At 40.6% G+C, this 57,671-nt stretch carries 52 protein-coding genes and 1 pseudogene (2 of these 53 running past the window's edge); 26 read left to right on the forward strand and 27 right to left on the reverse strand.

Annotated elements, in window-relative coordinates; all coding sequences use genetic code 11:
- The 3 genes in view from ACXVWP_RS04465 to ygiD are tightly spaced (at most 57 nt apart) and all read right to left on the reverse strand, a layout consistent with a single transcriptional unit that may run on beyond the window.
- Nucleotides 1-390 carry the 5' portion of a GNAT family N-acetyltransferase gene (locus ACXVWP_RS04465; RefSeq protein WP_289902175.1) on the reverse strand. It extends 51 nt beyond the left edge of the window, so only the first 390 of its 441 coding nucleotides appear in the window; its start codon is at nt 388-390; its stop codon lies off the left edge, out of view.
- A gap of 57 nt (nt 391-447) precedes the next feature.
- Nucleotides 448-708, reverse strand: coding sequence for a hypothetical protein (locus ACXVWP_RS04470; protein WP_289902174.1), 261 nt, complete (start codon nt 706-708; stop codon nt 448-450).
- Nucleotides 709-710: 2 nt separating this feature from the next.
- Complete coding sequence (gene ygiD, locus ACXVWP_RS04475) at nt 711-1,511, reverse strand: 4,5-DOPA-extradiol-dioxygenase (protein ID WP_289902173.1); 801 nt, start codon at nt 1,509-1,511, stop codon at nt 711-713.
- A 311-nt stretch (nt 1,512-1,822) separates the two neighbouring features.
- On the opposite strand from ygiD, the gene ACXVWP_RS04480 reads away from it, so the two are divergent.
- Entirely contained in the window at nt 1,823-2,191 is a 369-nt protein-coding gene (locus ACXVWP_RS04480) for a rhodanese-like domain-containing protein (RefSeq protein ID WP_289902238.1), read from the forward strand.
- A gap of 89 nt (nt 2,192-2,280) precedes the next feature.
- Here ACXVWP_RS04480 and ACXVWP_RS04485 read toward each other — a convergent pair whose 3' ends face one another.
- From ACXVWP_RS04485 to ACXVWP_RS04500, 4 genes are all read right to left on the reverse strand, one after another.
- The gene (locus ACXVWP_RS04485; protein WP_128787980.1) at nt 2,281-2,487 is read right to left on the reverse strand and encodes an IS3 family transposase; all 207 of its coding nucleotides are present in this window, start codon (nt 2,485-2,487) and stop codon (nt 2,281-2,283) included.
- 61 nt (nt 2,488-2,548) lie between these two features.
- A complete protein-coding gene (locus tag ACXVWP_RS04490) occupies nt 2,549-3,064 on the reverse strand; it encodes a cupin domain-containing protein (protein WP_216364014.1) in 516 nt (171 codons plus the stop codon).
- Between the two features lie 12 nt (nt 3,065-3,076).
- Entirely contained in the window at nt 3,077-3,310 is a 234-nt protein-coding gene (locus ACXVWP_RS04495; RefSeq protein WP_216364013.1) for a carboxymuconolactone decarboxylase family protein, read from the reverse strand.
- 156 nt (nt 3,311-3,466) lie between these two features.
- On the reverse strand, nt 3,467-4,315 hold the full coding sequence (locus ACXVWP_RS04500; RefSeq protein ID WP_128786832.1) for an aldo/keto reductase: 849 nt from the start codon (nt 4,313-4,315) through the stop codon (nt 3,467-3,469).
- A gap of 128 nt (nt 4,316-4,443) precedes the next feature.
- On the opposite strand from ACXVWP_RS04500, the gene ACXVWP_RS04505 reads away from it, so the two are divergent.
- Complete coding sequence (locus tag ACXVWP_RS04505) at nt 4,444-5,334, forward strand: LysR family transcriptional regulator (RefSeq protein WP_289902172.1); 891 nt, start codon at nt 4,444-4,446, stop codon at nt 5,332-5,334.
- Between the two features lie 49 nt (nt 5,335-5,383).
- On the opposite strand, the gene ACXVWP_RS04510 is transcribed toward ACXVWP_RS04505, so the two are convergent.
- Nucleotides 5,384-6,178 carry a formate/nitrite transporter family protein gene (locus ACXVWP_RS04510; RefSeq protein ID WP_289902171.1) on the reverse strand — a complete coding sequence of 265 codons (795 nt, stop codon included), beginning with the start codon at nt 6,176-6,178 and terminating at the stop codon, nt 5,384-5,386.
- Nucleotides 6,179-6,397: 219 nt separating this feature from the next.
- Nucleotides 6,398-6,988, reverse strand: a complete 591-nt coding sequence (locus tag ACXVWP_RS04515; protein WP_197542481.1) for a hypothetical protein — start codon at nt 6,986-6,988, stop codon at nt 6,398-6,400.
- A gap of 869 nt (nt 6,989-7,857) precedes the next feature.
- On the opposite strand from ACXVWP_RS04515, the gene ACXVWP_RS04520 reads away from it, so the two are divergent.
- Nucleotides 7,858-8,313: a DUF411 domain-containing protein gene (locus tag ACXVWP_RS04520; RefSeq protein WP_005612095.1), complete on the forward strand. Its 456-nt coding sequence runs from the start codon at nt 7,858-7,860 to the stop codon at nt 8,311-8,313.
- 11 nt (nt 8,314-8,324) lie between these two features.
- The gene (locus tag ACXVWP_RS04525; RefSeq protein WP_003783725.1) at nt 8,325-9,872 is read left to right on the forward strand and encodes a multicopper oxidase family protein; all 1,548 of its coding nucleotides are present in this window, start codon (nt 8,325-8,327) and stop codon (nt 9,870-9,872) included.
- Between the two features lie 93 nt (nt 9,873-9,965).
- Here ACXVWP_RS04525 and ACXVWP_RS04530 read toward each other — a convergent pair whose 3' ends face one another.
- The gene (locus tag ACXVWP_RS04530; RefSeq protein WP_049357843.1) at nt 9,966-10,433 is read right to left on the reverse strand and encodes a single-stranded DNA-binding protein; all 468 of its coding nucleotides are present in this window, start codon (nt 10,431-10,433) and stop codon (nt 9,966-9,968) included.
- Nucleotides 10,434-10,595: 162 nt separating this feature from the next.
- Between ACXVWP_RS04530 and uvrA the strand changes: the two genes are divergently transcribed.
- On the forward strand, nt 10,596-13,427 hold the full coding sequence (uvrA, locus tag ACXVWP_RS04535; RefSeq protein WP_297568227.1) for an excinuclease ABC subunit UvrA: 2,832 nt from the start codon (nt 10,596-10,598) through the stop codon (nt 13,425-13,427).
- A gap of 55 nt (nt 13,428-13,482) precedes the next feature.
- Here uvrA and ACXVWP_RS04540 read toward each other — a convergent pair whose 3' ends face one another.
- The 3 genes from ACXVWP_RS04540 to rarD form a co-directional block, all read right to left on the reverse strand.
- A complete protein-coding gene (locus tag ACXVWP_RS04540) occupies nt 13,483-15,009 on the reverse strand; it encodes a DHA2 family efflux MFS transporter permease subunit (RefSeq protein ID WP_297568230.1) in 1,527 nt (508 codons plus the stop codon).
- Between the two features lie 8 nt (nt 15,010-15,017).
- Nucleotides 15,018-16,187, reverse strand: a complete 1,170-nt coding sequence (locus ACXVWP_RS04545; protein ID WP_128786824.1) for an EmrA/EmrK family multidrug efflux transporter periplasmic adaptor subunit — start codon at nt 16,185-16,187, stop codon at nt 15,018-15,020.
- 134 nt (nt 16,188-16,321) lie between these two features.
- Nucleotides 16,322-17,206 (reverse strand): EamA family transporter RarD, encoded by an 885-nt coding sequence (gene rarD, locus ACXVWP_RS04550; RefSeq protein ID WP_172622028.1) that lies wholly within the window; start codon nt 17,204-17,206, stop codon nt 16,322-16,324.
- 123 nt (nt 17,207-17,329) lie between these two features.
- On the opposite strand from rarD, the gene ACXVWP_RS04555 reads away from it, so the two are divergent.
- Nucleotides 17,330-17,788: an Lrp/AsnC family transcriptional regulator gene (locus tag ACXVWP_RS04555; RefSeq protein ID WP_128786822.1), complete on the forward strand. Its 459-nt coding sequence runs from the start codon at nt 17,330-17,332 to the stop codon at nt 17,786-17,788.
- 59 nt (nt 17,789-17,847) lie between these two features.
- Here the strand turns inward: ACXVWP_RS04555 and nhaA are convergent, their stop codons facing one another.
- Nucleotides 17,848-19,032, reverse strand: coding sequence for a Na+/H+ antiporter NhaA (nhaA, locus tag ACXVWP_RS04560; protein ID WP_128786821.1), 1,185 nt, complete (start codon nt 19,030-19,032; stop codon nt 17,848-17,850).
- Nucleotides 19,033-19,248: 216 nt separating this feature from the next.
- Between nhaA and brnQ the strand changes: the two genes are divergently transcribed.
- A complete protein-coding gene (gene brnQ / locus ACXVWP_RS04565; RefSeq protein WP_297568238.1) occupies nt 19,249-20,550 on the forward strand; it encodes a branched-chain amino acid transport system II carrier protein in 1,302 nt (433 codons plus the stop codon).
- Between the two features lie 66 nt (nt 20,551-20,616).
- Here the strand turns inward: brnQ and rlmB are convergent, their stop codons facing one another.
- The 3 genes from rlmB to rpsT all read right to left on the reverse strand — a co-directional run bounded on the left by rlmB (nt 20,617) and on the right by rpsT (nt 24,147).
- Nucleotides 20,617-21,357, reverse strand: coding sequence for a 23S rRNA (guanosine(2251)-2'-O)-methyltransferase RlmB (gene rlmB / locus ACXVWP_RS04570; RefSeq protein ID WP_297568241.1), 741 nt, complete (start codon nt 21,355-21,357; stop codon nt 20,617-20,619).
- Nucleotides 21,358-21,373: 16 nt separating this feature from the next.
- On the reverse strand, nt 21,374-23,719 hold the full coding sequence (gene rnr, locus ACXVWP_RS04575; protein ID WP_369866738.1) for a ribonuclease R: 2,346 nt from the start codon (nt 23,717-23,719) through the stop codon (nt 21,374-21,376).
- Between the two features lie 164 nt (nt 23,720-23,883).
- Nucleotides 23,884-24,147, reverse strand: coding sequence for a 30S ribosomal protein S20 (gene rpsT / locus ACXVWP_RS04580; RefSeq protein ID WP_005695217.1), 264 nt, complete (start codon nt 24,145-24,147; stop codon nt 23,884-23,886).
- Between the two features lie 266 nt (nt 24,148-24,413).
- On the opposite strand from rpsT, the gene murJ reads away from it, so the two are divergent.
- The 8 genes and pseudogenes from murJ (at nt 24,414) to ACXVWP_RS04620 (ending at nt 31,585) form a co-directional block, all read left to right on the forward strand.
- Nucleotides 24,414-25,988: a murein biosynthesis integral membrane protein MurJ gene (gene murJ, locus ACXVWP_RS04585; RefSeq protein WP_112082692.1), complete on the forward strand. Its 1,575-nt coding sequence runs from the start codon at nt 24,414-24,416 to the stop codon at nt 25,986-25,988.
- 46 nt (nt 25,989-26,034) lie between these two features.
- Nucleotides 26,035-26,961, forward strand: coding sequence for a bifunctional riboflavin kinase/FAD synthetase (ribF, locus tag ACXVWP_RS04590; RefSeq protein ID WP_297568251.1), 927 nt, complete (start codon nt 26,035-26,037; stop codon nt 26,959-26,961).
- A gap of 47 nt (nt 26,962-27,008) precedes the next feature.
- Nucleotides 27,009-27,161, forward strand: a pseudogene (locus ACXVWP_RS04595) (RNA pseudouridine synthase); the annotation flags it as partial.
- Nucleotides 27,162-27,189: 28 nt separating this feature from the next.
- The gene (locus ACXVWP_RS04600; RefSeq protein WP_112082690.1) at nt 27,190-27,708 is read left to right on the forward strand and encodes a ClbS/DfsB family four-helix bundle protein; all 519 of its coding nucleotides are present in this window, start codon (nt 27,190-27,192) and stop codon (nt 27,706-27,708) included.
- A gap of 178 nt (nt 27,709-27,886) precedes the next feature.
- Complete coding sequence (locus ACXVWP_RS04605) at nt 27,887-28,114, forward strand: DUF4160 domain-containing protein (RefSeq protein WP_112082689.1); 228 nt, start codon at nt 27,887-27,889, stop codon at nt 28,112-28,114.
- A 1-nt stretch (nt 28,115) separates the two neighbouring features.
- Nucleotides 28,116-28,364, forward strand: a complete 249-nt coding sequence (locus tag ACXVWP_RS04610; protein WP_112082688.1) for a DUF2442 domain-containing protein — start codon at nt 28,116-28,118, stop codon at nt 28,362-28,364.
- Nucleotides 28,365-28,390: 26 nt separating this feature from the next.
- The gene (ileS, locus tag ACXVWP_RS04615; protein WP_369866739.1) at nt 28,391-31,216 is read left to right on the forward strand and encodes an isoleucine--tRNA ligase; all 2,826 of its coding nucleotides are present in this window, start codon (nt 28,391-28,393) and stop codon (nt 31,214-31,216) included.
- Nucleotides 31,217-31,510: 294 nt separating this feature from the next.
- On the forward strand, nt 31,511-31,585 hold the full coding sequence (locus ACXVWP_RS04620; RefSeq protein ID WP_354669545.1) for an IS3 family transposase: 75 nt from the start codon (nt 31,511-31,513) through the stop codon (nt 31,583-31,585).
- A 78-nt stretch (nt 31,586-31,663) separates the two neighbouring features.
- On the opposite strand, the gene purB is transcribed toward ACXVWP_RS04620, so the two are convergent.
- Both purB and hflD read right to left on the reverse strand, forming a co-directional pair.
- Nucleotides 31,664-33,031, reverse strand: a complete 1,368-nt coding sequence (gene purB, locus ACXVWP_RS04625; protein ID WP_369866740.1) for an adenylosuccinate lyase — start codon at nt 33,029-33,031, stop codon at nt 31,664-31,666.
- Between the two features lie 16 nt (nt 33,032-33,047).
- Nucleotides 33,048-33,671 (reverse strand): high frequency lysogenization protein HflD, encoded by a 624-nt coding sequence (gene hflD, locus ACXVWP_RS04630; protein ID WP_289902490.1) that lies wholly within the window; start codon nt 33,669-33,671, stop codon nt 33,048-33,050.
- Between the two features lie 140 nt (nt 33,672-33,811).
- Here hflD and trpS point away from each other — a divergent pair, with 140 nt between their 5' ends.
- The 5 genes from trpS (at nt 33,812) to deoD (ending at nt 38,181) form a co-directional block, all read left to right on the forward strand.
- On the forward strand, nt 33,812-34,816 hold the full coding sequence (gene trpS, locus ACXVWP_RS04635) for a tryptophan--tRNA ligase (RefSeq protein WP_369866741.1): 1,005 nt from the start codon (nt 33,812-33,814) through the stop codon (nt 34,814-34,816).
- A gap of 55 nt (nt 34,817-34,871) precedes the next feature.
- Complete coding sequence (locus ACXVWP_RS04640; protein ID WP_065243613.1) at nt 34,872-35,162, forward strand: YfcZ/YiiS family protein; 291 nt, start codon at nt 34,872-34,874, stop codon at nt 35,160-35,162.
- A gap of 32 nt (nt 35,163-35,194) precedes the next feature.
- The gene (locus tag ACXVWP_RS04645; protein WP_289902492.1) at nt 35,195-35,983 is read left to right on the forward strand and encodes a 4Fe-4S cluster-binding domain-containing protein; all 789 of its coding nucleotides are present in this window, start codon (nt 35,195-35,197) and stop codon (nt 35,981-35,983) included.
- 105 nt (nt 35,984-36,088) lie between these two features.
- Nucleotides 36,089-37,336, forward strand: a complete 1,248-nt coding sequence (locus ACXVWP_RS04650; protein WP_289902493.1) for a NupC/NupG family nucleoside CNT transporter — start codon at nt 36,089-36,091, stop codon at nt 37,334-37,336.
- A gap of 128 nt (nt 37,337-37,464) precedes the next feature.
- Nucleotides 37,465-38,181, forward strand: a complete 717-nt coding sequence (gene deoD, locus ACXVWP_RS04655) for a purine-nucleoside phosphorylase (RefSeq protein WP_049362431.1) — start codon at nt 37,465-37,467, stop codon at nt 38,179-38,181.
- A 69-nt stretch (nt 38,182-38,250) separates the two neighbouring features.
- On the opposite strand, the gene greB is transcribed toward deoD, so the two are convergent.
- Entirely contained in the window at nt 38,251-38,727 is a 477-nt protein-coding gene (gene greB, locus ACXVWP_RS04660) for a transcription elongation factor GreB (protein WP_289902494.1), read from the reverse strand.
- 106 nt (nt 38,728-38,833) lie between these two features.
- On the opposite strand from greB, the gene ACXVWP_RS04665 reads away from it, so the two are divergent.
- Nucleotides 38,834-41,146, forward strand: a complete 2,313-nt coding sequence (locus ACXVWP_RS04665) for a Tex family protein (RefSeq protein WP_458473269.1) — start codon at nt 38,834-38,836, stop codon at nt 41,144-41,146.
- 99 nt (nt 41,147-41,245) lie between these two features.
- Nucleotides 41,246-41,629, forward strand: a complete 384-nt coding sequence (locus ACXVWP_RS04670; RefSeq protein WP_369866742.1) for a hypothetical protein — start codon at nt 41,246-41,248, stop codon at nt 41,627-41,629.
- Between the two features lie 137 nt (nt 41,630-41,766).
- Here ACXVWP_RS04670 and ACXVWP_RS04675 read toward each other — a convergent pair whose 3' ends face one another.
- From ACXVWP_RS04675 to glpA, 4 genes are all read right to left on the reverse strand, one after another.
- Nucleotides 41,767-42,858 (reverse strand): ElyC/SanA/YdcF family protein, encoded by a 1,092-nt coding sequence (locus tag ACXVWP_RS04675; RefSeq protein ID WP_289902496.1) that lies wholly within the window; start codon nt 42,856-42,858, stop codon nt 41,767-41,769.
- Between the two features lie 72 nt (nt 42,859-42,930).
- Nucleotides 42,931-44,208, reverse strand: coding sequence for an anaerobic glycerol-3-phosphate dehydrogenase subunit GlpC (gene glpC / locus ACXVWP_RS04680; RefSeq protein WP_289902497.1), 1,278 nt, complete (start codon nt 44,206-44,208; stop codon nt 42,931-42,933).
- A 9-nt stretch (nt 44,209-44,217) separates the two neighbouring features.
- Nucleotides 44,218-45,507 (reverse strand): glycerol-3-phosphate dehydrogenase subunit GlpB, encoded by a 1,290-nt coding sequence (gene glpB, locus ACXVWP_RS04685; protein ID WP_289902498.1) that lies wholly within the window; start codon nt 45,505-45,507, stop codon nt 44,218-44,220.
- Entirely contained in the window at nt 45,497-47,188 is a 1,692-nt protein-coding gene (gene glpA, locus ACXVWP_RS04690) for an anaerobic glycerol-3-phosphate dehydrogenase subunit A (RefSeq protein WP_289902499.1), read from the reverse strand. The genes glpB and glpA overlap by 11 nt, the downstream gene beginning before the upstream one ends.
- A 296-nt stretch (nt 47,189-47,484) precedes the next feature.
- On the opposite strand from glpA, the gene glpT reads away from it, so the two are divergent.
- Nucleotides 47,485-48,924 carry a glycerol-3-phosphate transporter gene (gene glpT, locus ACXVWP_RS04695; RefSeq protein ID WP_289902500.1) on the forward strand — a complete coding sequence of 480 codons (1,440 nt, stop codon included), beginning with the start codon at nt 47,485-47,487 and terminating at the stop codon, nt 48,922-48,924.
- Nucleotides 48,925-49,018: 94 nt separating this feature from the next.
- The gene (gene glpQ, locus ACXVWP_RS04700; RefSeq protein WP_289902501.1) at nt 49,019-50,104 is read left to right on the forward strand and encodes a glycerophosphodiester phosphodiesterase; all 1,086 of its coding nucleotides are present in this window, start codon (nt 49,019-49,021) and stop codon (nt 50,102-50,104) included.
- A gap of 113 nt (nt 50,105-50,217) precedes the next feature.
- On the opposite strand, the gene ACXVWP_RS04705 is transcribed toward glpQ, so the two are convergent.
- The 3 genes from ACXVWP_RS04705 to purL all read right to left on the reverse strand — a co-directional run bounded on the left by ACXVWP_RS04705 (nt 50,218) and on the right by purL (nt 56,089).
- Nucleotides 50,218-51,108 (reverse strand): hypothetical protein, encoded by an 891-nt coding sequence (locus ACXVWP_RS04705; protein ID WP_289902502.1) that lies wholly within the window; start codon nt 51,106-51,108, stop codon nt 50,218-50,220.
- Nucleotides 51,109-51,378: 270 nt separating this feature from the next.
- Nucleotides 51,379-52,008: a YkgB family protein gene (locus ACXVWP_RS04710; protein WP_005639071.1), complete on the reverse strand. Its 630-nt coding sequence runs from the start codon at nt 52,006-52,008 to the stop codon at nt 51,379-51,381.
- 187 nt (nt 52,009-52,195) lie between these two features.
- Nucleotides 52,196-56,089: a phosphoribosylformylglycinamidine synthase gene (gene purL, locus ACXVWP_RS04715; RefSeq protein WP_458473273.1), complete on the reverse strand. Its 3,894-nt coding sequence runs from the start codon at nt 56,087-56,089 to the stop codon at nt 52,196-52,198.
- Nucleotides 56,090-56,263: 174 nt separating this feature from the next.
- Between purL and ACXVWP_RS04720 the strand changes: the two genes are divergently transcribed.
- Nucleotides 56,264-57,061, forward strand: a complete 798-nt coding sequence (locus ACXVWP_RS04720; RefSeq protein ID WP_289902504.1) for an SAM-dependent methyltransferase — start codon at nt 56,264-56,266, stop codon at nt 57,059-57,061.
- 243 nt (nt 57,062-57,304) lie between these two features.
- On the forward strand, nt 57,305-57,671 hold the 5' portion of the coding sequence (locus ACXVWP_RS04725; protein WP_458473277.1) for a transferrin-binding protein-like solute binding protein. 656 nt of this gene lie beyond the right edge of the window; only the first 367 of its 1,023 coding nucleotides appear in the window; its start codon is at nt 57,305-57,307; the stop codon falls past the right edge of the window.

The following is a 57,671-nucleotide window of genomic DNA, read 5'->3' on the forward strand; positions in this document are numbered from 1 at the left end:
TTGCTCCTTAACCAACCTATATCCTCTATGCAAGAAAAACGGCTTTGCTGTAATGGATGCGTGCGTTGTGATTTTAACAAAACCATTTTCTAACCTATTGCATAACTCACTTGCGATTCCTTGTCTTTGATAATCCTTGTGTACGAACAATCTATCAAGGTAGCCTGTGTTATCTATATCTCCAAAGCCTACAACAGTATTATCTTCTATGGCTACAAACGTATTATGTTCTAAAAAAGATTTGTTCCAAACACATAAATCAACATTTCCTGTTGCCCAAACATCTAACTGTTCCTGTGAATAGTCTTTGGCATTTACGGTATGAACAGTTTGATAAAATAACTCTGCCAGTTGCTCACAATCTGATGATATATATTTTCGAATAAACATTTCGATTTCCTCCACAAATTCAAATTTATTTATTCAATTACAAACTAACAGTTATTATTACTTTCCTTCTAATCCTTTAATGCCACTATCACCAAGTTTTTGCAGTGACATTAATTGTGTTCTAGCAAGTTTTCTAAGTTCCCTCATTCTTTCTTTTTGCTCCATACCTTTTCCAATAAGAATCGCATTATAGTTTTCCATATTGGCAAGTACAAGTAACTCATTCAGACTTGCATAATCTCTCATATTACCTCTTAGATCTGGATTCTCTTCACGCCACTGTTTCGCTCTTTTGTTAAATAAAGCAACATTAAGCATATCTACTTCACTTGCATACTTATAAGATATCCCACTAAAACCGACGTCATGCTGAGCGATCCGGCAATCAGATTATCGTTGAAAAACGTAATCTCGTCTTGTGATTCGCGTAACGCCATAATGTACAGCAACGGCAAGTAATGATCTGGCGTTGGCACAGAAAGCTCGGCTTTTTCGCCTAACTGTTCATAATGCACCAAGGTTTTATCATCTTGTGTCGCAATCGCCTGATTGACTGTTTCACGGAAAGCAAACGCCCAGTCATAACCCGCACCGATTTGATCGATATGTTCCCAACTTATCGCTCTCAGATTATGCACAATATTGCCGCTGCCGATAATCAGCACACCTTGTTCTCGTAAAGCAGATAATTTTTTCGCCAAATTGAAATGCCATTCTGCCGATTGCAAACGGTTAAGGCTCAGTTGCACCACAGGAATATCGGCATCGGGATAGAGATATTTCAACACTGCCCATGCACCATGATCAAAACCACGCGTTGGGTTCAGCTCGACATTTTCCGGCTGTAATAATGACCGCACTTGCTCCGCCAACTCAGGCGAACCAGGCGCGGGATATTGCACTTGGCTGAGTTCATCGGGGAAGCCGTAGAAATCGTAAATCATTTCAGGGTGTTCACCTGAGGTCACCTGCAAACGGCTGCTGTACCAATGTGCGGAAATCATCAAAATGGCTTTTGGTTTGGCAAACTGTTGCGTAATTAGGCTGAAATTCTGATTGAACGGGTTTTCCTTATCTAACGCATTCATCGGGCTACCATGCCCAACGAACAATACAGGCATTTTTTCATTATTTTCTCCTCAATATTTGATGGAGCAGATTGTACGGTTAAATCTTTGTGTGAAAAATACCACTTTATGAACAACATCTTTTACTAATCAGAAATAATGAATGATAAGGTTTAGAGAGATTGATGTGTTAAATAAGGTAAATATGACAAAGTGCGGTTAAATTTCACGAAAATTTTACTTAAAATTTACTTCATTTACAGTTTATTATCTTTATATTTAGGCGTATGATGACTATCAGTTTTACATAAACCCTAAATTTATTTAGGTAAATATATTATTTCTATTTAATAGGAGATTGAATGATGAAAAAATTATTCACAGCAGTACTTTCTGCGGCAGCGATTGCTGTACCTTTTTTTGCTTCTGCGAATACTGCGCCACAAACAGAACAAAGTGCAGTACAACTAGAAAAAGCAAAAGGCGTTTGGATTGATGTGCGTTCAGCGGAGGAATTTAACTCTGGACATTTACAAGATGCGGTAAATATTCCACATGATAAAATTGTTGAAGGCGTTAAAGCGCTTGGATCAGATAAAGATGCACCAATCAATCTTTATTGTCGTAGTGGTCGCCGTGCGGAAGCCGCACTCACTGAGTTGAAAAATGCAGGCTATACCAATGTAACCAACCATGGTGGTTATGAAGATTTGGTTAAAAAAGGTTTGAAATAAACAACATATTATTTAAAGCAAAAATCCCCTAGAGCAGTAGGGGATTTTTATTATAAAGTGATCTGCCCTCCAAAAGTTGGACAGGTTAGTTAACTTAAATATTGAGCTCGGTATTGCACTGGGCTCAATCCTTTGAAAGCAAGTTTAATGTGTTTTTGGTTGTAATACACTAAATATTCTTCAATTTCAGCCTGTAATTCAGCGATTGAATGATAAGTTCGTGAGTAAAAACACGCTGATTTTAGTATCGCAAAAAAACTTTCAATCGGCTGGTCTCTTTTGCGCCACGAATAAATTCCTTCGCCAGCATATTGGAAGAGCCGTGTTTGTTTCCGCTGCTCTTTAAAACCAGAGTCTTCATAAGCTCAGATACTCCTCATCGATGACCGGTTCACACCATTCGTTCGAGGCGTTCTCTCCCTCGATCTCAAAGGCAAGATGTGAAAACCAGCTGTCCTTCTGGGCTCCATGCCAATGCTTTACATTCGCCGGAATATGAATCACTGTACCGGGAAGGATCTCCTGCGCAGGCTTACCTTCTTCCTGATACCAGCCTTTTCCGCCGACACCGATCAACATCTGGCCGCCGCCTTTTGATGCATGATGGATATGCCAGTTGTTTCGGCAGCCCGGTTCGAAGGTCACGTTGAAGATCATCACCTGCTCTGTTGATACGGGAGCCAGATAGCTCTGTCCGACGAAATACTGAGCAAAGCCGTCGTTGGGGTCGCCAATAGGGAAGAAGATCTCCTTCTGGAATCTTTCCTTCTCCGTCAGCGGTTCCATTCCCTCATCATAAATACCGTTCGCTTTCGCAAGATTAAAAACCGCCCAGGCCTTCGGCCAGCCAGCGTAAAAAGCAACATGCGTCACGATGGCCGCAAACTACTGCTTCGTCACACCGTGTGCTTTCGCGTTCTGAATGTGGTAGACGAGAGAGGAATCCGTTATGCCCTGCGACATCAGTGCCACCATCGTGATTACGCAGCGGGTCTTCAGATCAATATCCTGATTGTTCCAGTTTTCACCGAATAGCACATCATCATTAAAATGGGCAAACTCCGGAGCGAACTCTCCCAGTGCCTTTCTTCCGGCTGTTTGTACGATTTTTTCTGACATGAATTTGTCCTCCATATTTCTGTTATGTCTGTTATGGTCAACTTTTTTGAGCGATTAAGCCCTTTTCTAGTTGTTAGAAAAGGGGCTTTCAACGAAATAAAAACAAGAAAGTAGTTTGAGCCGTTTAGATTTTATCCACTACTATTCTCGCTACTCTTATACGCCCGTTTTCCACGCGTAGATGCGTTTCAAATTATCCACCGTGTCGTGATTTATGATGGCGGCGAACGTACCGTCCAGTTTGGCAATTTCTGCTTTGTCTTCATCGCTGAGGGCAAAGTCAAAGACATTCAAGTTTTCCGCCATGCGTTCAGGTTTGGTGGATTTTGCCAACACGATGATGTCGCGATCAATCAGCCAGCGGGTAATCACCTGCGCCACGGATTTGCCGTATTTCACGCCAATTTTGCTTAACACAGGATTGTGGAAAATATCGTTTTGGCCTTCGGCAAACGGCCCCCACGCTTCCACGGCGATGCCTTCGGCCTGCAAAGCGGCAACGGCTTCGGTTTTTTGTTGGAACGGATTGATTTCAATCTGATTGGCTTGCGGCATCACTTTATTGAACAGCCCCAAATCCACCGCGCGTACGGGCGAAAAATTGCTCACGCCGATGGCGCGGATTTTGCCGGCTGCCTGATATTCTTCCAGCGCGCGCCATGTGCCGTGGCTGTCGCCGTAAGGCTGATGAATCAGCACCATATCGATATAATCCAAATTCAGACGGCTTAATGAACGATCCAGCGAGGCTTTAGCGGCTTCATAGCCGAAATTTTCCACCCAAATTTTGGTGGTAACGAACAATTCTTCGCGCGCCACACCGCTGTTTTTAATCCCCAAACCGACTTCGGTTTCATTTATATAAGCCTGCGCGGTGTCGATGTGACGGTAACCCGCCTTGATGGCGGCAATCACAGCTTGTTCCGTTTCTTCGGGCGGAATTTGAAATACGCCGAAACCGAGCACAGGAATTTTTACGCCATTGTTTAATGTGATATTTTGCATGATATTGTCTCCTGTTTGTTCTCATGAAAGTGTAGCCATTTTACCCCGCGTTTTTATTGAGATAAATTAGGCTTTGTTTTATGATGTCGTGAATTAAATTCACTAATCAGCTAAAACGGGGCGGGAAAATGCAGAACTTTAACGAACTGAATTATTTTTTGACACTCGCACAAACGCAGAGTTTTGTAAAAGCGGGACAGCTTTTGGGGATTTCTTCTTCGGCGTTGAGCCATAGCATGAAAAATTTAGAAACGCGGCTGAACCTGCGCTTGTTCAACCGCACGACACGCAATGTGTCACTAACCGAAGCTGGGCAGCAGCTTTTCGACCAACTTTCCCCGCTTTATCAAGCCATAAACCAAGAAGTCGATGCATTAAACGATTTTTTGAATACGCCATCGGGATTGATTCGTATCAATGCCTCTGCAGTGGCGGCGGAAGCGGTGTTGTACCCGAAATTAAAGCCGATTTTGAACCAATACCCGAAAATCCGTTTGGAGATCGTGGTGGACGACCGCTTGGCGGACATTGTGAAAGAAGGGTTTGATATGGGCGTGCGGCTGGGCAACGATGTGGCAAAAGAGATGATTGCCGTGCCGATTTCCGCACCGTTCAAAATGGCGTTGGTCGCCTCACCCGATTATTTGGTGCAATACGGTTCGCCGAAAAATATTGACGATTTGCAGAAGCACCGCCTTATCGGCACAAAGCTCTCCGCCGAACACGGCTCGGAGATGCAGTGGGAATTCAAATACAAAAAAGAGCTGATTACCTTCACGCCCAAATCGCAGTTTTCCACCAATAATCATCTGCGTCTGCAAGCCGTTTCAGACGGACTCGGCATCACTTGGCTGCCGCATATCATCGCCGCAGACGCGCTCCATTCCGGGCAACTGGTCGAGCTGTTGCCCGAGTACGCCATCACTTACGATCCGTTTTACCTCTATTACCCCAGCCGTCGCAGGCATTCGAATGCGTTTAAGTTGATTGTGGATGCGCTAAAAGTAAAAGCCGTCTGAAATTTCAGACGGCTTTTTTCATAACAAAGTACGGTCAGATTTTCGTTTACTAAATACAATAATCTTCCTTTAATAAATGACGATAGGCATAAAGATAAGATGCACCGACAAATGCTGCACCACCCGTGACATTGCCTAAAAAGACAGGAATCATATTGAAGAAGAATTGGCTCCAAGTCACATTAGCACCAGCAAAAATCCCGGCAGGAATAATAAACATATTAGCGACAAAGTGTTGTAATCCGATAAGCACAAAAATCATCACTGGGAACCACATGGCGAGAATACGACCAGAGGTTTGTTTGGCACCAAAATAGAACCAAATACCCATGCAGACCATCCAGTTACAGGCAATAGCAGAAATAAAGGCACGACCAAAATCCATTTGCACTTTAGCTTCGGCAATAGCAATGGTTTTAGCAGAGGCAGCACCTTCTGATAAACCGACATAATGCCCTAAGAAATAGGCCATAAACAGCGCACCGAGCAGGTTACCCAAACTCACGACAATCCAGTTACGAAATAATTTTTTAAGGCTTACTCTTTTGGTTAAACGGCCTAATGCCATCATCATCATATTTCCCGTGGCTAATTCACCACCACCGATTAGAATACAAATTAAACAAATCGGAAACACGGCCGCACCAAGTAATGTCGCCAGCCCTCCCCACTCAGGAGGAATACCACTCACGACTTTTAAATAGGCCATATAACCAAAACTCACATAGCCGCCACCTAAAAAACTTAAAATAGAGAGTGTTTTTAGGTGTCCTTGCGACTTAGCATAACTTTTATCAATAACATCTTGTAAGATTTCGTGGGGATAAAGATCGCGATGCTGCATAGTTGTACCTCTAGTGAAAATAAGACGGTAAAAATGTAGCAAAGCACATAGCAAAACCGAAAGAATTGTTAAATATATGTACTGATTTTTAGTTATAACGAAATTGAATAATAATCCGAACCTAAAATTAGGTGTCTAGGTTCTTTTTTTGAGGGCAAAGTGCGGTCGGTGGGAACAATATCGCCCAAGTTAGAAACGATATAAGGGAAACATCGTCTATTACATTTTTCTATAAATCAAAATCCGCGTAAATTCAGTCGGGTAGTCCAATCTGAATGTCATACCGGGTGAATGGTAGAGACGAAACTCAACGGTAACGTTAGGGTATTTATCGATAGAAAATTCATAGGAAGTGAAAAAATATGTGGTCTCATCAAAAGCCGTTTTCAGTGTTTCTGATTTTTCCTCACTTTTTTTAAGATTCAGATGAAAGTATTTTGTCAATTCATCTTTGTCAAATAGGATATTTATTGAACCTTCACTTTCATCCCAATAGAGATTAAGTTTTGTATTCTGTTTTAACTCTTTAGGTACAACCAAATGAACTTTTGATTTTTCCAAAGTGTAGATTGTATAACCGTTTTTCATGTTTGTATGAGTAAGAACCTTGATATTCCTACGTTTATATTGCAATGAATCAGGATCAATAGATTGTTTTTTCTCCATAATTTCAGATGCTATATCAATCATTTCTGCTAAATAAGCTTTTTCCAATTGGATTTCTGTTTGTGTCATGGAAAATATATTTTGCGAATAGAACAATAAAAAAATAACAGATAATTTCGAAAGGATTTGTTTAAAATTTTCCATATATTCTTACTCCTGAAGATGTTCAAAGGAAATAAAGCAAAGATACATCGTTTTCTTTTTCCTGATTCGAGTGATGTTGCCCATCTAAGAAATGTTCTCCTTGAGATCTATACTATTTTCCAGTATTCAAATAAAGATATATTAAATTCGGATGCGGTGCAATAAATTGAATATTTATTGCGTTTTAGCGCTTGAACGAGATAAGGCGCACGAATAATTGATGTCAAAATGAGAGATAAAAAAGAGACCTTTCAATGAAAGGTCTCTCTTCATAAAACAATGTTATATGAATAATTTGTAAAAAATCTCCAAAATTATGCAGGATTTGGGTGTTTGCAAATTAAAATAACTTATTTTGCCTTCAATTTTTAACCAGTCAAATTTACCATTTTTGCGCCGTAAAGCCCCGTTCTTCAGGTTGGGGATATAGCTTTTTTGACTTTTTCTCTTGCCCACTCTTCGTATTGGGAAGTTTGATTTTTAACTGGTTTTAAATTCATTTTGCTATGATATTCTGTTTAAGGTTTTTATTATTATACCTAATGAATGTTTAAATTGGGGTGTTCACGCAAAAACACATTGACTGCTTTAAATCCGTATGTGGTACTGTGGTGATGGTTATTTTATTTTCTGATATTTCAAAAGCTTGCGGCTCTCTTGTCCAGACAAGTGATTTGGGATGGAATGTGTGCATTATTACTCCTGAGTAATGAGACTGTATTATAGTAAAGATTTCATACATATTGAAAAACAAGCGGTAGGATTTTGAGAAAAATTTGCAAATTATTTTTTCAAATCCCTTGAGCTTAACCCTAGGTTAAGCTTTAACATGATGTCCATTCAATCTCAATAAAAAATAAGGACATCTTATGAAATTACATAAATTCACCCGCTCATTGTTGCTTTTAAGTTTAGGCATAACCGCTTTTGCTCAAGCACAAACACTTTCTATGGAAGTGTGGAAAAGCCCGACTTGTGGCTGTTGTAATGAATGGATCAGCTATATGCAGAAAAACGGTTTTGAGGTTAAAGTCAACGAAACAGGCAATTATGATGCTCATAAGCGCTTTAACATTAAATATGAACATGCTTCTTGCCACACAGCCGTGATTGATGGCTATGTGATTGAAGGACATGTACCTGCTGAGGATATCAAACGTTTACTCGCAGAAAAACCCGATGCAATAGGCTTGTCTGCACCGGGAATGCCAATTGGTTCACCAGGTATGGACGGTGAAGCATACGGCGGACGCAAAGATCCTTATGATGTTGTTTTGATTAAGAAAAACGGTGAAAGTGAAGTGTTTAAATCCTATAACCAATAGGGGGGGAAAGAATGAAACGTCGAGATTTTTTACGTTATGGAATTGGAATTAGCTTAGCCAGTAGCTCGCTTTATAGCCTTGCGAATATGATGAACCACGCACAACATGGCAATATGGCGATGATGCATTCAGTACCTACTGGCCTAATGCCAACTGAGGCAATGCCTTCAGGTTTATCGCTTAATGGGATATTACCAAAACTTGCTAATCAATCGACTCAAGCTGGACTGTTCAAAGCCACTTTAAAAGCAGAGCCAATTAAAATTCGCCTCGCAGACAATAAAGAAACGGAATTTTGGGCTTATAACGGACAACTACCAGGGCCACAAATTGAAGTATTTGAAGGCGATGCCGTAGAAATTGAATTTATCAATCACCTACCACAACCCTCAACAGTACATTGGCACGGCTTAGATGTACCAAATGAAGCGGATGGTAACCCGATGGATATGGTTGAACCGCAAGGGAAAAAAGTCTATCGCTTTACGCTACCTCAAGGCAGTGCTGGGACATATTGGTACCACCCTCATCCACATGACCATGTTTCCGAACAAGTCTATAAAGGCTTAGCAGGCACTTTCGTTGTTAAAGCGAAAAATGATCCGCTTGCACACCTTCCTGAACAACATTGGGTGATTTCCGATCTGCGTTTAAATGCCGATGGCACCATTCCAGCAAACACGATGTTAGATTGGATGAACGGTCGTGAGGGTGAATTTGTGTTAATCAACGGTCAATATCAGCCCCAGATTCAAGTGAAAACGAATGAAAGAATCCGTCTTTGGAATGCCACTAGCGCTCGTTATTTTCGTTTAAACATTCCAGGGGTGAAATGGATTGTGGTGGGTACCGAAGGTGGTTTACTTGAAAAACCTCGCTCGCCTGTTGATGAACTGCTACTTACACCAGCCGAACGCGTTGAAGTGATTATGGTGGGTGAAACGCAAGGAACAGTCAATTTACAAAGCGGTTATTATGATCGCCGTAAGATGATGGTGCAAGAACAGCCTAAAGATCTCACTTTAGCCACAATTCAGGTGAAATCAGAACCTGTTCAGTTACCTGAAAGCTTAAGGTCCTTCCCTAACTGGGATGAGCCAAAGCAGGTTCGCCAAATTCGCTTTAGTGAAAAAATGATGAACCATACGAATATGCCAATGATGAATCACGGTACACATCACGCTACTACAACACCAACGGACAACCCTATTCCACCAATGATGAATGGTATGTTCTTAATCAACGGTCAAACCTTTGATATGAACCGTATTGATTTTGTTGCCAAATTGAATGAAGTGGAACAGTGGGAAATTTTCAATGAAAGCCATATGGATCATCCGTTCCATTTGCACGGCACTCAATTTGAAGTGATTCAACATACATTAAACGGCAAAACCTTCAAGCCAGAAGGCAGGGCGTTAAAAGATGTAGTCAATTTGCGCCCTTATGAAAAAGTGATTATTCGCTTTAAGCAAGGACACACTGGGTTGAAAATGTACCATTGCCATATTTTGGAACATGAAAATCTCGGTATGATGGGGATGTTTAAAGTGGAATAGTGGTATCTAACCATAAAAAACAGAGGGATTTTCGTGAAAATTTGTAAATCGCGAAAATCCCACTGCGTATTGATAATCTTGTACCAATACAATTCAGAATGGAATGTTATCATCAAATGCGTCCATTGGTGGCTCAGCTTGTGGCGCTGGCGCAGATTGTGCTGGACGAGATTGATAGCTTGGTTGTGGTGCTGATTGTGCAGGTGTATAACCGCCCATCTCTTGATTACGACCACCTAACATTTGTAAGTTATCACCCTGGATTTCAGTGGTGTAACGATCTTGGCCGTTGTTATCTTGCCATTTACGGGTTTTTAAACGACCTTCAACATAAACTTGTGAACCTTTGCGTAAGTATTGACCCGCAATTTCCGCTAAACGACGATATAACACGATGCGGTGCCATTCGGTCACTTCACGACGTTCACCTGTGTTTTTATCTGTCCAGCTTTCACTTGTTGCCACGCTGATATTTGCTACCGCTTCGCCATTTGGCATCGTGCGGATTTCAGGATCATTACCTAAATTACCCACGATGATTACTTTATTAATACCTGCCATAGAATCCTCTATATTTTAGAAATAAGATGAAAAATTTTGGCTATTTTGCCTTAAAAGAAACAAAAGATCCATAAAAATTAACTGGATATTTGCACAGATATTGAAATATGCGATAATGGTCACAATTTTTGAATTTATTTTCTTAAGGCAATCGCTTTTTCTATGGATACTATCGACATTCGTGGGGCTAGAACCCACAACCTCAAAAACATCAATTTAACCATTCCGCGCGATAAATTAATTGTGATTACAGGCTTGTCTGGTTCGGGCAAATCTTCTTTAGCATTTGATACGCTTTATGCAGAAGGGCAGCGCCGTTATGTGGAATCGCTTTCTGCTTATGCGCGTCAATTCCTTTCTTTGATGGAAAAGCCGGATGTGGATTCGATTGAGGGCTTGTCGCCAGCGATTTCTATTGAGCAAAAATCCACTTCTCATAACCCGCGTTCAACCGTGGGCACGATCACCGAAATTTACGATTATCTGCGTTTGCTGTTTGCTCGCGTAGGGGAGCCGCGTTGTCCTGATCATGATGTGCCATTAACGGCACAAACCATCAGTCAAATGGTGGATAAAGTTTTAAGTCTGCCTGAAGAAAGCAAAATGATGTTGCTTGCGCCTGTGGTGAAAAACCGTAAAGGTGAGCACGTTAAGCTGTTAGATAGCTTGGCGGCACAAGGTTATATTCGTGCAAGAATTGATGGTGAGATTTGTGATTTATCCGATCCTCCAGAACTTGCTTTACAGAAAAAGCATACCATTGAAGTGGTGGTAGATCGCTTTAAAGTGCGGTCAGATTTAGCCACACGTTTAGCAGAATCCTTTGAAACGGCTTTGGAGCTTTCTGGTGGTACAGCAGTTGTGGCAGATATGGATAATCCTAACGCTGAAGAATTGGTTTTCTCGGCGAATTTTGCTTGTCCACATTGTGGCTATTCCGTACCGGAATTAGAGCCTCGCTTGTTCTCATTTAATAACCCAGCAGGGGCGTGTCCGACTTGTGATGGCTTAGGTGTTCAGCAGTTCTTCGATGAAAGCCGTGTGGTGCAAAATGAAAGCATTTCCCTCGCAGGTGGTGCGGTGAAAGGTTGGGATCGTCGCAATTTCTATTACTATCAAATGCTTACCTCGTTAGCGAAACATTATAAATTTGATATTGAAACGCCATACGAAGATTTGCCTCAAAAAATTAAAGATATTGTGATGCAGGGTTCAGGCAAGGAAGAAATTGAATTCCAATATATGAACGACCGTGGCGATGTGGTGATCCGTAAGCATCCTTTTGAAGGGATTCTGAATAACATGGCACGCCGTTATAAAGAAACGGAATCCATGTCTGTGCGCGAAGAATTGGCGAAAAATATCAGTAACCGCCCTTGTGCAGATTGTGGAGGTTCACGTCTTCGCCCTGAAGCTCGAAACGTGTATATCGGCAGCATTAACTTGCCGCAAATTTCAGAGAAAAGCATTGGTGAAAGCCTTGAGTTTTTCCAAGGGCTTACCTTAACCGGTCAAAAAGCACAAATTGCGGAAAAAATCCTGAAAGAGATCAGAGAGCGGTTAGAATTCTTAGTGAATGTGGGTTTGAATTATCTTTCCCTCTCTCGCTCAGCTGAGACCCTTTCGGGCGGTGAAGCACAACGTATTCGTCTTGCGAGTCAGATTGGTGCGGGCTTAGTAGGCGTCATGTATGTGTTGGATGAACCTTCTATCGGTTTGCACCAACGCGATAATGAGCGTCTGTTAAATACGTTGATTCATTTGCGTAATTTGGGCAATACCGTGATCGTGGTGGAACACGATGAGGATGCCATTCGAGAAGCCGATCATATTATTGATATTGGCCCAGGAGCAGGTGTACACGGTGGCCAAGTGATTGCTCAGGGGACAGCCAAAGAGATTATGGCGAACCCAAATTCGATTACGGGTAAGTTCTTATCGGGTGAAGAAAAAATCGAAATTCCAAAAAAACGAACCGCACTTGATAAAAGCAAACTTTTAAAATTAAAAGGTGCGACAGGGAACAACCTGAAAGGCGTGAATTTAGAAATTCCAGTGGGATTATTTACTTGTATCACAGGGGTGTCAGGTTCAGGCAAATCAACGCTAATTAATGATACGTTATTCCCATTGGCACAAAATGCTTTAAATCGTGCGGAAAAAACGGATTTTGCGCCTTATAAATCCATTGAAGGCTTGGAATATTTCGACAAAGTGATCGATATTAATCAAAGTCCAATAGGTCGTACACCGCGTTCTAACCCAGCGACTTACACGGGGTTATTTACCCCAATTCGTGAATTATTTGCGGGCGTGCCAGAAGCGCGTGCGCGTGGTTATAACCCTGGTCGTTTTAGTTTTAATGTGCGTGGTGGACGTTGTGAGGCTTGCCAAGGTGATGGCGTGCTTAAAGTGGAAATGCACTTCTTACCGGATGTGTATGTGCCTTGTGATCAATGTAAAGGTAAACGTTATAACCGTGAAACCTTGGAAATCCGCTATAAAGGCAAAACTATTCACCAAGTATTAGATATGACGGTAGAAGAAGCCCGCGAGTTTTTTGATGCGATCCCAATGATTGCACGTAAATTGCAAACCCTAATGGATGTAGGCTTGTCTTATATTCGTTTAGGTCAGTCTTCTACCACGCTTTCAGGTGGTGAGGCACAACGTGTTAAGTTAGCGACAGAGCTTTCAAAACGCGATACCGGTAAAACCCTTTATATTTTGGATGAACCGACAACCGGCTTGCATTTTGCCGATATTAAACAACTCCTCGACGTGTTACATCGCTTGCGCGATCAAGGTAATACTATCGTGGTGATTGAACACAACTTAGATGTGATTAAAACCGCAGACTGGATTGTGGATCTTGGTCCAGAAGGGGGCAGTGGCGGTGGGCAAATCATTGCGACAGGCACACCGGAAGACGTGGCCAAAGTCAAAGGTTCACATACTGCGAGATTCTTAAAAGACATCTTAACAAAAGGCTAGAAAAATTAACCGCACTTTTGAACATCATCAAAGTGCGGTTATTTTTTGGATGTTTTTAACGCTTGCTACTGAACGGTGGTTTGGCAAACCAAATTACGACAACCAAGGACATAAATGTTATCGCAGAAATTAAGAAGATTTCATTGGCACCCATAATAAAGCCTTGAGCGGTGATTTGTCTAGCAAGATATGATGCCGTTTGTTCTTCGCTTAAACCAAAACTTCCCATCGTTTGGAAGAATTGTTGGGAAATTGGGTTGTATGGATTAATGACTTCCGTAAGTTGCGTGTGATGCACGGCTTCGCGGTTATACCACATAAATGTCGTGAGAGATGTACCTATTGAGCCGGCAAGGGTTCGGAGGAAATTAAATAAGCTCGACGCTGAAGCCATTTTTTCGGGTGGTAAACCTGAAAGGGTAATGGTTGTCAGCGGCATAAAGAAACAAGCAACTGCTAAGCCTTGCACAAATTGCGGTAATGCCACATCCATAAAGGTCATTTCAGGTTCAAAGGTCACAGCTCGCCAATAAAAGGTCAGCGCATAAACCATAAAGCTGATGGTGATTAAAATCCGCATATCAATTTTATTGCCAAATTTCCCGATAATCGGTGCAAGTAGAATCGGCAATAATCCCACTGGTGCAGCCGCAAGCCCCGCCCAGGTGGCGGTATAGTTATAAACCTGTTGGAGCAGAAGCGGGATGAGCACGACCGTTCCTGAATACACCAAGAAAGCAAGACTAGTCGAAACACAACCGACGGTGAAATTTCGGGATTTGAATAAGGAGACATCCACAACTGGATTGTCGTCAGTCAGTTCCCAAATGATTAAGGCGATTAAACCTACTGCAGCGATAATGGTGAGTACCACAATTTCAGTGGAGTTGAACCAATCTAGCTCACGACCTTGATCCAGCATCAATTGCAACGCACCTACACCGAGTGCTAACAAAATAAGCCCAATAGTATTAACTGGTTGATGAGAAATTCTACTTTCTCGGCCTTCTAAAAGTTTCCAACTGATTAAGACAACGGCAAGCCCAATCGGGACGTTGATAAAGAAAATCCAACCCCAATGAATATTATCGCTGATCCAACCGCCTAAAATAGGCCCACAAATCGGGGCGACGACGATCGTCATTGACCAAAATGCCAATGCCATTCCGCGTTTTTCAGGCGGGTAGTTATTTAATAATAAACTTTGAGAAAGGGGGATGATGGGGCCGGCTACCGCACCTTGAAGGACCCGAAAAACGATCAGCATTTCCAAGCTATTCGCAATACCACAAAGCCAAGAGGCTAGCACGAATAATAGCGTTGCGATTAAAAATAACCGCACTTCACCAAAACGTTTTGCCAGCCAGCCTGTAATCGGAATTGAAATCGCATTGGCCACACCAAACGAGGTAATCACCCATGTACCTTGGCTAGACGAGGCACCCAAATCACCTGCGATGGTAGGAATGGCGACATTGGCGATGGTTGAATCCAGCACAAGCATAAAAGTAGCAAGGGAGAGTGCCAATGTCAGGATTGCCAACGCTCCGCCTTGTAGTGGCTTAAAATGAGATTGTGGCATACCAGAACCTAATAGCTATTATTGCGAATAATAGATTCGATCAAATTATTGACCGCACTTTCATCATATTGCAGCACATTCGTAGAATAAAGCGTTGTCGCTGGCGCTTGGTCACGCAAGGTTTCACCTTGGCTATCACTCACATTTACTTTCACTGTGGCAGAAAGACCGATGCGTAATGGGTTTTCAGCCAGTTGTTGCGGATCTAATTGAATACGCACAGGCACACGTTGCACCACTTTGATCCAGTTACCCGTCGCATTTTGAGTGGGTAATAATGAGAATGCATTGCCTGTACCCATTTCGATTCCCACCACTTTTCCATCAAAAGTTTTATCTTTTCCGTAGAGATCGAAGTGAATTTTAACCGGTTGACCAATTCGCATATGAGTTAATTGTGTTTCTTTGAAGTTAGCATCTAACCACATTTGATCGGTAGTCACCACTGCCATTAATGCCCCGCCAACAGAAACCGCTTGCCCGACTTGTGCATTGCGACGAGCCACATAGCCTTTAATTGGACTGCGGATTTTTGTGCGTTCTAAATTCAACCAAGCTTGCTTCAAATTACTGACTGCACTTTGAATTTGCGGTTGTTCACTTAAAGATCCATCTAACAATAAGGCTTGATTTGCGCCAAGCTGATTTTGTGAAATAGTTAAGTTCGCTTTTGCCAGTTCAACAGCTTCTTTCGCATGTTGGAACGATTCTTTATCGATCGCCCCATCTTTGACTAATTGCACACGACGGTTTAAGTTTCCTTGTGCTTGAGCAAGGGTAATTTCATTCGCACGAACGGCCGATTTTAATTGTTTTACGGTGTAATTTAGTTGCGAAACTTGGCGAACCGCATTGGCTAAATTGCTTTTGGCTTGCTCAAAACTCAATTTGGCATTGGTATCATCCAGTTCTAATAACACGTCACCAGCTTGTACGGGATCCATATTATCGACATTAATTTTCGAAATATTCCCCGCTACTTGTGCTGATACCATCACCTGATTACCGCTGACATAGGCATCTTCCGTTTCTTCAAAGCCTTTAATAAAGAAAAACCAATAAGCGGCAGAACCGATCGAAATCAAAAGAAGCAAAAGAATAAAAATAGAAAGCCCTTTTTTACGTTGTTGAGATTTATTATTTGAAGAGTTTTGTGTATCTGTTTGTTGATCGGACATAATGCAAGCCTTATCGGAAAAATGCTGAAGTAAAAAGGCTTCAGTCTATAAAATATGAATGTTTGTTCATTATGAACGTGAATTAGAATTATTTCAAGAATGACCTTACTTTAGCACACAAAGTGCGGTCAAATTTAATGATGTTTTTTCATTAAGCCATTTATTCCAAGCAAAATCAAACTTATCCAAATAGGTACATAAGTGACGTAATCAGATGGGAAAACTGGCGTATTAAGCCAGAATATTGCAATTAAAAAGAGCAAGGTCGGTTCCAGATAACTGAGTACAGAAAATATACTGATGGGAATTTGTTGGCTCGATTTTAAATTGGCAGATAAACCAATTGCACTGACTAAACCTAATGCTGGTAATAAATACCAATATCGACTTTCATTCATCACAAAAGAAAATTGCTGTTCTTGTATGATCAAATAAATAAGGCAGGGAACGGCAATAATACATGTATCTAGCGTGATGCCTTGTAAGGGAGGTATTCTCATTGCTTTACGACTTAAATAATAATAGGGATAGATTAAACATACCCAAAGACTACTCCATGAAAAGGTTTGATTGTGCCACAACTCATGTATCACACCCAACGCCGCAATACATAATGCAATAATTTGAATAACCGAAAGTGTTTCTTTTAGCCAGAATCGACCAAGTAATGCCATGACTAATGGGTATAGAAAATATCCTATTGCGATATTCACTCCCTCACCATTAACGGGTGCCCACATAAATAACCAAAATTGGCTACCCGCATCGAGTGTACCAAGCAAAAACAGCATCCAGCGTTTTTTGTCTTTGCCTAAGATTTCATTGACTAACTTTGATAATGAACGACAACCCAATGTAGGAAAAATAATTAAAAATAGCCCAAATACCATCATCACCATTCGCCAAGCAAATACATCGGTACCATTAAGGGGTTGTAGCCATAAACTGAACAAATACAGTAAGCCAAATAAAAATTGTGAGATGATTCCTAGAAAGATACCTTGAGCCATTTTTATCATTTCCTTACATTGAATAACATAATTATAAAAGTCTGGCGTGGTAAATTTTCTCAATATAGAATAATTTACGATTATTTTTCTCAAGTTTTAGTGTTATTTGGTATTTATTTTCAAGGATAAAAAATGGAACTAGATAAATTAGATCGAGATATTTTGAATATTCTTCAACAAGACGTAACCTTACCATTAAAAGAACTCGCTGAAGAGGTTCATAGCTCGGTGGCAACTTGCCAGCGTCGAATTCAATTACTGACAGAGAAAGGTGTAATTACTAAACAAGTTGCGATCGTATCGCCAAAGGCAGTAGGTAGAGATATTAGTGTTTTTGTGATGGTGGAAATGGATAACCAGCATTCCTGCTTCCAAGAATTATTTGAACGAAAAATGCGCCAAGAAACCGATGTGGTGAGCTGTTATGAGATTTCTGGTGATTATGATTTTATGCTGCTTATTCATGCTGAAAACATGGAAAGTTATCATTCATTTACCCGCCGTGTCCTAACTGGTGAATATCATGTTCGAACTTATAAAAGCTTATTTGTGATGAACTTTACCAAAGCAGAGAGTGGGATCTTATTGTAAGTGTACGAATTCAAGAAAATCCTTTGCTAAACTTAGCAAAGGATTTTTGAGAAGCGCGATTATCTTGGTAATGCTGTTGTTTTTTTCAATGTGATATATCCCAAAATCGCAGAAACAGTAGAACCTAATAAGATGCCTAAGCGAGAAAGGGAATTGATGCTTTCTCCCGCATCCGCATTAAATGCAAGACTTGCTAAGAACATAGACATAGTAAAACCAATACCGCATAAAATGGCTACAGCAAAAATTTGTTTGAAGTTGATGCCTTGTGGAAGTTTTGCAATGCCCAGTTTAACGGAAAGGTAACTGAAACCAAATACGCCGAGAGGCTTTCCTAGAAGTAATCCAAGAGAAATTGCAAGCAATAATGGTGATGTCAGCATGCTGAAATCAATGCCATCAAAGCTTACGCCCGCATTGGCAAAAGCAAATAATGGTAAGATAACAAAGGATGACCAAGGGGCAAGAAGGTGCTCAAAGTCATGTAACGGTGTTTCGCCATTTTTACCTTTTAATGGAATACAAAATCCGATAATAACACCCGCAAGAGTCGCGTGTACGCCTGATTTTAATACCGAAGCCCACAAGATTGTTCCCACTACCATATAGGCACAAAGTGCGGTCACTTTAAAGCGATTTAATGCGATAAGTACAACAATAGCAATTGCAGCAAAGATCAGTGCCTGTACACTCAATCCGTGTGAGAAAAATAGTGCAATGACGACAATCGCACCTAAGTCATCAATAATGGCTAAAGCAAGTAAAAAGATTTTTAATGGGAGCGGTACTTGTTTACTTAATAGTGCCATGATACCAAGTGCAAAGGCAATGTCTGTTGCCATTGGAATTGCCCAACCATCGGCTAAAGTGGGATCTTGTTGAGTAATCAAAACATAAACTAATGCTGGAATAACCATGCCTCCCACCGCTGCAATAGCTGGGAAAATGGCTTGTTGATAGCTTGAAAGAGACCCCTCAAATAACTCTTTTTTGACTTCCATTCCGACTAAAACAAAGAATACAGCCATAAAACCATCATTAATCCAGTGGATTAAAGTTTTATCAATTGAAAAAGATCCGACTTTAATGCTAACAGGTAAATTTAAAAAGTCATTATAGGTTTGATTGAGTGGTGAGTTGGCCAAAAGCATTGCGACCACCGCTGATAAAAGTAATAAAATTCCGCCAGCTGATTCCAATTTGAAAAAACGCTGAATTTGTTGAGTCAAACTCAGTTTATGCATTCATTCTCTCCTAAAAAATAATAAAAAACTAATAAAGTCTAGATACTATCATAAATTGACTGATTTTTGGGAAATGCTATCTGTAAATATTCGTTTAATATAGCACTTTATTTGGCTAAAACGATGATTTTTTTTGCATATTTTTGCTTCCACATTTGGAGTTAATCGTCATTTAGAGTAAAATTCGGCAATTTATTTTGTTTGTCGAGACTACTTATGTTTTCAAAAAAAGACATCATCGTGTTAGGTATGATGATTTTTGCTTTATTTTTAGGTGCAGGAAATATCATTTTTCCTCCGATGGAAGGTTACACCGCTGGTAACCAATGGGCAACAGCCTCCATGGGATTTGTAATAACTGGTGTGTTAATGCCATTTATCACCTTAGTTGTGGTATCGGTATTAGGACGTGGTGAAGAGCTAACAAAGGATTTACCCAAGTGGGCAGGTGTAGCTTTTTTAACCATTCTTTATTTAGTCATCGGTTCAACTTTTGCCATGCCTCGAATTACCAATGTGGCTTATGAAATGGCATGGTTACCATTGGGGCTCGTTGAAGATAGTGCGACGACACGTCTTATCTTCTCTGTGATCTTTAATATTATCGCGATGGGATTCATGATTCGTCCAAGCACAATTATTTCAACGGTGGGTGAAGTGATGACGCCAGCATTGTTGGTATTATTACTTGTTGTTGGGGTTACTGTTTTTGTTTCACCGCTTTCTGATATTGTTGCACCCTCCCAGGCGTATGCTGAGAATTCAGCATTAACCACAGGGTTAATTAGTGGTTATCAAACGATGGATGTACTGGCAGCGATTGCTTTTGGTGGCATTGTTGCACGGGGGTTATCTGCAAAAAATGTAACGAATCCGCAAAAGATTGTTCAATATACCATTTCAGCGGGTTTCGTATCTGTTATTTTATTAGGTTGCTTGTATTTTGCCTTATTTTACTTAGGAGCGACTTCTGATGCCGTGGCACAAGGCGCAACAAATGGCGGACAAATCTTCTCTCGTTATGTGAACAGTTTATTCGGCACGGCGGGAACCTGGATCATGGCGGGTATTATTACTTTAGCAAGTCTAACCACATTAGTGGGCGTAACCAGTGCGTGTGGTGATTACTTCTCCAAGTTTTCGACGCGTTTTTCTTATCCATTTTGGATTATTTTCTTCACAACGATGACAATAATTATTTCACAATATGGCTTAACAAAATTACTCCGAGTGACGATTCCTGCCTTATTGTTGATTTACCCAATGGCGATCATGTTAATGATTTTACAGCTTGTGCGTAATAAATTGCCTTCTATTAGATTGAGCTATTACACCACTATTTTTGTGACGGTTTGTTTTAGTTTAATTGATAGCTTGAAAAACTTGGATATGTTGCCAGAAGGGTTACATCAAATCATGACTAATTTCCCGCTCTATTCACAAGGGCTCGCATGGCTTGTACCTGCATTATGTACTTTAGTGCTTTCCATTATATTTGGGAAAACGAGTTCAAAATAACAAAAATGCCGACAATGATTTGTCGGCATTTTTTATATTAAAGTGCGGTCATTTTTTCACGCGTTTTTAGGCGGCAAGACGTTGTCTCACAATTTCAAATAAACATACGCCAGTCGCAACGGAAACATTCAGAGATGAAACAGAACCCGCCATTGGAATACTAATGAGTTGATCACAATGTTCACGCGTGAGACGACGCATCCCTTCACCTTCGGCTCCCATCACCAAGGCTAGAGAATCCGTGAGTTTACTTTGGTAAATGGTTTCTGTTGCTTCGCCGGCCGTCCCTACTACCCAAATATTATGGTTTTGTTGTAGATCTCGCAAAGTACGCGCTAAGTTAGTGACGCGAATTAATGGCACAGTCTCTGCTGCACCGCAAGCGACTTTACGAGCAATAGAAGTGAGTTGAGCCGATTTATCTTTTGGCACGATGACTGCACTCACACCAGCTGCATCCGCAGTACGTAAACAGGCCCCTAGGTTATGGGGATCCGTCACGCCATCAAGCACCAATAAAAGTGGATTTTGTTTACGAGTAAGAAGTTCATCCAGATCATGTTCATTCAGCTCTTTCGCTTCTTGCACACGCGCAATCACACCTTGATGTACCTCACCATTGGATTTTTTATCTAATGTTTGACGATTTACAAATTGCACCGCAATGCCTAAAGCATATAGCTCATTGAGTAAGGGGTGTAGGCGTTTATCTTCACGGCCTTTCAGCACAAATACTTCAATTAAACGCTCAGGGCTATTTGCTAAAATGCTGTTTACAGCATGGATACCATAGATATTTTCTGACATAGGGTTCTCTTATTTATTATTTCTTCCGTTTTCTCGTCGGCTTCTTAGAAACGTCTTTATTTTTAACCGCTCTTTTACGTTTTTTTGACGCTTTAGGTGGCAGTTCCTTAAAGACTTTTTTTGCTTTTTGTTTCGCCGTTTTGCCCACACGACGTGGTTTTCTGGCACTTTCGACTAAACTGAAATCTACCATTTTTTGTTCTAAATGAACGGCAACTACACGAATTTTTACTTTATCGCCAAGACGGTAGATCATACCACTATTTTCACCGATTAAACGTTGTTTTGCCGTATCAAATTGATAGTAGTCGTTATCTAAAGTGGAAATATGGACTAAGCCGTCAATGAATAAATCATCTAAACGAACGAATAAGCCAAAGCCCGTTACAGATGAGATCACACCACTAAATTCTGCCCCTACGTGATCTTGCATATATTCACATTTCAGCCAATCAGCTACTTCGCGAGTGGCATCATCGGCACGGCGTTCTGTCATCGAGCAGTGATCACCTAATAAATCCATTTCATCAAAAGAATAATGATAGCCTCCAGTATCTGTGGTTTTACGTTTAGCACCTTTTTCTTTTGCTAATAAATATTTAATCCCACGATGAAGGGTTAAATCCGGATAACGACGAATCGGGGAAGTGAAGTGTGCATATTCTTCTAACGCTAAACCAAAGTGGCCGATATTATCCGCATGATAAACCGCTTGGCTTAATGAGCGAAGTAGCATGGTTTGGATAAGCTCGTGATCTGGGCGATCTTTCACTTGCTCTAATAATTTCGCATAATCTTTTGTGGTTGGTTTCATGCCACCTTCAAGGCTTAAACCACATTCACTTAAGAATGCACGGAAAGACGTCAGTTTTTCTTCACTCGGTGTGGCATGAATACGATAGAGTGCAGGCTCTTTATGTTTTTCCATAAAGTTTGCTGCTGCAATATTCGCAAGAATCATGCATTCTTCAATGATTTTGTGAGCATCATTTCGCACAACAGGTTCAATGCGATCAATTCGTCCCATGGCATTGAAAATAAATTTGGTTTCAATGGTTTCAAAATCGATGGCACCACGTTGTTTGCGTGCATTGAGTAATGCTTGATAGAGATGATGCAGTTCTTCTAAATGTGGTACTAGCCCTTGATAACGGGTGCGGAGTTCATCATCACCGTCTAAAATCGCCGCGACTTTCGTATAGGTTAAACGTGCATGAGAGTTCATTACCGCTTCATAAAAACGATAGTCCGTGAGTTTACCTTTAGCAGAAATGTGCATTTCACACACCATACACAAGCGATCAACTTGTGGATTCAGTGAACACAATCCGTTTGATAAAATCTCTGGCAGCATTGGCACAACACGATTTGGGAAGTAAACAGAGTTACCTCGGTTATAAGCTTCAGTATCTAATGCAGAACGTAAACGCACATAATAGCTGACATCGGCAATTGCTACCCAAAGCTTCCAACCTTTACCGCTTTTTTCGCAATATACGGCATCATCAAAATCACGTGCATCTTCGCCATCAATGGTCACCAGTGGCAGATTGCGTAAATCCACACGACCTTTTTTGGCTTCTTCAGGCACTTCTTCCGTGAATTTTTTAACGTATTTTTCGACCGCACTTGGGAATTGGTGAGGAATGTCATGATTACGAAGGGCGATCTCCACTTCCATTCCTTTTGCCATATTGTCACCCAGAATTTCGGTGATGATGCCAACAGGTTGAGTAAAGGAGGCAGAACGTTCCTGCAATTCAACCACAACAACTTGCCCCATTCGTGCACCATTGCGGTGTTCATTAGGGACTAAGATATCTCGTCCGATACGACTGTCATCAGGCACCACATAGCTAAAGCCATTTTCTAAGAAGAAACGGCCGACAATTTGTTTTTTACGACTTTCAAGTACGCGAACAATACGGACTTCGCGACGACCACGGCGATCTAAGCCTGCAGGTTGCGCTAACACAAAATCACCGTGCATTACACGTTGCATTTGGTGATTAGGAATAAAGAGATCCTCTTTTTTGCCTTCGACTTGTAAAAAACCATAGCCTTCACGATGGCCGATGACCATGCCTTTGAATAAATCTAATTTTTCAGGCAAGGCATAGCGTTTACGTTTAGTAAAAACTAACTGTCCATCATTCTCCATGGCACGCAAGCGACGACGCATGGCTTCTTGTTGTTCGTCACTTTTAATTGAAAGTGCGGTCAAAATTTCTTCCCGACTCATCGGGGTATTATTTTCACGAATAATTTGCAGAATGTAGTCTCTGCTTGGGATCGGATTACCATATTTGGCTAATTCTTTTTGATAATTCGGATCCGCTTTTTTAAAAGATTTTTTGGTCATTTATTATAGTTTATTTTATGATTAATTTTTTAAGTTGTGGGGGTAGTTTACAGGTTAAAGGGGGGAATGCAAGCTCGTTATAGGGCGTTTGTGGCAGGACGGTTTACGGCAAACAAAAACCGCACTAAAGTGCGGTTTATTTTTAAGCTGTTTTAATGCTTTAATTACGCTAATTTTTTGATTTGAGCAGCTAATTTAGCTTTGTGGTTTGCTGCTTTGTTAGCGTGGATTAAGCCTTTAGAAGCCATACGGTCAACAACTTTTTGCATTTCAACGAATGCTGCTTCAGCTGCTGCTTTTTCACCTGCTGCTACTTGAGCATATACTTTTTTGATGTAAGTACGCATCATAGAGCGTTGGCTTGCGTTGTGTTGGCGGCGTTTTTCAGATTGAACCGCGCGTTTTTTTGCTGACTTGATATTAGCCAAGGTCAAACTCCTAAAATTTCTGTTGATTGATAGACAAAATAAAAGGCGTTAATTTGCCGATTTTGTATGTTTTTGTCAATGAAAAATTTGTGTTGATTTCGGTGAGACACAACCGAAAGTAAGCATCGTTATTTTTACAAGCTCTTTCAATATGGGCTCACACAAACGATGTGTGGCGGATTTTATCAGTTTTTTTGTTGAGAATATAGCGTAAAAATAAAATTTCTATACAATTAAGCAAAAATTTTAGGCTTGAGAAGAATATTTTGAGTAAACGACTTTTAAAATCTAGCATTGTTGTTAGTTCTATGACTTTATTATCAAGAGTGTTAGGTCTTGTTCGCGATGTAGTTATCGCGCATCTTATTGGTGCAGGTGCAACAGCAGACGTTTTTTTATTTGCTAATCGTATCCCAAATTTTCTTCGTCGTTTATTTGCTGAGGGGGCTTTTTCACAGGCTTTTGTCCCTGTTCTCGCAGAATATCAAAAATCTGGCGATATGAATAAAACCCGTGAATTTATTGGAAAAGTTTCTGGTACGCTTGGGGGATTGGTGAGTATTGTTACGATCCTTGCGATGGTTGGATCGCCTGTCGTTGCCGCTTTATTTGGGATGGGCTGGTTTACCGATTGGATGAATGATGGCCCTGATGCACATAAATTTGAACAAGCCTCTCTTCTTCTTAAAATAACTTTTCCTTATTTATGGTTTGTTACTTTTGTGGCATTTTCTGGTGCTGTGCTTAACACGATTGGAAAATTCGGCGTGATGTCCTTTTCACCCGTGTTATTAAATATAGCGATGATTGCCACCGCACTTTTCCTTGCACCACAAATGGATAACCCAGATCTTGCACTGGCTATCGGGATTTTTCTTGGCGGATTATTACAGTTCTTATTCCAAATTCCATTTATGAAACAAGCTGGTTTACTGGTGAAACCCAAATGGGCTTGGCGGGATGAAGGCGTAACCAAAATTCGTAAATTAATGATCCCTGCGTTATTTGGTGTATCGGTAAGTCAAATTAATCTTTTGCTGGATACAGTGATTGCGAGCTTCTTAATGACGGGCTCTATTAGCTGGTTGTATTATTCCGACCGCTTACTGGAATTTCCTCTCGGTTTATTTGGCATTGCGATTTCTACCGTAATTTTACCAACGCTTGCTCGCCACCACGTTAATCGTGAAGGCGATTCAGCAAAAAGTGCGGTTGATTTTCATAATACAATGGATTGGGGCGTGCGAATGATTTTATTACTTGGCGTTCCAGCCGCCATTGGCATTGCTGTATTGGCTCAGCCAATGTTACTTACGCTCTTTATGCGTGGAAATTTCATGCTAAATGATGTTTATGCCGCCTCTTATTCTTTATGGGCGTTTAATGCGGGTTTGCTTAGCTTTATGTTGATTAAAATCCTCGCCAATGGCTATTACGCTCGCCAAGATACCAAAACGCCAGTAAAAATTGGCATTATTGCCATGGTGAGTAATATGGGCTTTAACCTATTGGCAATTCCTTTCAGTTATGTGGGTTTAGCCATTGCTTCAGCGATGTCCGCAACTCTTAACGCCTATTTGCTCTATCGCGGCTTAGCCAAAGCGGATGTGTACCATTTTTCACGTAAAAGTGCGGTCTTTTTTGTCAAAGTTTTATTAGCTGCAATCGCAATGGGTGCGGCAGTTTGGTATTACGTGCCTGAAATCAACCAATGGGCGAAAATGGATTTCTTTATGCGTGTTTATTGGCTTGTTTGGTTGATTGTCTTAGCCGCGATAGTTTATGGTGCAACGTTGATTTTATTAGGCGTTCGCAAGCACCATTTGCTGACAAAAAACTAACTTCTCGCTATAATGCCGAAATTCTCTTATTTTCATGGATAAGGACATGCAATTAATTCGTGGGCTTCATAATGCAAATCGTGTTTTACAAGGTTGTGCGCTAACGATCGGCAACTTTGATGGCGTGCATTTAGGGCATCAAACCGTCCTTCGCCATTTGCGTCAAAAAGCTGACGAATTAAATTTACCCATGGCGGTATTGTTATTTGAATCACAGCCGCGTGAATATTTTATGGGGAAAAATGCACCAGCCCGTTTAATGCGTTTGCGTGACAAAATTTATTATCTCGAAAAGGCTAAGGTTGATGTCGTAATTGTGGCGAAATTTGACCGCACTTTTGCCGAACAGCCAGCCGATGTTTTTATTGAACAAACGCTTGTTAATCATCTACATGTGAAATTTTTAAGCATTGGCGATGATTTCAAATTCGGCTCAAAACGCCAAGGTAATTTTGCCATGTTGCAAGCAGCTAGTAAGCGTTTTGGTTTTATTGTTGAAGATAACCGTAGCTTTTGTCTAGATGAACAGAGAATTAGTAGCACGGCAATTCGCGAAGCGTTAGCGAATGATGACTTACAACTTGCAGAAAATTTACTCGGTAAACCTTATCGTATTTTCGGGCGTGTGATTCATGGAAATAAATTAGGCAGAACAATAGGATTTCCAACGGCCAATATTCGTTTGCATAGACAAGTAAATCCAATCAAAGGCGTTTATGCCGTAAAAGTGCGGTTAAAATCGGGGGAGATTTTTAACGGCGTGGCAAACATGGGAAAACGCCCAACTATAAATGGATTAATGCAATTATTAGAAGTCCATTTATTTGATTTTTCTCAGAATATTTATGGCCAAATGGTGGAAGTGGAATTCTGCCACAAGATTAGAAACGAGATTAAATTCCCCTCTTTTGATGATTTGAAAGTGCAAATTGAGAAAGACGTAGAAACTGCGAAAGGCTTTTTTAAAGGGTAGATATGCCAGTTATTTTACGTTTTAGAGGCTATGTTTTTTTCTTTTACTCTGCAGAAATAGACTGCACTTATTTACATGCTTATCGTTTACAATTTGACTATCAAGGACAGGTGTTTGATATTCAATCATTGCCAAGGTGCGGTCAATTTTTTGAGAGAATCCCGTTAGCAGAGTTATTAGTGGCGTCGGCTAAAGAGTAAGGTGTTATTGATACACGAGGAGATTTTTATGCGTCATTATACGAGTAAAACGGCTTTAAAAAATGCGATACAACAAACGTATGAGAAATATTTGTCAGAATTTGAAACCATTCCGGAAGATTTAAAAGAGACAGTATGTACAGAGGTTGAGCGAACACCTGTGCAAAACTTAGCTTATCAAGTTGGTTGGACAAGTTTATTGATCAGCTGGGAACAAGATGAACGAAAGGGATTGCTTGTTAAAACCCCTTCTGAACACTTCAAGTGGAATCAATTAAGTGAACTTTATCAATGGTTTAATCAAACTTATGCACATTTGTCCTTAGCCGAATTAAAAAGTCGATTAGCACATAATATAGAAACAATTTATTATCTAATTGATACCATGAGTGATGAAGTGCTTTTTTCCCAACATCAACGAAAGTGGGCGGATAATGCCACTAAAAATGCCAAATGGACAGTATCTCAATTTATTCATGTGAATACGGTTGCCCCCTTTACGAGCTTTAGAACAAAAATAAGAAAATGGAAGAAACACTGTTTATAATGACACGATGGTATTAATGCCAATTTCCTTTCTTTCTTATCACTTCACTAAAGGTTAAAGCCTAATGGACTTGACCATCATTAAAACACAAAAAACACCAATAAAAACGTGATTTTTAAGGCACTTAGTATTATCATTAACAGTATTTTTCACAGCATAATTGAATTTAGAGGAAGGCATGCAAAACCTAGAACAAATTACCGAACAAGCATTGGATGCAATTGCCCGTAATGAAGGAAATCCTCTTGAACCTGCGCATATTCATGTGTGCAATGCGGAGTCTGAAGCAAAATTTTGGTTGGAACCCAATATTTCTTTAGCAAGAAACGATGGATTTAATTCAAAAGAATTAAAAGAAATTTTTGTTATTGTTGAAACACATAGAATGCAATTCACGGAGGCGTGATATGACTATTTCAGCTAAAAGCATTCGCTTTGATGAAAACACTATGTGGGTGGAGTTAAATGATGCACGTATTTTAGGTGTACCCTTGGTGTGGTTTCCGAAATTATTACATGCAACCCAAAGTGAATTGGAAAACTATGAACTGAGCCGTAGAGGCATTCATTGGGATTGTCTTGATGAAGATATCTCTATCGGTGGTTTACTTGCGGGACGTGGAGATGTCACACATAAACCACAAAAAGTTGCTTAAATTTAATTTAAAAATTGGAAAATAACATGACAGTTGATTACAAAAACACGTTAAATTTACCTGAAACAGGTTTCCCTATGCGTGGCGATTTAGCCAAACGCGAACCTGTAATGTTAAAAAATTGGTATGACAAACAGTTGTATCAAAAAATCCGCCAAGCGACGAAAGGTAAAAAATCCTTTATTTTGCACGATGGCCCTCCGTATGCGAACGGCAATATTCATATCGGTCACGCCGTTAATAAAATTCTGAAAGATATTATTGTTAAATCTAAAACTGCATTAGGTTTTGACTCGCCTTATATCCCAGGTTGGGACTGTCATGGCTTGCCAATTGAATTAAAAGTAGAAGGTTTAGTGGGCAAACCAAACGAGAAAATTACGGCAGCTGAATTCCGTCAAAAATGTCGTGAATATGCCGCAGAACAAGTAGAAGGGCAGAAAAAAGACTTTATCCGTTTAGGTGTGTTGGGCGATTGGGATAATCCTTATTTAACGATGAACTTCGACACCGAAGCAAACATCATCCGTACACTCGGTAAAGTGATTGCGAATGGCCACTTATACAAAGGTTCAAAACCAGTGCACTGGTGTTTGGATTGTGGCTCTTCTTTAGCAGAAGCAGAAGTGGAATATGAAGACAAAGTTTCTCCGTCTATCTATGTTCGTTTCCCAGCAGTAAGTGCGGTTGAAATTGAAGAGAAATTTAACGCAGTAGGCAAAGGCTATGGCAAATTATCTGCGGTGATTTGGACAACCACACCTTGGACAATGCCATCTAACCGTGCGATTGCGGTAAATGCAGACTTAGAATACAACTTAGTACAGCTTGGCGATGAGCGCGTGATCTTAGCCGCTGAATTAGTGGAGTCTGTGGCGAAAGCCGTGGGCGTAGAACAAGTTGAAATTTTAGGTTCAGTAAAAGGTCAAGCACTTGAGTTAGTACGCTTTAACCATCCGTTCTATGATTTCACGGTGCCAGTGATTTTAGGTGATCACGTGACCACTGATGGTGGTACGGGTTTAGTACATACCGCACCAGATCACGGTTTAGACGACTTTGTCGTGGGTAAACAATATGATTTACCGATGGCGGGTCTTGTATCTAATGACGGTAAATTTATTTCAACAACTGAATTCTTTGCAGGCAAAGGTGTATTTGAAGCCAATCCATTGGTTGTTGAAAAATTACAAGAAGTGGGCAACTTATTAAAAGTTGAGAAAATCAAACACAGCTACCCACACTGCTGGCGTCACAAAACCCCGATTATTTTCCGTGCGACTCCGCAATGGTTTATCGGCATGGAAACACAGGGTTTACGCCAACAAGCATTAGGCGAAATCAAACAAGTTCGCTGGATTCCAGATTGGGGTCAAGCACGTATCGAGAAAATGGTTGAAAACCGCCCTGACTGGTGTATTTCCCGTCAACGTACTTGGGGCGTGCCGATGACCTTATTCGTGCACAAAGAAACCGAAGAACTTCATCCGCGTACCTTAGAGTTACTTGAAGAAGTGGCGAAACGTGTAGAGAAAGCCGGTATTCAAGCATGGTGGGATTTAGACGAAAAAGAATTATTAGGTGCGGATGCAGAAACCTATCGAAAAGTGCCTGATACTCTTGACGTGTGGTTTGACTCAGGATCAACCTATTCTTCTGTTGTGGCGAATCGTCCAGAATTTAACGGTCACGATATCGATATGTATTTAGAAGGTTCTGATCAACACCGTGGTTGGTTTATGTCTTCTTTAATGCTTTCTACGGCAACAGACAGCAAAGCACCATACAAACAAGTATTAACCCATGGTTTCACCGTGGATGGTCAAGGCCGTAAGATGTCAAAATCTATCGGTAACATCGTGACACCACAAGAAGTCATGGATAAATTTGGTGGTGACATTTTACGTTTATGGGTGGCATCTACCGACTATACCGGTGAAATGACCGTTTCTGATGAGATCTTAAAACGTGCAGCGGATAGCTATCGTCGAATTCGTAACACCGCACGTTTCTTATTAGCGAACTTAAATGGTTTTGATCCGCAACGTGATGCGGTTAAACCGGAAGACATGATTAGCTTGGATCGTTGGGCGGTAGCTTGTGCCTTAGATGCACAAAAAGAAATTAAAGACGCGTACGATAACTACCAATTCCACACAGTAGTACAACGTTTAATGCGTTTCTGTTCTGTGGAGATGGGCTCGTTCTACCTTGATATTATTAAAGACCGCCAATATACCACCAAAGCAGACAGCCTTGCGCGTCGTAGCTGCCAAACAGCGTTATGGCACATTGCAGAAGCTTTAGTGCGTTGGATGGCACCAATCCTGTCATTCACAGCAGATGAAATTTGGGGTTACTTACCACAAACCGCGACTGCACGTGCAGAATTCGTCTTTACTGAAGAATTCTATGAAGGCTTATTTGGCTTAGGTGAGAATGAAAAATTAGATGATGCTTACTGGCAACAGCTGATTAAAGTTCGTTCTGAAGTGAACCGTGTATTAGAAATCGCGCGTAACGATAAAGTGATCGGTGGTGGTTTAGAAGCAGAAGTAACGGTTTATGCTAACGATGAATATCGTGCATTGTTAGAACAATTAGGCAATGAATTACGTTTCGTGTTAATTACCTCAAAAGCAGAAGTGAAAGCATTAGCAGACAAACCTGCGGATGTGGCTGTGGGTGAGTTAGAGGGAATTGCGGTAAGCGTAGCACGTTCTAACGGTGAAAAATGCCCACGTTGTTGGCATTATTCTGACAAAATCGGCGTGAATCCTGAACATCCTACACTTTGTCCACGTTGTGTGGAAAACGTAGCGGGTAACGGCGAAGTACGTCAGTTCGCATAAGCTTAATCTCATAAAGAAAAAGTGCGGTGAAATTGATCTGCACCCCAACAGTTGGACTAAACAACCAACAATTGAGGTGCAGATTTTTTATGGGTAAACACAACACAATAGCATTTAAATTACAGGTTCTTCAACCTATCCTAAAAGGAAAAATGAGCATTCGAGAAGCCGTTCCTTTTACAATATCCAGATTAAAGCAAAGCACCCTAATTATGGTTACCGATGGGTTTACGCTTGTTTACCAGGTATCAATTATAAGAAAATCCAACGTTTAATACCGAAGCAAGGGATCATTTGAATCATCGACGGATTCAACTAAAATTAAAAGGATTGAGTCCGATACAATATCGAAAACAATCCTTTAAATAACAGTCCAACTTTTTGAGGTCAGTTCAAAATGACCGCACTTTGATTTTTTAAAGGCATTATAAAACGCCCTTTTATTTCTTAAAGTTTTTCTACTAACTCAATGGCTGCACCGATGTAGGTGGCAGGGGTGAGTTGTTGTAAACGTGCTTTTTCATCAGCTGGAATATCCAGTTTTTCGATGAATTCACGCATTGCTTTTTCATCAACGCGTTTACCACGAGTGAGTTCTTTTAATTTTTCGTATGGTTTTTCAATACCATAGCGACGCATCACCGTTTGAATTGGCTCAGCTAAAACTTCCCAGTTTTGGTTGAGTTCATCACGGAGATGTTGTTCGTTCACTTCTAATTTGCTGATACCTTTACGGGTTGAAGCATACGCAATTAAACAATAACCTAAACCCACACCTAAGTTACGCAATACAGTAGAGTCGGTTAAATCACGTTGCCAGCGAGAAATCGGTAATTTTTGACCAAGGTGAGTCATCACAGCATTGGCTAAACCTAAGTTACCTTCTGAGTTTTCGAAGTCAATTGGATTCACTTTGTGTGGCATGGTAGATGAACCAATTTCACCCGCGATAGTGCGTTGTTTAAAGTGATTTAATGCAATGTAGCCCCATAAATCACGGTCGAAGTCGATGATGATGGTATTAAAACGTACCACGGCATCAAAGTATTCAGCAATGTAATCGTGAGGTTCAATTTGCGTGGTGTATGGGTTCCAATCTAAACCTAATGAGGTGACAAACTCTTCGCTAAATTTGTGCCAGTTGATATTTGGATAAGCCGATAAATGCGCATTGTAGTTACCCACAGCACCATTAATTTTCCCTAAGATTTCATTTTGTTGGAGTTGTTTGAATTGGCGTTTTAAACGGTAAACCACGTTCGCCATTTCTTTACCCACAGTACTTGGTGAGGCAGGTTGGCCGTGTGTACGAGAAAGTAATGGAATGGTTTTGTATTCGTTCGCTAAACAGGTGATTTCATCAATCAGTTTTTGCCATTCAGGTAAGAGGACTTCTTCACGTGCTGTTTTTAACATTAAAGCGTGAGAAAGGTTATTAATGTCTTCAGAGGTACAAGCAAAGTGAATAAATTCAGAGACTTTGGCTAACTCTGGTAAGGCTTCACTTTTTTCTTTTAAGAAATACTCAACCGCTTTTACGTCATGATTCGTGGTGCGCTCAATTTCTTTGATACGTTCAGCATCTTGAAGACTGAATTCTTCCACAATTTTATTAAGGTAATCGTTTGCTTCTTTAGATAAAGAAGAAACTTCTTGGATTTCAGCGGTCGCCGCCAATTTTTGTAACCAACGTACTTCCACGGTGACACGGAATTTGAGCAAGCCAAATTCACTGAAAATACCACGTAATGCGGTGGCTTTATCTTGATAACGACCGTCAATCGGGGAAAGAGCGGTTAATGCGGAAAGTTGCATAAGAGTTCTCCAAGGATTAATTTAAAGTTGAGTAGAGTTGTCGTGCCGCTTGCACTAATTTTTTACGATGAAACAACAGTTGCCATTTGCTGCCACCGACCTGACGCCACAAGACGGCAGAGCGAATGCCGGCTAGCAAACACGCACGAATTTTGTCTTGCACATTTTGTTGCTGTAAATGATATGCCGAACCAATAATATGAATGCGTTTGCCTAAAGGGCTAATTGTATCGACATAAATGTTTGCCATGATTGAAAACATCTCATCATCAAATTGATTGTTGTGATAAGAAAGTTGTTCTGGTAAACGAGCAATACGGCGACCAAGTTCTTGTTTGATTTCAGGTTGCTTGTTTAATTTGCTCTCTAACGCTAACAGGCTGCCCCAATAATTCAACAAATTTTTGTCGTTTAATTGAGTGAGTTGCTCGATAAGTGTGTTTAATCCCACTTTAAGATGTTGAACATCACCGCCAAATACGGCTAATGTATTTTCAGGTTGAGTGATGAGAAGAGAATGAATGGTAGTTTGGAATGCATCTTGATGATCAACTTCGCCTTTTTGTGCTAATTGACTGATTAATAAGACAGATTGACAAACACCGGCAAGTGCCAGAGCCATATCATTATAATTTTTCATTGGGACTATAGATTGTAAGCTGTAGAAATTTTGGGCGTAATATAGCATTTTTACACATTGTTTTGAACTCAATCATTAAAAAACGCCCTATCTTTTGTTATCATAGCGCCAATTCAGTTTACAGAATGAAAGGATAACCAATGACAAAACCAATTGTATTCAGTGGCGTGCAGCCTTCCGGCGAATTAACTATCGGGAATTATTTAGGCGCACTTCGCAACTGGGTGAAAATGCAAGAAGATTATGAGTGTATTTTCTGCGTGGTGGATTTACACGCCATCACTGTACGTCAAGATTCTGCAGCACTTCGCAAAGCCACGCTTGATGTACTTGCCCTTTACTTGGCTTGTGGCATTGATCCGAATAAAAGCACGATCTTCGTACAATCTCATGTACCAGAGCATACTCAACTAAGCTGGGTGTTGAACTGTTATACCTATTTCGGCGAGATGAGCCGTATGACTCAATTCAAAGATAAATCAGCACGTTATGCCGAAAATATTAACGTGGGTTTATTTGATTATCCAGTTTTAATGGCGGCAGATATCTTACTTTACCAAGCGAAAAGCGTACCGGTAGGGGATGACCAAAAACAACATTTAGAAATCACCCGTGATATTGCGGCTCGTTTTAATGCCCTTTACGGTGATATTTTCACGATCCCTGAAATCTTCTTAGGCAAAGCAGGCGCGCGTATTATGTCTTTGCAAGATCCTGACAAAAAAATGTCAAAATCAGATGATAACCGTAATAACGTGGTGACCTTGCTTGAAGATCCAAAATCGGTAGCGAAAAAAATCAAACGTGCGGTAACAGATTCTGATGAGCCACCTGTTGTACGTTATGATGTGCAAAATAAAGCTGGCGTATCTAACTTATTAGATATTCTTTCTGCAGTAACCGATAAATCCGTGGCAGAGCTTGAAAAAGAATTTGAAGGCAAAATGTACGGCCACTTAAAAACAGCGGTGGCTGACGAAGTGTCAAACTTACTTGCCGGTTTACAAGAACGTTTCTATCAATATCGTAACGATGAAGCACTTTTAGACGAAATTTTACGTCAAGGTGCGGAAAAAGCCCGTGTAAGAGCAAAAGCAACCCTTGACAAAGTGTACGAAGCTGTAGGCTTTGTTGCAGTAAAATAATTTTAAACTTAATAAGCCGTGTTATGTCACGGCTTTTTTAGATAAGGAGAAAAATATGGCTATTCAAACTGAAAAACCAATTGAATGTGTAGGTTGTAATACTTTCGATATGAAATCATTGTTTGATAACAGCGATTGTAGTTTACCTATCGAACAGTTTTACGCCACTCGTCAAGATGCGGAAGGTGCATTGGAATATTTCACGTTAAAAGCGCGTGATATCGAAAGTGAGCCTTGCCAAATTCAGTCTGAAATTCAACAGGTTGAAGAAGGATATGTGCTTAAAGCGGTTTTCACATTTTGCTGCCAAGCGGAATTAGTGATTTTCCAAATGAAACTTTCGTAAGTGATGACTTACTCTAGAAAACAGCGTTTTTTGTGACTGCACTTTCTGATATTTATGTTCCCCTGCATCGTATTATTCCTTTTTCTAATGTAGAAGGGCAGGGGAATCGTACCAGTATTTTCTTACAAGGCTGTAAGCTAAACTGCCTTTATTGCCATAATCCAGAAACGATTCCTCGTTATGCCGAAGGGGCTAATCAAGTCAGTTTACAATATTTGTATGAACAAGTGATGGAGGCTGTGCCTTTCATTCGTGGTGTGACGGTTTCAGGCGGAGAACCCACCATTCACCACAAAAAGCTCGTTCCATTGTTTCAAAAACTACGTGAGGAAGGGCTAACTTGCTATTTAGATAGCAGTGGTTTCTTTGAGTTTGAAGCAATTCGACCTTTAATTGATGTGACAGACAAATTTCTCTTTGACCTGAAAGGAGAAGGGCTTGGCTTACAAAGTTTGTGCTTTGATAGACAAAATCGCCAAGGCATTGTCCCTCAAAACATCATTCCTACTCATCAACATATCAAGCAAGAAAATTTAGATCGCAATTTGAAGAACTTGGCACAATTATTGCCATTAAATAAAGTGGAAGAAGTGCGATTAGTTTATGTGGCAAATTTTTTTGATGTAGAAAAGTTGGTGGAAAAAGTCGCTTCCTTATTGAAAAATTATCCGGATGTTTTGTTCAAAATTATCCGAATGCACACAAAAGGTGCGCGAGACGCCGAAGGACTCACCCCTTATGTTCCAACCGTTGAACAGACACAAGCGCTTGAAAAATATGCAAAATTTTGTGGCTTGACCAAAATTGTGACCATTTTATAAGCAAACATATCGAAAAGTATCAAAAATATTCCAACTTTTTACTGAAAAACAAGTAAAATGGGATAATTTTATTCACTTACTTATAGAACCAATCTAGAGGGAAAAATGGGCATTTTAAGTAGCATTTTAGGCATTGTCGTATTACTGATCATTGCCGTCTTATTTTCTAATAATCGTAAGGCGATTAATTTACGCACTGTATTAGGGGCTTTGGCGATCCAAATCGGATTTGCGGCCCTTATTTTGTATGTACCGTTTGGCCGTGATGCATTACAAGCGACAGCAAATGGAGTGTCAAATGTTATTGCCTATGGTAATGAAGGGATTAACTTCATCTTTGGTGGACTAGCAGATCCTTCAAATGTCGGCTTTATCTTTGCGGTGAAAGTGTTACCAATCATCGTCTTTTTCTCCGGTTTAATTTCTGTGCTTTATTACTTAGGCATTATGCAAGTTGTCATCAAAGTGATTGGCGGTGCATTGCAAGCCGCATTGGGCACATCTAAAGCAGAATCAATGTCTGCAGCAGCGAATATTTTCGTTGGCCAAACTGAAGCACCGTTAGTGGTTCGTCCTTACATTAAAAACATGACCCAATCTGAATTGTTCGCTATTATGGCGGGTGGTACAGCTTCTATCGCGGGTTCAGTGATGGCGGGTTATGCAGGAATGGGCGTGCCGTTGACTTACTTAATTGCCGCCTCTTTCATGGCTGCACCAGCAGGTTTATTATTTGCGAAAATTTTATTCCCACAAACTGAACAATTTACCGATAAACAACCTGAAACGGATGATAGCGAAAAACCGACTAACGTGCTTGAAGCAATGGCAGGCGGTGCGAGTGCCGGTATGCAATTAGCGTTAAACGTAGGTGCGATGTTAATCGCTTTCGTGGGTTTAATCGCTTTAATTAATGGTATCTTAGGTGGCGTAGGCGGTTGGTTCGGTTACGGTGATTTAACGTTACAATCAATCTTTGGTTGGATCTTCAAACCATTAGCCTACTTAATCGGTGTATCTTGGGATGAATCTGCAATTGCGGGTCAAATGATTGGTATGAAATTAGCCGTGAACGAATTCGTAGGTTACTTAGAGTTCGCGAAATATTTACAACCAGATACAGCGGTAGTATTAAGTGAAAAAACCAAAGCCATCATTACTTTCGCATTATGTGGTTTCGCTAACTTCAGCTCTATCGCAATCTTAATCGGTGGTATCGGTGGTATGGCACCAAATCGTCGTGGTGATGTGGCTCGCTTAGGTTTAAAAGCAGTTGTTGCAGGTACATTAGCTAACTTAATGAGTGCAACTATCGCAGGTTTATTCATCGAGTTAAGCGGCGTAGCAATGTAATTAAACTGTGGTGAAATTTGACCGCACTTTATCTCTCAACACCACGAATTGTTCGTGGTGTTGTACTTTAAAGCAGGCGAAAACGTTTGCTTAAATGATTTTTTATTTATCAATAAGAGGAAAAAACAATGACTCCACATATTAACGCTCCTGAAGGCGCATTTGCAGATGTTGTATTAATGCCAGGCGATCCGCTTCGTGCAAAATATATTGCGGAAACATTCTTAGAAGATGCGAAAGAAGTGACTAACGTTCGCAATATGTTGGGTTATACCGGTACTTATAAAGGTCGTCGTATCTCTGTTATGGGTCACGGTATGGGTATCCCATCTTGCTCAATTTATGCGAAAGAATTAATTACTGAATACGGTGTGAAGAAAATCATCCGTGTTGGTTCTTGTGGCGCTGTACGTATGGATGTTAAAGTACGTGATGTCATCATCGGCCTTGGTGCATGTACCGATTCAAAAGTAAACCGTATTCGTTTCAAAGATAACGATTTTGCTGCAATTGCTGATTTTGATATGGCACAAGCTGCGGTTCAAGCAGCAAAAGAAAAAGGTAAACAAGTTCGCGTAGGGAATCTCTTCTCTGCAGACTTATTCTACACGCCAGATTTCGACATGTTTGATGTGATGGAAAAATACGGCATCTTAGGCGTAGAAATGGAAGCAGCCGGTATCTATGGTGTAGCTGCAGAATATGGTGCAAAAGCACTTTGTATTTGTACCGTTTCAGATCATATTCGTACACACGAGCAAACCACTGCAGAAGAACGTCAATTAACCTTCAATGATATGATTGAGATTGCGTTAGAATCTGTATTAATTGGTGATAACGCATAATCTGTCTGATTGATAGAATAAAAAGTGCGGTCAAGTTTGATCTGACCGCTCTTTTGTTTTCTATGCTTACTATTTCTCATACCAAATTCGGTTCACATAGAGCACGACTTTGCCAGAGGGGGTCTCAACATGGATTTCAGCATCAACGCCTTTCCCAATTAAAGCACGCGCGACGGGAGAATCAATGGAGATCCAGTTTTTAGCAGGATCGAATTCATCGCAGCCGACAAGGCGATATTGCTTCACTTCGCCTTCTTCATCTTCTAGCTCAACCCACGCACCGAAAAATACTTTGCCTTCTTGTTTCGGATGGTAATCCACGATTTGTAGCACTTCTAAGCGTTTGGAAAGAAAACGCACGCGGCGATCAATTTCACGTAAGCGACGTTTGCCATAAATATATTCCGCGTTTTCACTGCGGTCACCAAGCGCGGCGGCATCTGAAACGGCTTGTGTGACTTTAGGGCGTTCTTCTTTCCATAAAAATTTAAGTTCTTGGTCAAGTGCAAGCCAGCCTTGACGAGTAATGTAATTTGATTTTGCCATAATGAAAATAAAAGAAATTTTTTTGAATTATATTTGAGCCTGTTGCCTAAAACCAGTATTCTATTCCCGTTTTTATCGAATCCTTTAATAACAAAGAAGTATGACAATGTTAAATCAACAAATTAGCCAAATTATTGCGGCAGAATTAACCGTTCAACCCCAACAAATCCTCGCGGCTATTCAATTATTAGATGATGGTAACACCATTCCATTTATCGCCCGTTATCGTAAAGAAGCCACAGGTGGCTTGGATGACACTCAACTTCGTCATTTTGAAACCCGTTTAATTTATTTGCGTGAATTAGAAGATCGTCGTCAAACCATTTTGAAATCTATTGAAGATCAAGGGAAATTGACCGATGAATTGCGTGACAAAATCCATGCGACACAAAGCAAAACTGAATTAGAAGATTTGTATTTGCCGTACAAACCTAAACGCCGTACGAAAGGGCAAATTGCGATTGAAGCCGGTCTTGAGCCATTAGCTGATTTACTTTGGAACGAGCCAAAAAATGATCCAGAATCAACCGCACTTTCCTTTGTTGATGCTGATAAAGGCGTAACAGACACCAAAGTCGCGCTTGATGGTGCACGCTATATTTTAATGGAGCGTTTTGCTGAAGATGCGGGTTTATTAGCGAAAGTCCGTGATTATTTAGCGAAGAATGCGGTTATTGTATCGAAAGTGATCGAAGGAAAAGAAACGGAAGGGACAAAATTCCAAGATTATTTCGACCACCAAGAATTATTGAAAAATGTGCCTTCTCACCGTGCATTAGCCATGTTCCGTGGACGTAATGAGGGCATTTTACAATTAAGCTTAAATGCTGATCCTGATGCGGAAGAGGGAAGTCGCCAAAGCTATTGTGAAGAGATTATTCGTGATTATTTAGATGTACGTTTCACGGGTCAGCCTGCGGATAAATGGCGTGAGCAAGTGATTGCGTGGACATGGAAAATTAAAGTTTCGTTGCATTTAGAAACGGAATTAATGGCAAGTTTACGTGAAAAAGCGGAAGAGGAAGCTATTGATGTTTTCGCCCGAAATCTGACCGCACTTTTAATGGCGGCACCCGCTGGCGCGAAAAGTACTATGGGCTTGGACCCGGGCTTACGTACAGGTGTTAAAGTTGCGGTGGTGGATAACACAGGTAAATTATTAGATACCACCACCATTTATCCACACACGGGGCGTGAAGCTGAAGCGCAAGTGGCGATTTTCAGCTTGATCCGCAAACATAACGTAGCGTTAATTGCCATTGGTAACGGTACCGCTTCTCGTGAAACAGAACGTTTTGCGAAAGATGTGATTAAAGAAATTAAAGAAAATAAACCGCAAACCGTTGTGGTGAGTGAAGCGGGCGCATCGGTTTATTCCGCCTCTGAATTTGCCGCAAATGAATTCCCGAATTTAGACGTATCTTTACGTGGTGCAGTATCTATTGCCCGCCGTTTACAAGATCCATTGGCGGAATTAGTGAAAATCGAACCGAAAGCCATTGGTGTAGGGCAATATCAACACGATGTAAACCAAACTCAACTTGCGCGTAAACTCGATGCGGTGGTGGAAGACTGTGTAAACGCAGTAGGTGTGGATTTGAATACGGCATCCGCGCCATTGCTCGCTCGCGTAGCTGGTATGACAAAAACCTTAGCGCAAAACATTGTGGAATACCGTGATGAAAATGGGCGTTTTGAAAGCCGCAGCGAATTGAAAAAAGTGCCTCGTTTAGGGCCAAAAGCCTTTGAGCAATGTGCGGGCTTTATGCGTATTGCTGAAGGTAAAAATCCACTTGATGCCTCTGGTGTTCACCCAGAAGCTTATCCTGTGGTCGAAAAAATATTGCAAACCACCGCGCAATCTATTCAAGATTTAATGGGTAATGCCAGTGTGGTACGTCAGCTTGATGCAAAACAATTTATTGATGAGCAATTTGGTTTACCGACCGTCCAAGATATTTTCAAAGAGTTGGAAAAACCAGGGCGCGATCCGCGTGGTGAGTTTAAAACTGCTGTATTTGCAGAAGGTGTGGAAGAAATCACCGATTTAAAACCAGGTATGATTTTAGAAGGTACCGTCACCAATGTGACTAACTTCGGCGCATTTGTTGATATTGGTGTTCACCAAGACGGTTTAGTACATATTTCATCATTAAGCGATAAATTCGTAGAAGATCCACATCAAGTGGTGAAAACTGGCGATATCGTGAAAGTGAAAGTCTTAGAAGTGGATGTGCCACGTAAACGTATTGCGTTGACAATGCGATTAGATGAAAGTGCGGTCAAAAATGACGGCAAATCTGACCGCACTTTAAGTGCCAAACCAAGAAGTAATGCACCTCGCCAAGATCGCAATCCAAGAGGAAATAGTGCAATGGGTAATGCCTTTGCCGATGCGTTGAAAAATTGGAAAAAATAATTTCGTCATTTAGATGAACATTGTGGCCAAATAGGCGTACAATAAAGGGGATCTGGTCAATCATCCAATCCCCTTTTTTATTTCAAAAGGAATATGCTTATGAAAAAAGGTATTCTTGGGCCGCATGAAGGCAAGGAGCTGGAATTAATGTTAAGGGGCGAAAAGCAAGTGGCATTATTCAATCAGGAGCTTGGTATTCCTGATGCCTTTATCCCTTATCTTGAGCAAGGAATGCTTCATTCAAAAACGGTGCAGCGTCATATTAATGATGTTTGCTTAACTGATTTTATTGTCTATTTACCCCAATCTCTTGCACTCACTGAACAAATGGAAGTGTTACTTCCTGCAAGCATTGTGAATGGTTTCGATCCAAAAGTGGAACGTGAAATTGGACGAATTCTTGGCTACCGAGAAAAAGATATCGAATACTACATTCAGCATTTTCAAGATAATTTAGAGAAGTATCGACAGCAATATAGTTAATTGATCAAAATGAAACTAAAACATGTTCAATACTTAGAATATTAAAATAATATTTTGTGATAATTGCCGTTAGCACCAACAAAAGTGCGGTTCTAAATAGAAAATAGTTTGACCGCATTTTTGTTCTTTGAGAGAGATTAATCTTGTAATAGTCCACTATTAAACATCGGCAATCCCATGGTTTTTAAGCTGTCACGATAAATACCCAGTAAGTCTTTCTCCGTGATTTTTTGTAACTGATCTAACGGTTTATCTAATGCTGCTACCGTTTCAATCACAAGACCTTGTGGACCAGATTCTTGCGTCGCGATTTCAAATAACGCTTGTCCACGACGAACATGGCTACCTGAGCTAATTAACACGGCATGTTTGATTTTGTGTTTCGCTAAAGAGTAACGAGAGAAAAGTGCATTTTCGACTGTTGAACGTGCATAGTTATCCGAATAAATACGGCTTGCATCAATGCCTTTCTCAATCAACCATTGCTTCATCAAATCCCCTTCGGTTTTATTGTTTTGTGGCACACCGCCTGTCACAATAATTAACGCATCTGGATTTTGATTCGCAATTTCTAAGGTTTTCTCTAAACGTTGCACTAAAATATCATGCATGCTGCCATCTGGATTTAAAGCGTAACCCAATGTAATAATCGCCGATTGCGCCGGTAACTTGGTTTCGAGTTTATCGGTAATTGGTTGATTAGCCGCTTTATCAATCACGGCAAAAACTTTTTCTAATTTGCTTGCGCTTTCTGGGGAAAGTTGTTTTAAGCGTTCTAAATGTTTTGTCGCTTCCGCTTGGTTGCCTTTAAAACGATTCCATGCTGCCAAGTAAGTATGTGCTTTCACATCATCTGGCGCCACATCAAGCACTTTTTGGTAAAGCTCAATGGCTTTATCTGTATTACCGTTATAAATATTGGCATTCGCTGCGCCAAACAAAAAATCCACACGATAAGGCTCAAGCTTATACGCTTCCAATAAAAGATCCGCAATACGCTCCATATTAGAAGGAAGTTTCGCCGTAAAACCTGCATTTGACACACGAGCCGGCGAGTTTTGGATTTTCACTGCTTGTTCAAGCAACTCATCCACAACCTGTCTTTGAGTAAGAAGTTGTTGGTAATTTAATTGAGGCTCAAGCACTTTCACTTCTGCCGTGCTGGCAAAGCTGTTGACCGCAAGGGATGAAAGCACAGCAAGTAAGGAAACTTTGAAGATTTTTTGCATAATTAATTCTCCATATTGGATTGAATAACAAAAAGAGCGGTCACTTTTTTTTATCAGTTTCCGCTCTTTTCACTAAACTTGATTCATTGACATACACAATAATGTTAATGGATGGATACAAGTCACGTTAGATGACATATCGATCTGCCATTTACAAGTTTGGCATTCAGAGATTACGTAATCAAATCCGCCTGCATTGATGTTATCGAATAAGTTTTTACCGATAGATTGGGAAACCTCGTAGTTTTCTGCTTTGAAACCGTATGTCCCTGCGATACCACAACATTGTGATGGCAACATCACCACTTCTAAACCTGGAATTTGTTTTAACACTTCCAAGGTGTATGGTGCCCAACCCGCTTTATCCACGTGACATGCGGTGTGATAAGCCACACGCAATTTCAATGGTTTAAGCGGTAAGGTTTTACCTTCTTTAAAGAGTTGATATAAGAATGGTGTCACCATGTGAATATGAGGACGAACTTTCGCATTGTCGATACCTAAAATATGATGATATTCATCACGTAAATTTAGGGAACAACTCGATGCTTCACTGATCACATCTAAGCCATTTTCATCCACCATTTTGCTGATGTAATCAGTGTTAAATTGAGCGATTTTCTTCGCTCGTTCTGGGAATTGGTTTACGCTTAATGGCAAGCCACAGCATTTTTCTTTTTCCAATAACACCACGCCAATGTCCATAGCATTGAACACTTGAATAAATTCTTTACCCAATTGTGGATTATTGTAGTTCACATAACAACCGTGATAATACGCCACTTTGCGTTCGAATTTTTGTTGGCTTTCCACCATTTTTTTCATATACCAGCTGCGGAACGTACCAAAGGAATATTTTGGTAACGTACGATGACGGCTGATTTTTAACGCTTTTTCCAACACAAACTTCGTCGCTTTCAAACCCGTAATCGTATTCACAATTGGGGCTAGCGGCGTGTTAAGTGACCCCATAATATCGGTGTTACTTAAAATCGCATCACGTAATTTTTGCACGGCTGGTTTGTGTTGTTGATCAAGGTATTTGTTTCTTGCGCGAACGATAATGTCACCAATTTTTACATCTGACGGACACGCAATTTCACAACGTTTACAGTTAGTGCAGTATTTCAATGCTTCATCATAAAGCTCGGCTGATTTTAAGCGTAAACGCTCACCATCCGGACCCGATTGTTTTGGACCTGGATAGTTTGGATTTTGACGTGAAACAGGACATACTGCCGTACAAGCGGTACATTTAATGCAACTCTCAAAGCTTTCATCAAAGGCATGATGATGTTGTGGTGCATTAAGGGATTGTTTTGCATTTTCAATTAATTGTTGAATGTTCATAACGCCTCCTTAATGTGTGTTGTGAAGAATTTCATCCGCAACAGCAAGCGCTGTTACCACTGCCACGCCTGAACCACAACCGAGCTCTAACGCATTGAAACCACCAATCACATTACCCACTGCATATAAATTCGTTAAAAATTGACCGCTCTTTTGTACTTGGCATTGTGCGTTAATCGCCACGCCCGCAGACTGGTATGGTTGCGGATTAGAGAAACGATGATCAGTCCAAGTAAAACGATCGGTATCTTTAAAGCCTTCCACACCGAGGATATCAGAATGAAATACGGGCTCGTAGATTTTATCGAATTCAGAGACTAAACCTTTACTGAAGAAGCTGCCTGACGCTAATACGAAATGCTCTGCCGTGATTTCTTCCTCTTCGTGCAAGCGAGTTTGAATGGCGCGAACTTTGTTACCATGAAAATGTGCTTTTAATGCACTATCACCATTCATCATAAGTCCGCCTAATTTCTCAAAACGATGGCGTAATTGAATACGTTGGCGCATACCTAATAAAGAAGGCGGTAAAGTTGGTAATTCAAATAATGGCAAGCCAGTTGCTTTGCGAAGTGATTCCATAAACTCTTGATTTTCTAGGCCGAAACAAGCTGGCAAGAAAATCGCTTCTGTGTCTTTCGCTGCTTCTTTCATTTCAGCCACAAGATCATCAAATTTCAATTTATATTCTAAAACTTGTGCAATATTTACACTGCGGAATTCGCGCGAATTTGCACGTAACTGATCCAGTTCAGGAATATTTAAAAAGCCCGTTTTCACTTCACAATGGGCAAATTGTGGATTAAGTGTAAGGTTATCCGCCAATAATTCTGGTTGGAAATCGTGATAGCCTTCAATGCCTAAAACCGCAATTTTTTTATACGGAAATGGTGTGTCGCCTTGTACGGTTGGCACACTATTTGGTGAAAGCCATGCACCACGTAAGCTACCTAAACCCGTTACGCGAAGATGATTTTCTGCACTTGAGCCAATTAAATCTAAATTTAACGATTCCGCTAATTTTTCGAAATCTTGCGCTTTCGCTAATACGCGTTCAGCTCCCATAATGCTATAAGGGTGTTGTGGTAATTGAGCGGAAAGTGCGGTCAAATTTTCAGGAATATTTTTAACAAACGCGCCATTTGGTAAACGGCTTAATAAATCCAAGGAGCCAGATGCAAAATCAATCGCCGCTTGACCGTTATTAATAATGACACAACGTTTGCCTTGTTCTTGTAGGGCGATGCCGCAAGTTAAACCTGCAAGGCCACCACCAATAATCACTACATCAAAATTCATTGCTATCCGTCCCTTGCTGTTTGTCAGTTTCAAGCGGTTGAACATCATTTAAGCCCAACACACTGCCATACATCCATGAAGTAAATTCGGCTTCACGAATCGCTTCGCCCCATGCAATAGGTTCAATACCACGCCAACGCTCTTCCATGAAAGAGGTTAATTGTGTGGTAGATTGGCGAGGCGTTGCCACATTGAAGCGGTTCATTAAACCTGCTGCACGGCATGCGCAAAGCTCAGCTTGGCAAGTCCCCATCCCAACACGAGTACGGCGACGTAAGTCCACTAAGTTATTGACATTTAATTCATCCACGGCATAACGTACTTCACCTGCTGTCACGGCTTCACATTCACATACCATTGAACGATCGAGACGTTCTTTATCTAATAAGCGAGTGGCACGAGAACCATGACGATACACCGCTGAATAACGAATTGTACTTGGAAGAGAAATGACTTTCTGATTGGTTTCTGCACGGCTTTCGGTTGAACCCGGTAATGGACGCTCAGCTGTTGTACAACGTGCTGTTTTATTGAGCTTTTTACAAACAAGATCCGTTGCCCATTCAGCCATTAAGCGATAAGTCATTAATTTACCACCAGTAATCGTGATAAAGCCGTCTAAGCCATCACGCTCTGCGTGGTCAAGTAACACGATACCACGACTCACGTTACGACCAGATGGGTCATCATCAGACGCTACTAACGGGCGTACACCAGCATAAGCACGTAATACACGAGTATGACGCAAGCTTGGTGCGAGTTTTTCCCCTTCACGGAAAAGAATATCCACTTCTTCTGGGGTGACTTCCATATTGTCGATTTGATCGTAAGGAATACGACTAGAGGTTGTACCGATAACGCAAATGGTATCACCCGGCACAAGAATGTCCGCATCCGCCGGTTTACGACAACGGTTAATGACCATTTTGTTGATGCGGTGCCCCATGACAAGTAATGCGCCTTTGGCTGGAAACATTTTGATTTTAAGATCCGCATATTCTGCGATGCCTTGTCCCCAAATACCACCTGCATTGACGACTAATGGCGCAAAGAATTTGCGATTTACACGATTTTTGTGATCGTAAACATCTACCCCGATCACTTTGCCCCCCTCGCGAATTAAATTTTTCACTTCGCAATAGGTAAACATTTTTGCACCATTCTCAATGGCATCCATCACGTTAGAAGCTGTTAAACGGAAAGGATCGATTGAACCATCTGGCACAACAACAGCACCCACTAAATCGGGGTTCACTGATGGTTCCATAATCTGGGCAAGTTTAGGATCAATGGCGACAGCTTCAATACCGGATTTAGTACAACTTTCAATGAAAGTTTTTTGATAATCCAGAGAATCCTCAGGTAAGGTGATAAATAAACCTTCCGTTTCATCCACACAGTGACGAGCGATATTGCGCAGAATTTTATTTTCTTTAATACATTCTTCTGCTGATTCCTGATCGTTTACCGCATAACGCGCCCCACTATGTAACAAACCGTGGTTACGACCTGTTGCACCTGTCGCAATATCACGACGCTCTAATAAAATACAGTTAATTCCACGCAATGCGCAGTCACGAGCAATACCCGCCCCCGTCGCACCACCACCAATGATAATCACATCCGTCGAGATAGGTGAAAAATCGCCCACATCGCGATACATATTAGGTGATAATCCCATTGTTTCCCTCCAGCCCAAAATGAATAAAAAAGGAAAATAAACAAACAGACATTAAGTCTAAGGTTATTGTATGAAAGTGTAGTAAAATTAACAATGCTTTGAGCGAAAAAGAAAACTATTTTGTGAATAAGATCACATTATTTTCGAATTCGCTCATTTTTTTGAAAATAAAATTTGTGAAATACATCACATTTTTAAATTATTTTTCTTTTCAATTTTTATTTTTCTTTTATCATTCACCCTTCCCTGATATAAAGATCGGGAACTTATAATTAAGACAAACTGGAGAAAAAATAATGTTTGGACCATTTAAACCCGCACCGCATATTGCGGAACTTCCAGCGGAGAAAATTGATTCCACGTATAAACGCTTACGTTGGCAAGTGTTTGCAGGGATCTTCTTTGGTTATGCCGCTTACTATTTTGTGCGTGCAAACTTTGACTTAGCACAACCTGGTTTAATTCAAGCCGGCTTGTACTCAAAAGCGGAACTCGGTGTTATCGGCTCAGCAGCCGGTCTTGCCTACGGTTTATCTAAATTCGTCATGGCAGGCATGTCTGACCGTTCGAACCCTCGCGTATTCTTACCATTTGGTTTATTGCTTTCTGGTCTTTGTATGACCATGATGGGTTTATTCCCATGGGCAACCTCAGGCATTGCCATCATGTGGGTAATGATCTTCTTAAATGGTTGGTTCCAAGGTATGGGTTGGCCTCCATGTGGTCGTACCATGGTACACTGGTGGTCTAAATCAGAACGCGGTACTATCGTATCTATCTGGAATACCGCGCATAACATCGGTGGCATGATGCCAGGTGCAATGGTGCTATTAGCAAGTGCTATCTTCTTCAGTACTCATGGCATCGAGGCTCAGGCAAAAGACATTTGGCAACAATCGCTCTACTATCCGGGTATTGCTGCAATGATCTGTGCTATTCCCGTTTATTTTGTCATGCGTGATACACCACAATCTTGTGGTTTACCATCAATCGAGAAATGGCGTAATGACTATCCTGATGACTATAACGAAAAAACTTACGAAAACGATTTAAGTACAAAAGAAATCTTTGTCACTTATGTATTGAAAAACAAATTGTTATGGTACATCGCACTGGCTAACGTATTTGTATATTTAATTCGCTATGGCGTATTAAAATGGTCTCCGGTTTACTTAAGTGAAATAAAACATTTCAACATAAAAGGTACTGCATGGGCCTACACAATCTATGAATTAGCAGCGGTTCCAGGTACATTATTATGTGGTTGGGTATCAGATAAAGTCTTCAAAGGTAAACGTGGTTTAACCGGTTTCATCTTCATGATCTTAACTACAGCAGCTGTAGTGGCATACTGGATGAACCCAGCTACACCTGAAGCAGAGCTTGCAAACTATGCAGCTTGGTATGAAAACCCATATCAATTAACTGACTTCATCTTAATGACCTTAATCGGCTTCTTAATCTACGGTCCTGTAATGTTAATCGGCTTACACGCGCTTGAGCTTGCACCGAAAAAAGCAGCAGGTACAGCAGCAGGTTTCACCGGTTTATTCGGTTACTTAGGTGGTACTGTATCAGCGTCAGCTGTTATCGGTTGGGCAGCACAACACTATGGCTGGGACGGCGGTTTCTACGTCATGATCGGTGGTGGTGTCTTAGCGGTGTTATTACTCTTCATAGTAATGGTTGAAGAAGGCAAACACAAAGCGAAATTAGGCGATACCTACGGTAAATAATCTATAAGTTAAAGGCGACAGGCGAAGGCTTGTCGCCTTTTTTATTACAAAAAAACAACTGAATTTTTAACCGCACTTTCAAGGAGAAATGCTTATGAAACTCAAAACTTTAGCGCTTTCTTTATTAGCTGCAGGCGTACTTGCAGGATGTAGCGCACACTCTTCTGTGGACACGATGAAATCAGACAAAATTATCATTGCTCACCGTGGTGCAAGTGGTTACTTACCAGAGCATACACTTGAGTCTAAAGCGCTTGCATTCGCACAACATGCAGACTACTTAGAACAAGACTTAGCGATGACAAAAGATGGTCGTTTAGTGGTTATCCATGACCACTTCTTAGACGGTTTAACTGACGTTGCGCAAAAATTCCCAAATCGTCATCGTAAAGATGGTCGTTACTATGTAATCGACTTCACCTTAAAAGAAATTCAAAGTTTAAATATGACTGAAAACTTTGAAACTAAAGATGGCAAACAAACTCAAGTTTACCCAGGACGTTTCCCACTTTGGAAATCACATTTCAGAATTCACACTTTTGAAGATGAAATCGAATTCATCCAAGGTTTAGAAAAATCGACTGGTAAAAAAGTGGGTATCTATCCTGAAATCAAAGCGCCTTGGTTCCACCACCAAAACGGCAAAGACATTGCAGTTGAAACCCTTAAAGTGTTGAAAAAATACGGTTATGACAAGAAATCTGACATGGTTTACTTACAAACCTTCGACTTCAATGAGTTAAAACGTATTAAAAACGAATTGCTACCAAAAATGGGTATGGATTTAAAACTTGTTCAATTAGTGGCATACACCGATTGGCATGAAACTGAAGAAAAAGATGCGAAAGGCAAATGGGTGAACTACGATTACGATTGGATGTTCAAACCAGGTGCAATGGCTGAAGTCGTGAAATATGCTGACGGCGTTGGTCCAGGCTGGTACATGTTAGTGGATAAAGAAAAATCTAAACCAGGCAACATCGTGTACACCCCATTAGTGAAAGAACTCGCACAATACAAAGTGGAATTACACCCATACACTGTGCGTAAAGATGCGTTACCTGAATTCTTCACTGATGTAAATCAAATGTACGATGCGTTATTGAATAAATCTGGTGCAACCGGTGTATTCACCGACTTCCCAGATACAGGCGTTGAATTTTTGAAAAAACAAAAATAATACATAAGCAAAAGTAATAAAAAGAGCGGTCAAAATTCGTTATGATTTTTGGCCGCTTTTTCTTATTCTGAATGTCTATCTATGAAAGATATCTACGTAACTACTATAAGGCTTCACTTTTTGTTTTGTTTCTTTCTAGTCTCTAATAATTTTTTTAGATTTTCATCATTTTCTATTACTTGAATTATAAACTTTCCCCTGATCTCTTCTTTTATTAATTCTTCTATAATCTTTAAATTTGATAAATCACCTTCAAATTTAATCGTAGGAGATGAATATCTCCTACTTCTTGCAAGTCCGAAAGGTAAATCACTCTCTACATACTCATTTGCTTTTTTAGAGGATTTCATTTTTGATAAATTATTTATAGATTCCTCTATATTCTTTGTTATTCCTAGCCCTATCGCATCACGAAACTGGTAGTTTAAATATTGCTCTAATCCTTTAACCATCGGATACTCATATAAACTAACTTCATAATACATCCTATTTTCACTCTGAATTAACCTATCTAATTCCACATCTAATAATTTTAATTGCTTTTTTAATTCTTCATCATCTAAATCTGAGGAACTGTATAATAAGTTACTTATGTTACGTTGATACATTTCCGATACAGAATATTGCATTTCGTATTCTGAATAAATATGTGTTAGCCAATTATATAAGCTCTTGGCAACCTCTATTTGACCTGAATTACCAAAACGTTCCAGCTCCCCAAAATATTTAGAATAATCATTTATTGCATCTTTAAACTTTTCAGTTGGTTCTTTAAGTTGATAAGAAGTTAATCCATATTTTTCTGATAGTATTTGATGATAATTCGAGTAAGCATCTTGTATCTTATTAAACACTTCAGAGTTTTTATCATATAATCCCTTATATATTTGCTCTACAAATACTTGTTGCTTGTCTTTCTGCTCAAAATATCTACCACCAAAGAACCCTATTGCACTAAAAGCTGATGCTACTAAAGCTTTAATAATAATTTCCTTTATAGACATAAAATAACCTCTATTATTTTATACAAAAACATATATCGTTAAAATTCAACACTCGCATTCATAAAAATTACTATTTAATCGCTATATTCAGCTCAATCATCTTAGATACTATGCATCAGTTATGACACTGAGTACAAGATCTGGAGAAATTATCACGACAATTACCTTATAAATACTATTAATCTCTTCTCTGTTATTAAGTTTCTTTCTATATTTATAGTAACAAAAAGGCTTGCCTTTTATCCCAGCAAGCCTTTTAAAATAAAAAAATTAAGCAAATTGTTTTTTATTCTCTAAATAGCGTTTCGCACATTCTGCTGCAGCAACTAAGCCGCCTGCCATCATAATAATATCTTTAATCACGAGTCGGCCGGCACCTGAGAGATATGGGAAGCCATAATTAGGTGTTGGGAAGTCCCCTCCTAAATTCGGCACCCAGGTTTCTGGCGTAAATATCAGGAACGACAGTGTGACTATCGACATGCCAAAGGTGAGCAAGCCTCCAAATAAACCGAGCGTTGGAGACCAAATTCCCGCTAATACTAAAATACCAATGGTCACGATCATCGCACCAATAATATAAGATGCAGTATAGGTGCCATTAGCTTTATGCCATTCAATATTTTTTGCGACCATTTTGCCTTCAGGGTTTTTGTATAAGGTATATTCTTTTACTAAAACACCCTTATCATTTTCTACCATGTTCGCTCCATTTTTGTAAAGGAAGCTTAAGAAAGGACTATTTGACACAAAGTGTGCAATACCATCGGCCTCATATTGGCAAACTTTTAAACCTCCAATCCAAACCATCACCACACAAATCGCAATGCGGATAAAGTTAATAAATTGACGTTGCAATGGCGCAACAATATTAGCTAGCAATGTAACTAAACTACTCATTAAGAACTCCTCATATAGTTCAATGGATATAACGGGCATAATGCCCAAGAATTTTTATATAAACATTAACAATATTACTCTCTAATATTGTTGGTATTTTTTATTACTAAAATTTATGCAATAAAAAAGAGATACCAATTGCTTAGTATCTCTTATTTTTAATTAATTTTCCGTGATCAATTTCACATTATTTGAAATTCACTCTCGCATTTCTAAAAATTCGCATCCAAGCACCATCTTCAGACCAATCTTCTGGGTACCATGAGTTGCTCACCGCACGGAATACACGTTCTGGGTGTGGCATCATCGCGGCAATACGACCATCGACGTTAGAAATGGCAGTAATACCTAATGCTGAGCCATTCGGGTTAGCTGGATAGGTTTCAGTCACGTTTAAATGACTGTCGATATATTGTGCCACAATCAAGTTTTGCGCTTGAAGTGCGATCAAATTCTCAGGTGTTTTAAATTCTACGCGTCCTTCACCATGAGAAACCGCAATCGGCATATGGGAACCTGCCATGCCTTTAAACCACAATGAGTTGGTGTCGTTGATTTTCACCATCGCAGCACGTGCTTCAAAACGTTCTGATTTATTACGCACGAAACGTGGCCAATTTTCCGCACCTGGGATGATTTCTGCCAGGGTGGAGATAAATTGACAGCCGTTACATACGCCTAATGAAAGGGTGTTTTCATTGGCGAAGAATTGGCTGAATTGATCGCGTAATTGTGGGTTGAATAAAATGGATTTCGCCCAGCCGCCACCTGCGCCCAATACGTCACCGTAAGAGAAACCACCACAGGCCACCATCGTATTGAATTCGTTTAAGTTGTAACGACCTGTCATTAAATCGCTCATGTGAACATCAATCGCGGCAAAGCCTGCACGATCAAAAGCTGCTGCCATTTCAACATGACTATTCACGCCTTGTTCACGTAATACTGCCACTTTTGGTTTCACGCCTTTGCTGATGTAAGGCGCAGCAATATCTTCATTCACGTCATAAGTTAAGTAAGCTGATAATCCTTTGTTGTCTGTGGCTTTTTTCGCTTCAAATTCTTGGTCAGCACATTCTGGATTATCGCGTAAGCGTTGCATTTGGTGAGTGAGTTCTGCCCAAATACTGCGTAATTCAGAGCGTTTTTCGCTTAATAGTTTTTTGCTGCCACGTGTGATTTCAAAACGATCTTCTAAGCTAACAGAACCGAGTTCATAAGTTAAGCCAAGCAAGTCATGGGCTTTTAATACCTCACGCACGGCGCTTAATTCGTTTTCAGAGACTTGGATCACCGCACCTAATTCTTCATTGAATAACACGGCTAAATCATTGTCGCCTAAGGCTGAAATATCCACATCCACGCCACAGTTACCCGTAAATGCCATTTCTGCAATCGTGGTAATTAAACCACCGTCTGAACGGTCGTGGTAAGCCAATAATTTACGTTCTGCTACTAATGATTGCATTGCATCGAAGAAGTTTTTCAGTTTGGCTACATTCACCACATCGGCAGGTTTATCACCTAATTGTTTATACACTTGCGCAAGTGCGGTCGCGCCTAAGCGATTTTTTCTTTCGCCTAAATCAATCAACAATAAACGGCTTGCGCCTTTGTCTGTACGTAATTGAGGTGTCACGGTTTTGCGGACATCTTCCACGCGCGCAAAAGATGAAATCACTAAAGAAAGCGGCGCTGTTACTGATTTTTTCTCGCCATTTTCTTCCCAAGTGGTTTTCATCGACATAGAGTCTTTACCCACTGGAATGGTAATGCCTAATGCAGGACAAAGCTCTTCACCGACTGCTTTAACCGCTTCATATAAGCCGGCATCTTCACCGCCATGGCCCGCTGCAGACATCCAGTTTGCAGACAGTTTGATACGTTTAATATCGCCAATATTGGTGCCCGCAATGTTGGTAATGGATTCAGCCACCGCTAAACGTGCAGAAGCGCCAAAGTCTAATAATGCCACGGGTGCACGTTCGCCCATTGCCATGGCTTCACCATGATAGCTGTCTAATGAAGCGGTTGTGACAGCCACATCAGACACGGGGATTTGCCATGGGCCGACCATTTGATCACGTGCCACCATACCAGTTACCGAACGGTCGCCAATGGTAATTAAGAAGGTTTTTTCTGCCACCACCGGTAAGCGTAATACGCGATGGAAGGCTTCTTTTAATTGAATATTTTCCGTTGCAAGCGGTCGATTTTCGACAGTTTTTAACGAAACCTCACGCGTCATTTTCGGCGTTTTGCCTAATAACACATTCATCGGTAAATCAATTGGGTTATTATCGAAATGACTATCGTGTAAGGTTAAATGTTTCTCTTCCGTTGCCTCGCCAATGACCGCAAACGGTGCACGCTCACGTTCACAAAGTGCGGTAAATAATTCGAGTTTTTCTGGTGCAACCGCTAATACATAACGTTCTTGCGATTCGTTACACCAAATTTCCAATGGTGACATGCCTTTTTCATCGCAAAGGATAGAGCGTAAATCAAATTTACCGCCACGTTCGCCATCGTGTACCAATTCAGGCATTGCGTTGGATAAACCACCCGCCCCCACGTCATGGATAAAGAGAATTGGGTTTTCATCGCCTAATTGCCAGCAACGGTCAATCACCTCTTGGCAACGGCGTTCCATTTCTGGGTTTTCACGTTGAACAGAAGCAAAATCTAAATCTTCTTTTGATTTCCCGCTGTCCATGGAAGAAGAAGCGCCACCACCTAAGCCGATATTCATGGCTGGGCCACCTAATACGATCAATTTCGCACCAACGGGGATTTCGCCTTTTTGAACATGTTCGCCACGAATATTGCCGATACCACCCGCTAACATAATCGGCTTGTGATAACCACGCACTTCTTCGCCGTTGAAGCTGTTGACTTTCTCTTCATAGGTACGGAAATAACCTAATAACGCAGGGCGACCGAACTCGTTGTTAAATGCTGCGCCACCTAATGGGCCTTCAATCATAATATCTAAGGCTGAAGCAATACGGTTTGGTTTAGAAAGCGGATTTTCCCAAGGTTGTTCAAAGTTTGGAATGATAAGGTTTGATACGGAGAAACCGGTTAAACCTGCTTTTGGTTTTGCACCACGACCTGTTGCCCCCTCATCACGAATCTCACCGCCCGAACCAGTTGCGGCACCCGGGAATGGCGAAATTGCGGTCGGGTGATTATGGGTTTCCACTTTCATTAAGATATGCGCATCTTCATTGTGGTAACGATATTGCCCATCTTGATCCGCAAAGAAACGGCCGACTTTTGAGCCTTCCATTACTGCAGCATTATCTTTATAGGCTGAAAGCACGAAATCAGGGGTTTTCTCAAAGGTATTCTTAATCATTTTAAACAGGGATTTATCCTGTTTTTTGCCATCAATAATCCAATCGGCATTAAAGATTTTATGGCGGCAGTGTTCAGAGTTGGCTTGTGCGAACATATAAAGTTCAATATCGTGTGGATTGCGCCCTAATTGGGTGAAGTTTTCCACCAAATAATCAATTTCATCTTCTGCCAGTGCCAAACCTAATTCTACGTTGGCTGTCACCAAAGCTTCGCGTCCACCTTTTAAAATATCCACCGTTTTGAACGGTTTCGGATCTTGATGACGGAATAAGATCTCTGCATCTTCAGGACGACGCACCACGGTTTCCATCATTCGATCGTGTAAAAGTGCGGTCAATTTTTCAGTTGTTTTTTCATCAAGCGGTTGGCTTAACTCAAAATAATACGCCAAACCACGCTCAATACGCTCCACTTCACTTAAACCACAGTTATGCGCAATATCGGTCGCTTTAGAAGACCAAGAAGAAATCGTGCCAACGCGTGGAATCACGATAAAAGTTTCTCCTTTGGCGTCGTGTTCAGCCAAGGTTGGGCCGTAATGTAACAATGCTTTTAACTTAGCTTCCTGCTCGCTAACAAGCGGTCGATTTAATTCCACAAAATGCAAATATTCCGCATAAACCGATTTTACCGGTAATTGATTTTGTTGGAATTTTTGCATTAAGCCTTGGATACGAAATTCAGAAAGGGCGGGTGAGCCACGAAAAGTTTGAAACATACGGGTACCTTTGAGTTGTGTTTGAGATGAAAATCGCAGGCTATTATAAAGGAAAAACACCAAAACGAAAACGTTTGCGTCAATCATTTTAAAATGATTTTCAATGGGAGAAAGCATATAATCATCAAGCAATTTAAAACAATCCTAAAACTAACCGCACTTTGGGGCGTCACTATGATCATCAATGACATCAATTTCAACGATCTCTATCAACAACATCTAAAAGCCTGTAATCACTATAATCTTCCACCGACAAAATGGGATAAAAAAGCCTCTAAAATGGCTGAGAACTTAGTGGGCAAACCAAGCCGTTATAACGAGATCTTACTTAAAGCCATGAATGTGCAACCCAATGAAACTGTATTAGATATCGGCTGTGGCCCCGGCACGTTTGTGATTCCTTTAGCCCAACAATGCCAAGCTGTGTATGCCCTCGATTACAGCCAAGGCATGTTAGAGATGGTGCAACAATATAAAGAAAAGCATCAACTGAATAATATTACGCTTCTACATAAATCATGGTCAGATAACTGGGATGATGTACCTCAAGCGGATGTAATTCTCGCCTCTCGCTCGACGCTTGTCGATGATTTGGATGACATGATTGAAAAGCTGCAAAGTAAGGCAAAAAAGCGGGTCTTTTTAACCTCGGTGACACAACGCCATTTTCTCGATGAAGGCGTATTTGAAGCTATTGGCCGTGATGATGTAGGCTTCCCAACTTATATTTATTTAGTTAATCGCCTTTACCAAAAAGGCATTCACGCCAATGTGAGTTTTATTGAAACGGAGTCGGGCTATTTCCAAGGTGAAACCTTTGAGGATTTATTAAACTCCGTGGCGTTTTCTCTCGGCAATCTCACCGAAAAAGAAAAACAAGATTTAGCCCAATTCTATCAACAAAAACAAATACATAATGAACCGATAAAGCACGGACAACGCAAATGGGCGTTGATTTGGTGGGAGGTTTAACAAAATATAAGTATTGTAATTTACTTTTAAATTAAAACACTTAACCTTATAAAATTAACTAACTTATAGACAAATTAAATTTCTAATGATACAGTCCAGTCTGATACCTCTGAAGGTATTTTATGTCTACTTTTTCAATAAGGAATATTAGTATGTTTTCTTTAAATCATGTTTTAAAATTTGGTACTACAGCATTAGCCGTTTTAGTATTATCTGCGTGTGGTAGCAGCGGCGGTGGTAGTGATGCCCCAGATGTTTCAGCTTCAACCAATCAGACTAAGCAAAGTCAGCCAAGTACTACTGCTAATAATACGACTCAGCAACCAAGTACTACTTGCCAATAATACGACTCAGCAACCAAGTACTACTACCAATAATACAACTCAGCAACCAAGTACTACTACCAATAATACAACTCAGCAACCAAATACTACTGCCAATAACACGACTCAGCAACCAAGTACTACTGCCAATAATACGACTCAGCAACCAAGTACTACTGCCAATAATACGACTCAGCAACCAAGTACTACTACATCTACAAACAATCAGACAGCATCAAGCCAATCTACTCCAACTGAAAATGTGGCTCAACCATCAACCCCTAATA

The sequence above is a fragment of the Haemophilus sp. SZY H56 genome (genome assembly GCF_054332415.1).

Excerpts from the sequence above, each read along its gene's own strand:
- ACXVWP_RS04640 (WP_065243613.1), top strand. The coding sequence starts at position 34,872 with ATGGCTATTCAAACTGAAAAACCAATTGAATGTGTAGGTTGTAATACT.
- deoD (WP_049362431.1), top strand. The coding sequence starts at position 37,465 with ATGACTCCACATATTAACGCTCCTGAAGGCGCATTTGCAGATGTTGTA.
- brnQ (WP_297568238.1), top strand. The coding sequence starts at position 19,249 with ATGTTTTCAAAAAAAGACATCATCGTGTTAGGTATGATGATTTTTGCT.
- ACXVWP_RS04675 (WP_289902496.1), bottom strand. The coding sequence starts at position 42,858 with ATGCAAAAAATCTTCAAAGTTTCCTTACTTGCTGTGCTTTCATCCCTT.
- ribF (WP_297568251.1), top strand. The coding sequence starts at position 26,035 with ATGCAATTAATTCGTGGGCTTCATAATGCAAATCGTGTTTTACAAGGT.
- ACXVWP_RS04510 (WP_289902171.1), bottom strand. The coding sequence starts at position 6,178 with ATGCAGCATCGCGATCTTTATCCCCACGAAATCTTACAAGATGTTATT.
- rnr (WP_369866738.1), bottom strand. The coding sequence starts at position 23,719 with ATGACCAAAAAATCTTTTAAAAAAGCGGATCCGAATTATCAAAAAGAA.
- ACXVWP_RS04710 (WP_005639071.1), bottom strand. The coding sequence starts at position 52,008 with ATGAGTAGTTTAGTTACATTGCTAGCTAATATTGTTGCGCCATTGCAA.
- uvrA (WP_297568227.1), top strand. The coding sequence starts at position 10,596 with ATGGATACTATCGACATTCGTGGGGCTAGAACCCACAACCTCAAAAAC.
- ACXVWP_RS04665 (WP_458473269.1), top strand. The coding sequence starts at position 38,834 with ATGTTAAATCAACAAATTAGCCAAATTATTGCGGCAGAATTAACCGTT.
- rarD (WP_172622028.1), bottom strand. The coding sequence starts at position 17,206 with ATGATAAAAATGGCTCAAGGTATCTTTCTAGGAATCATCTCACAATTT.
- ACXVWP_RS04530 (WP_049357843.1), bottom strand. The coding sequence starts at position 10,433 with ATGGCAGGTATTAATAAAGTAATCATCGTGGGTAATTTAGGTAATGAT.
- glpQ (WP_289902501.1), top strand. The coding sequence starts at position 49,019 with ATGAAACTCAAAACTTTAGCGCTTTCTTTATTAGCTGCAGGCGTACTT.
- ACXVWP_RS04470 (WP_289902174.1), bottom strand. The coding sequence starts at position 708 with ATGCTTAATGTTGCTTTATTTAACAAAAGAGCGAAACAGTGGCGTGAA.
- ACXVWP_RS04520 (WP_005612095.1), top strand. The coding sequence starts at position 7,858 with ATGAAATTACATAAATTCACCCGCTCATTGTTGCTTTTAAGTTTAGGC.
- ACXVWP_RS04505 (WP_289902172.1), top strand. The coding sequence starts at position 4,444 with ATGCAGAACTTTAACGAACTGAATTATTTTTTGACACTCGCACAAACG.
- glpA (WP_289902499.1), bottom strand. The coding sequence starts at position 47,188 with ATGGGATTATCACCTAATATGTATCGCGATGTGGGCGATTTTTCACCT.
- trpS (WP_369866741.1), top strand. The coding sequence starts at position 33,812 with ATGACAAAACCAATTGTATTCAGTGGCGTGCAGCCTTCCGGCGAATTA.
- ACXVWP_RS04555 (WP_128786822.1), top strand. The coding sequence starts at position 17,330 with ATGGAACTAGATAAATTAGATCGAGATATTTTGAATATTCTTCAACAA.
- purL (WP_458473273.1), bottom strand. The coding sequence starts at position 56,089 with ATGTTTCAAACTTTTCGTGGCTCACCCGCCCTTTCTGAATTTCGTATC.
- ACXVWP_RS04480 (WP_289902238.1), top strand. The coding sequence starts at position 1,823 with ATGAAAAAATTATTCACAGCAGTACTTTCTGCGGCAGCGATTGCTGTA.
- purB (WP_369866740.1), bottom strand. The coding sequence starts at position 33,031 with ATGCAACTTTCCGCATTAACCGCTCTTTCCCCGATTGACGGTCGTTAT.
- ACXVWP_RS04515 (WP_197542481.1), bottom strand. The coding sequence starts at position 6,988 with ATGGAAAATTTTAAACAAATCCTTTCGAAATTATCTGTTATTTTTTTA.
- glpB (WP_289902498.1), bottom strand. The coding sequence starts at position 45,507 with ATGAATTTTGATGTAGTGATTATTGGTGGTGGCCTTGCAGGTTTAACT.
- ACXVWP_RS04600 (WP_112082690.1), top strand. The coding sequence starts at position 27,190 with ATGCGTCATTATACGAGTAAAACGGCTTTAAAAAATGCGATACAACAA.
- ACXVWP_RS04545 (WP_128786824.1), bottom strand. The coding sequence starts at position 16,187 with ATGTCCGATCAACAAACAGATACACAAAACTCTTCAAATAATAAATCT.
- ACXVWP_RS04605 (WP_112082689.1), top strand. The coding sequence starts at position 27,887 with ATGCAAAACCTAGAACAAATTACCGAACAAGCATTGGATGCAATTGCC.
- nhaA (WP_128786821.1), bottom strand. The coding sequence starts at position 19,032 with ATGCATAAACTGAGTTTGACTCAACAAATTCAGCGTTTTTTCAAATTG.
- greB (WP_289902494.1), bottom strand. The coding sequence starts at position 38,727 with ATGGCAAAATCAAATTACATTACTCGTCAAGGCTGGCTTGCACTTGAC.
- ACXVWP_RS04500 (WP_128786832.1), bottom strand. The coding sequence starts at position 4,315 with ATGCAAAATATCACATTAAACAATGGCGTAAAAATTCCTGTGCTCGGT.
- ACXVWP_RS04650 (WP_289902493.1), top strand. The coding sequence starts at position 36,089 with ATGGGCATTTTAAGTAGCATTTTAGGCATTGTCGTATTACTGATCATT.
- ACXVWP_RS04705 (WP_289902502.1), bottom strand. The coding sequence starts at position 51,108 with ATGTCTATAAAGGAAATTATTATTAAAGCTTTAGTAGCATCAGCTTTT.
- ACXVWP_RS04525 (WP_003783725.1), top strand. The coding sequence starts at position 8,325 with ATGAAACGTCGAGATTTTTTACGTTATGGAATTGGAATTAGCTTAGCC.
- ACXVWP_RS04495 (WP_216364013.1), bottom strand. The coding sequence starts at position 3,310 with ATGTCAGAAAAAATCGTACAAACAGCCGGAAGAAAGGCACTGGGAGAG.
- rlmB (WP_297568241.1), bottom strand. The coding sequence starts at position 21,357 with ATGTCAGAAAATATCTATGGTATCCATGCTGTAAACAGCATTTTAGCA.
- ACXVWP_RS04720 (WP_289902504.1), top strand. The coding sequence starts at position 56,264 with ATGATCATCAATGACATCAATTTCAACGATCTCTATCAACAACATCTA.
- glpC (WP_289902497.1), bottom strand. The coding sequence starts at position 44,208 with ATGAACATTCAACAATTAATTGAAAATGCAAAACAATCCCTTAATGCA.
- ygiD (WP_289902173.1), bottom strand. The coding sequence starts at position 1,511 with ATGCCTGTATTGTTCGTTGGGCATGGTAGCCCGATGAATGCGTTAGAT.
- ACXVWP_RS04540 (WP_297568230.1), bottom strand. The coding sequence starts at position 15,009 with ATGCCACAATCTCATTTTAAGCCACTACAAGGCGGAGCGTTGGCAATC.
- ACXVWP_RS04610 (WP_112082688.1), top strand. The coding sequence starts at position 28,116 with ATGACTATTTCAGCTAAAAGCATTCGCTTTGATGAAAACACTATGTGG.
- ileS (WP_369866739.1), top strand. The coding sequence starts at position 28,391 with ATGACAGTTGATTACAAAAACACGTTAAATTTACCTGAAACAGGTTTC.
- hflD (WP_289902490.1), bottom strand. The coding sequence starts at position 33,671 with ATGAAAAATTATAATGATATGGCTCTGGCACTTGCCGGTGTTTGTCAA.
- ACXVWP_RS04670 (WP_369866742.1), top strand. The coding sequence starts at position 41,246 with ATGAAAAAAGGTATTCTTGGGCCGCATGAAGGCAAGGAGCTGGAATTA.
- glpT (WP_289902500.1), top strand. The coding sequence starts at position 47,485 with ATGTTTGGACCATTTAAACCCGCACCGCATATTGCGGAACTTCCAGCG.